This window comes from Pinisolibacter sp. (assembly GCF_036782435.1).
Classification (GTDB): Bacteria; Pseudomonadota; Alphaproteobacteria; order Rhizobiales; family Ancalomicrobiaceae; genus CALBKH01.
Window position 1 is genome coordinate 1 of the sequence record NZ_DAIPZB010000011.1, and the last position, 55,692, is coordinate 55,692.

57 protein-coding genes (1 of these 57 only partly in view) are annotated in these 55,692 nt (G+C 69.0%); 43 read left to right on the plus strand and 14 right to left on the minus strand.

From position 1 onward, the window contains the following. Positions 1-182: 182 nt before the first annotated feature. The 5 genes from V7Q42_RS06505 to V7Q42_RS06525 all read right to left on the minus strand — a co-directional run bounded on the left by V7Q42_RS06505 (position 183) and on the right by V7Q42_RS06525 (position 4,649). Entirely contained in the window at positions 183-893 is a 711-nt protein-coding gene (locus V7Q42_RS06505; RefSeq protein ID WP_333823083.1) for a M48 family metallopeptidase, read from the minus strand. A 59-nt stretch (positions 894-952) separates the two neighbouring features. Next, positions 953-1,393, minus strand: a complete 441-nt coding sequence (locus V7Q42_RS06510) for a DUF2852 domain-containing protein (RefSeq protein WP_333823084.1) — start codon at positions 1,391-1,393, stop codon at positions 953-955. 229 nt (positions 1,394-1,622) lie between these two features. Continuing rightward, positions 1,623-2,861 carry a polyhydroxyalkanoate depolymerase gene (locus V7Q42_RS06515; protein ID WP_333823085.1) on the minus strand — a complete coding sequence of 413 codons (1,239 nt, stop codon included), beginning with the start codon at positions 2,859-2,861 and terminating at the stop codon, positions 1,623-1,625. A 172-nt stretch (positions 2,862-3,033) separates the two neighbouring features. Then, positions 3,034-3,852, minus strand: a complete 819-nt coding sequence (locus tag V7Q42_RS06520) for an ABC transporter permease (protein ID WP_333823086.1) — start codon at positions 3,850-3,852, stop codon at positions 3,034-3,036. After that, positions 3,849-4,649, minus strand: coding sequence for an ABC transporter ATP-binding protein (locus V7Q42_RS06525; protein WP_333823088.1), 801 nt, complete (start codon positions 4,647-4,649; stop codon positions 3,849-3,851). Before V7Q42_RS06525 ends, V7Q42_RS06520 begins: the two co-directional genes overlap by 4 nt. Positions 4,650-4,820: 171 nt before the next feature. Here V7Q42_RS06525 and V7Q42_RS06530 point away from each other — a divergent pair, with 171 nt between their 5' ends. After that, positions 4,821-6,173 (plus strand): ActS/PrrB/RegB family redox-sensitive histidine kinase, encoded by a 1,353-nt coding sequence (locus V7Q42_RS06530; RefSeq protein WP_333823089.1) that lies wholly within the window; start codon positions 4,821-4,823, stop codon positions 6,171-6,173. Between the two features lie 124 nt (positions 6,174-6,297). Next, complete coding sequence (locus V7Q42_RS06535; RefSeq protein ID WP_333823196.1) at positions 6,298-6,855, plus strand: ActR/PrrA/RegA family redox response regulator transcription factor; 558 nt, start codon at positions 6,298-6,300, stop codon at positions 6,853-6,855. Positions 6,856-6,969: 114 nt separating this feature from the next. Here the strand turns inward: V7Q42_RS06535 and V7Q42_RS06540 are convergent, their stop codons facing one another. Next, positions 6,970-8,412, minus strand: coding sequence for an NAD(P)/FAD-dependent oxidoreductase (locus V7Q42_RS06540; protein ID WP_333823090.1), 1,443 nt, complete (start codon positions 8,410-8,412; stop codon positions 6,970-6,972). Between the two features lie 251 nt (positions 8,413-8,663). Between V7Q42_RS06540 and V7Q42_RS06545 the strand changes: the two genes are divergently transcribed. The 12 genes from V7Q42_RS06545 to coaBC all read left to right on the plus strand — a co-directional run bounded on the left by V7Q42_RS06545 (position 8,664) and on the right by coaBC (position 20,288). Next, on the plus strand, positions 8,664-10,994 hold the full coding sequence (locus V7Q42_RS06545; protein WP_333823091.1) for a methyl-accepting chemotaxis protein: 2,331 nt from the start codon (positions 8,664-8,666) through the stop codon (positions 10,992-10,994). A gap of 146 nt (positions 10,995-11,140) precedes the next feature. Further along, positions 11,141-11,740 (plus strand): NAD(P)H:quinone oxidoreductase, encoded by a 600-nt coding sequence (gene wrbA, locus V7Q42_RS06550; protein WP_333823092.1) that lies wholly within the window; start codon positions 11,141-11,143, stop codon positions 11,738-11,740. 174 nt (positions 11,741-11,914) lie between these two features. After that, complete coding sequence (locus V7Q42_RS06555) at positions 11,915-13,378, plus strand: sodium:proton antiporter (protein WP_442958169.1); 1,464 nt, start codon at positions 11,915-11,917, stop codon at positions 13,376-13,378. Positions 13,379-13,382: 4 nt separating this feature from the next. After that, a complete protein-coding gene (locus V7Q42_RS06560) occupies positions 13,383-13,868 on the plus strand; it encodes an MmcB family DNA repair protein (protein WP_333823094.1) in 486 nt (161 codons plus the stop codon). A gap of 110 nt (positions 13,869-13,978) precedes the next feature. Then, positions 13,979-14,572 (plus strand): imidazoleglycerol-phosphate dehydratase HisB, encoded by a 594-nt coding sequence (gene hisB, locus V7Q42_RS06565; protein ID WP_333823096.1) that lies wholly within the window; start codon positions 13,979-13,981, stop codon positions 14,570-14,572. A gap of 2 nt (positions 14,573-14,574) precedes the next feature. Further along, positions 14,575-15,075: a DUF2628 domain-containing protein gene (locus tag V7Q42_RS06570; RefSeq protein WP_333823097.1), complete on the plus strand. Its 501-nt coding sequence runs from the start codon at positions 14,575-14,577 to the stop codon at positions 15,073-15,075. Beyond that, on the plus strand, positions 15,072-15,722 hold the full coding sequence (hisH, locus tag V7Q42_RS06575; protein WP_333823098.1) for an imidazole glycerol phosphate synthase subunit HisH: 651 nt from the start codon (positions 15,072-15,074) through the stop codon (positions 15,720-15,722). The genes V7Q42_RS06570 and hisH overlap by 4 nt, the downstream gene beginning before the upstream one ends. A 32-nt stretch (positions 15,723-15,754) precedes the next feature. Further along, positions 15,755-16,498, plus strand: coding sequence for a 1-(5-phosphoribosyl)-5-[(5-phosphoribosylamino)methylideneamino]imidazole-4-carboxamide isomerase (gene hisA / locus V7Q42_RS06580; protein ID WP_333823099.1), 744 nt, complete (start codon positions 15,755-15,757; stop codon positions 16,496-16,498). After that, positions 16,498-17,274 carry an imidazole glycerol phosphate synthase subunit HisF gene (hisF, locus tag V7Q42_RS06585; RefSeq protein ID WP_333823100.1) on the plus strand — a complete coding sequence of 259 codons (777 nt, stop codon included), beginning with the start codon at positions 16,498-16,500 and terminating at the stop codon, positions 17,272-17,274. The genes hisA and hisF overlap by 1 nt, the downstream gene beginning before the upstream one ends. Positions 17,275-17,336: 62 nt before the next feature. After that, on the plus strand, positions 17,337-17,660 hold the full coding sequence (locus V7Q42_RS06590; RefSeq protein ID WP_333823101.1) for a phosphoribosyl-ATP diphosphatase: 324 nt from the start codon (positions 17,337-17,339) through the stop codon (positions 17,658-17,660). Positions 17,661-17,763: 103 nt separating this feature from the next. Further along, positions 17,764-18,750 carry a type I pantothenate kinase gene (gene coaA, locus V7Q42_RS06595; protein WP_333823102.1) on the plus strand — a complete coding sequence of 329 codons (987 nt, stop codon included), beginning with the start codon at positions 17,764-17,766 and terminating at the stop codon, positions 18,748-18,750. Positions 18,751-19,079: 329 nt separating this feature from the next. Further along, the gene (coaBC, locus tag V7Q42_RS06600; RefSeq protein WP_333823103.1) at positions 19,080-20,288 is read left to right on the plus strand and encodes a bifunctional phosphopantothenoylcysteine decarboxylase/phosphopantothenate--cysteine ligase CoaBC; all 1,209 of its coding nucleotides are present in this window, start codon (positions 19,080-19,082) and stop codon (positions 20,286-20,288) included. Positions 20,289-20,438: 150 nt separating this feature from the next. Here the strand turns inward: coaBC and V7Q42_RS06605 are convergent, their stop codons facing one another. Continuing rightward, on the minus strand, positions 20,439-21,215 hold the full coding sequence (locus V7Q42_RS06605) for an alpha/beta hydrolase (RefSeq protein WP_333823104.1): 777 nt from the start codon (positions 21,213-21,215) through the stop codon (positions 20,439-20,441). A 459-nt stretch (positions 21,216-21,674) separates the two neighbouring features. On the opposite strand from V7Q42_RS06605, the gene infC reads away from it, so the two are divergent. From infC to tnpA, 5 genes are all read left to right on the plus strand, one after another. Continuing rightward, complete coding sequence (gene infC / locus V7Q42_RS06610) at positions 21,675-22,214, plus strand: translation initiation factor IF-3 (RefSeq protein ID WP_333823197.1); 540 nt, start codon at positions 21,675-21,677, stop codon at positions 22,212-22,214. Positions 22,215-22,350: 136 nt separating this feature from the next. Then, positions 22,351-22,926, plus strand: coding sequence for a putative glycolipid-binding domain-containing protein (locus V7Q42_RS06615; RefSeq protein WP_333823106.1), 576 nt, complete (start codon positions 22,351-22,353; stop codon positions 22,924-22,926). Between the two features lie 312 nt (positions 22,927-23,238). Next, the gene (gene rpmI / locus V7Q42_RS06620) at positions 23,239-23,439 is read left to right on the plus strand and encodes a 50S ribosomal protein L35 (protein WP_333823108.1); all 201 of its coding nucleotides are present in this window, start codon (positions 23,239-23,241) and stop codon (positions 23,437-23,439) included. A 40-nt stretch (positions 23,440-23,479) separates the two neighbouring features. Further along, complete coding sequence (rplT, locus tag V7Q42_RS06625; RefSeq protein ID WP_333823110.1) at positions 23,480-23,857, plus strand: 50S ribosomal protein L20; 378 nt, start codon at positions 23,480-23,482, stop codon at positions 23,855-23,857. 165 nt (positions 23,858-24,022) lie between these two features. Next, the gene (tnpA, locus tag V7Q42_RS06630; protein ID WP_442958170.1) at positions 24,023-24,460 is read left to right on the plus strand and encodes an IS200/IS605 family transposase; all 438 of its coding nucleotides are present in this window, start codon (positions 24,023-24,025) and stop codon (positions 24,458-24,460) included. A gap of 120 nt (positions 24,461-24,580) precedes the next feature. Here the strand turns inward: tnpA and V7Q42_RS06635 are convergent, their stop codons facing one another. Together V7Q42_RS06635 and recQ are read right to left on the minus strand one after the other, a co-directional pair. Then, entirely contained in the window at positions 24,581-25,642 is a 1,062-nt protein-coding gene (locus V7Q42_RS06635) for a P1 family peptidase (protein ID WP_333823111.1), read from the minus strand. 112 nt (positions 25,643-25,754) lie between these two features. Beyond that, entirely contained in the window at positions 25,755-27,614 is a 1,860-nt protein-coding gene (recQ, locus tag V7Q42_RS06640; RefSeq protein ID WP_333823112.1) for a DNA helicase RecQ, read from the minus strand. Between the two features lie 193 nt (positions 27,615-27,807). Here recQ and V7Q42_RS06645 point away from each other — a divergent pair, with 193 nt between their 5' ends. Continuing rightward, the gene (locus V7Q42_RS06645; RefSeq protein ID WP_333823113.1) at positions 27,808-28,959 is read left to right on the plus strand and encodes a YbfB/YjiJ family MFS transporter; all 1,152 of its coding nucleotides are present in this window, start codon (positions 27,808-27,810) and stop codon (positions 28,957-28,959) included. A gap of 15 nt (positions 28,960-28,974) precedes the next feature. Here V7Q42_RS06645 and V7Q42_RS06650 read toward each other — a convergent pair whose 3' ends face one another. Continuing rightward, entirely contained in the window at positions 28,975-29,589 is a 615-nt protein-coding gene (locus tag V7Q42_RS06650; RefSeq protein ID WP_333823114.1) for an alpha-ketoglutarate-dependent dioxygenase AlkB family protein, read from the minus strand. 82 nt (positions 29,590-29,671) lie between these two features. Here V7Q42_RS06650 and V7Q42_RS06655 point away from each other — a divergent pair, with 82 nt between their 5' ends. Further along, complete coding sequence (locus tag V7Q42_RS06655; protein ID WP_333823115.1) at positions 29,672-30,049, plus strand: VOC family protein; 378 nt, start codon at positions 29,672-29,674, stop codon at positions 30,047-30,049. Between the two features lie 9 nt (positions 30,050-30,058). Here V7Q42_RS06655 and V7Q42_RS06660 read toward each other — a convergent pair whose 3' ends face one another. After that, positions 30,059-30,433 carry a hypothetical protein gene (locus V7Q42_RS06660; protein WP_333823116.1) on the minus strand — a complete coding sequence of 125 codons (375 nt, stop codon included), beginning with the start codon at positions 30,431-30,433 and terminating at the stop codon, positions 30,059-30,061. A 276-nt stretch (positions 30,434-30,709) separates the two neighbouring features. Here V7Q42_RS06660 and dnaK point away from each other — a divergent pair, with 276 nt between their 5' ends. The 14 genes from dnaK to V7Q42_RS06730 all read left to right on the plus strand — a co-directional run bounded on the left by dnaK (position 30,710) and on the right by V7Q42_RS06730 (position 45,945). Beyond that, entirely contained in the window at positions 30,710-32,626 is a 1,917-nt protein-coding gene (gene dnaK, locus V7Q42_RS06665; protein ID WP_333823117.1) for a molecular chaperone DnaK, read from the plus strand. Between the two features lie 95 nt (positions 32,627-32,721). After that, positions 32,722-33,858, plus strand: coding sequence for a molecular chaperone DnaJ (gene dnaJ / locus V7Q42_RS06670; RefSeq protein ID WP_333823118.1), 1,137 nt, complete (start codon positions 32,722-32,724; stop codon positions 33,856-33,858). Between the two features lie 156 nt (positions 33,859-34,014). Further along, positions 34,015-34,629 carry a class I SAM-dependent methyltransferase gene (locus tag V7Q42_RS06675; protein WP_333823119.1) on the plus strand — a complete coding sequence of 205 codons (615 nt, stop codon included), beginning with the start codon at positions 34,015-34,017 and terminating at the stop codon, positions 34,627-34,629. A gap of 71 nt (positions 34,630-34,700) precedes the next feature. After that, positions 34,701-35,426: an orotidine-5'-phosphate decarboxylase gene (gene pyrF / locus V7Q42_RS06680; RefSeq protein WP_333823120.1), complete on the plus strand. Its 726-nt coding sequence runs from the start codon at positions 34,701-34,703 to the stop codon at positions 35,424-35,426. Positions 35,427-35,724: 298 nt separating this feature from the next. Beyond that, positions 35,725-36,030, plus strand: a complete 306-nt coding sequence (locus tag V7Q42_RS06685; protein ID WP_333823121.1) for a DUF485 domain-containing protein — start codon at positions 35,725-35,727, stop codon at positions 36,028-36,030. Positions 36,031-36,038: 8 nt separating this feature from the next. Then, positions 36,039-37,715 carry a cation acetate symporter gene (locus V7Q42_RS06690; RefSeq protein WP_442958171.1) on the plus strand — a complete coding sequence of 559 codons (1,677 nt, stop codon included), beginning with the start codon at positions 36,039-36,041 and terminating at the stop codon, positions 37,713-37,715. 231 nt (positions 37,716-37,946) lie between these two features. Then, positions 37,947-39,764, plus strand: coding sequence for a DUF294 nucleotidyltransferase-like domain-containing protein (locus tag V7Q42_RS06695; protein WP_333823124.1), 1,818 nt, complete (start codon positions 37,947-37,949; stop codon positions 39,762-39,764). After that, on the plus strand, positions 39,764-40,447 hold the full coding sequence (locus tag V7Q42_RS06700; RefSeq protein WP_333823125.1) for a 3'-5' exonuclease: 684 nt from the start codon (positions 39,764-39,766) through the stop codon (positions 40,445-40,447). The genes V7Q42_RS06695 and V7Q42_RS06700 overlap by 1 nt, the downstream gene beginning before the upstream one ends. Before the next feature lie 238 nt (positions 40,448-40,685). Continuing rightward, positions 40,686-41,828, plus strand: a complete 1,143-nt coding sequence (gene dnaN / locus V7Q42_RS06705) for a DNA polymerase III subunit beta (protein WP_333823126.1) — start codon at positions 40,686-40,688, stop codon at positions 41,826-41,828. 228 nt (positions 41,829-42,056) lie between these two features. Continuing rightward, complete coding sequence (locus V7Q42_RS06710; protein WP_333823128.1) at positions 42,057-42,674, plus strand: TetR/AcrR family transcriptional regulator; 618 nt, start codon at positions 42,057-42,059, stop codon at positions 42,672-42,674. A 13-nt stretch (positions 42,675-42,687) separates the two neighbouring features. Further along, positions 42,688-43,467 (plus strand): VOC family protein, encoded by a 780-nt coding sequence (locus V7Q42_RS06715; protein WP_333823130.1) that lies wholly within the window; start codon positions 42,688-42,690, stop codon positions 43,465-43,467. A gap of 93 nt (positions 43,468-43,560) precedes the next feature. Beyond that, on the plus strand, positions 43,561-43,875 hold the full coding sequence (locus tag V7Q42_RS06720; protein WP_333823131.1) for a DUF4242 domain-containing protein: 315 nt from the start codon (positions 43,561-43,563) through the stop codon (positions 43,873-43,875). Between the two features lie 21 nt (positions 43,876-43,896). Further along, entirely contained in the window at positions 43,897-44,601 is a 705-nt protein-coding gene (locus tag V7Q42_RS06725) for a Crp/Fnr family transcriptional regulator (protein WP_333823132.1), read from the plus strand. A gap of 21 nt (positions 44,602-44,622) precedes the next feature. After that, positions 44,623-45,945 carry a cytochrome-c peroxidase gene (locus V7Q42_RS06730; RefSeq protein ID WP_333823133.1) on the plus strand — a complete coding sequence of 441 codons (1,323 nt, stop codon included), beginning with the start codon at positions 44,623-44,625 and terminating at the stop codon, positions 45,943-45,945. Positions 45,946-46,040: 95 nt separating this feature from the next. Here the strand turns inward: V7Q42_RS06730 and V7Q42_RS06735 are convergent, their stop codons facing one another. Then, positions 46,041-47,951 (minus strand): phosphoenolpyruvate carboxykinase (GTP), encoded by a 1,911-nt coding sequence (locus V7Q42_RS06735; RefSeq protein WP_333823134.1) that lies wholly within the window; start codon positions 47,949-47,951, stop codon positions 46,041-46,043. Positions 47,952-48,337: 386 nt separating this feature from the next. After that, positions 48,338-49,051 (minus strand): HugZ family pyridoxamine 5'-phosphate oxidase, encoded by a 714-nt coding sequence (locus V7Q42_RS06740; protein ID WP_333823135.1) that lies wholly within the window; start codon positions 49,049-49,051, stop codon positions 48,338-48,340. A 354-nt stretch (positions 49,052-49,405) separates the two neighbouring features. On the opposite strand from V7Q42_RS06740, the gene V7Q42_RS06745 reads away from it, so the two are divergent. The 6 genes from V7Q42_RS06745 (at position 49,406) to rbsK (ending at position 54,481) form a co-directional block, all read left to right on the plus strand. Next, a complete protein-coding gene (locus V7Q42_RS06745; RefSeq protein WP_333823136.1) occupies positions 49,406-50,107 on the plus strand; it encodes a response regulator transcription factor in 702 nt (233 codons plus the stop codon). A 34-nt stretch (positions 50,108-50,141) separates the two neighbouring features. Next, positions 50,142-51,914, plus strand: coding sequence for a sensor histidine kinase (locus tag V7Q42_RS06750; RefSeq protein WP_333823199.1), 1,773 nt, complete (start codon positions 50,142-50,144; stop codon positions 51,912-51,914). Then, positions 51,907-52,371 (plus strand): HPr kinase/phosphorylase, encoded by a 465-nt coding sequence (locus V7Q42_RS06755; RefSeq protein WP_333823137.1) that lies wholly within the window; start codon positions 51,907-51,909, stop codon positions 52,369-52,371. Before V7Q42_RS06750 ends, V7Q42_RS06755 begins: the two co-directional genes overlap by 8 nt. 139 nt (positions 52,372-52,510) lie before the next feature. Further along, a complete protein-coding gene (locus tag V7Q42_RS06760; RefSeq protein ID WP_333823138.1) occupies positions 52,511-52,909 on the plus strand; it encodes a PTS sugar transporter subunit IIA in 399 nt (132 codons plus the stop codon). A gap of 56 nt (positions 52,910-52,965) precedes the next feature. Next, entirely contained in the window at positions 52,966-53,253 is a 288-nt protein-coding gene (locus tag V7Q42_RS06765) for an HPr family phosphocarrier protein (RefSeq protein ID WP_333823139.1), read from the plus strand. A 304-nt stretch (positions 53,254-53,557) separates the two neighbouring features. Further along, positions 53,558-54,481, plus strand: a complete 924-nt coding sequence (rbsK, locus tag V7Q42_RS06770; RefSeq protein WP_333823140.1) for a ribokinase — start codon at positions 53,558-53,560, stop codon at positions 54,479-54,481. Between the two features lie 35 nt (positions 54,482-54,516). Here rbsK and V7Q42_RS06775 read toward each other — a convergent pair whose 3' ends face one another. Then, entirely contained in the window at positions 54,517-54,936 is a 420-nt protein-coding gene (locus V7Q42_RS06775) for a hypothetical protein (protein ID WP_333823141.1), read from the minus strand. A 243-nt stretch (positions 54,937-55,179) separates the two neighbouring features. Between V7Q42_RS06775 and V7Q42_RS06780 the strand changes: the two genes are divergently transcribed. Both V7Q42_RS06780 and V7Q42_RS06785 read left to right on the plus strand, forming a co-directional pair. Continuing rightward, positions 55,180-55,599 (plus strand): universal stress protein, encoded by a 420-nt coding sequence (locus V7Q42_RS06780; RefSeq protein ID WP_333823142.1) that lies wholly within the window; start codon positions 55,180-55,182, stop codon positions 55,597-55,599. A gap of 70 nt (positions 55,600-55,669) precedes the next feature. Further along, positions 55,670-55,692: the 5' end (the start) of a sodium:calcium antiporter gene (locus V7Q42_RS06785; protein ID WP_333823143.1), read on the plus strand. It continues 931 nt past the right edge of the window; the window shows 23 of its 954 coding nt (coding positions 1-23); it begins with the start codon at positions 55,670-55,672; the stop codon falls past the right edge of the window.

Genomic DNA, 55,692 nt, shown 5'->3' on the forward strand with positions numbered 1-55,692 from the left:
AGTGAATCACGTCAGTAGACGGTCGTCGAGGGCTATCCGCGCACAGGTCTCCTCACACTGGGCTCATGAAATTCGGACTCGTCCGAGTTTCATGAGAGTCACGGCCTGGCCGGCCGACGCCCGTTCGGGCTTGCCTTCGCCGACGATGTTTCGAAAAGGCCGAAACTTCGTCGGGAGCCGTCTCACTCCACGCCATAGGAATGCAGCGCCGAGCCGTTGAGTTTCAGCCAGCGGCGGCCCTCGTCCATGCGCGGGCAGGTCTCGCGCACCAGACGCCAGAAGCGGATCGAGTGGTTCATTTCTCGGAGATGTGCCACCTCGTGGGCGGCGAGATAGTCGAGCACGTGCGGTGGCGCCAGGATCACCCGCCAGGAGAAGGAGAGCTCTCCTTCCGCGGTACAGGATCCCCAGCGTGACCGCGTGTCCTTGATGCGGATCGCCCCGCTCTTCACCCCGAGCCGCGCCGCGTGGGTCGCCACCGCCGGCACCAGCTCGGCGTGGGCCGAGCGGCGCAGGAAGTCGCGCACCCGTCGCGCCATGTGTTCGGGTCGTCCGGCGACGCACAGGAGCGGCGCCTCGACGTCGCCGGTCGCCGGTTCCACCCAGACGGTGCCGCGCTTTTCCGGGCGATGATGAAGGAGATGCGGCGTGCCGCGGAAAGGGACCAGCGCCCCCGGTGCGAAAGCGACCGCGGCGGGCCTCCGCGCCAGCCGTTCGGCGAGCCAGCCGCTGTGGCGCTCGAGGAAGTCGAGCCCGTCGGCGAAACGTGCGTGGGCGGGGACGGTCAGCACCGGGTCGCCGTGGCCGGCGCTCATGCGCAGGGTGAAGCGCGACGCCCGCGGCGAAACTCTGACCGCGACGCGAACGTCGCGGCCGGCGATGGGGACGGTCACGTGCTCGGGGGGCGCCGCACGTGCCGTCCGGCGGGGTCCGAACCCGAACACGCGGAACCTCAGGTGCGGGTCGGGTCGCCGTCGCGCATGCGGCGGGCGGCGCGTTCGGCCTTGAAGCGGTCGAACTCCTCCTGGTCGCGGGCGCGGCGCAGATGCGTCATGTAGGCTTCGAACTCGCGGCGCTCCTCGTCGAGGCGCCGGCGTTCGGCCTCGAGCCGCTCCAGTTCGGCGGCACGATAGGCGTCGAAAGCCGCGTTGCCGGTCGAGCCGAAGCCCGTCCCACCGAACCCGGCGGAGCCGAAGCCGCGGCGCATCTCGGCGGCGAAGCGGGAGCGCTCGTAGCCGTTGCGCACGCCGGCGAAGAACGCCTGCATCCGGTCGCCCCAGATCATGTAGGCGAGCATGGCGAGCCCGAGCGGCCACGCGACGACGAAGCCGAGCACCATCAGGCCGATGGACAGGGGATGGAAGCCGGGACGGATCACGGGATCGGCGCGCATGGGCGGGACCTCTCGAAGACGCCTCGCATACCCTCACCCGACCGGGAGGATCCCGGGTCGGTGGGTCGGTCGTCACAGGGAAGCATCTGGTCCCGGCGGGCCCCGGTTTCAAGATCCCCGCCGCGGGTCATCGGCGATGGCGTCGTCCGACCGCGTCTCCGACCGAGCCCGACGGCGCGGCGCGCGGACGGCGCCGCGAGCCGCGCGGTTCGTCGGCCTCACCCCGCCGTCAGGCGGCGGGGCGGGCGTGGCGGCGGATGAACTCGGCGATACGCGGCTGGATGTTGGCGCGGAACTTCGAGCCGTTGAAGACGCCGTAGTGGCCGACGCCGGGCTGGACGTAGTCCTGCTGCTTCTCCGGGGCGAGGTTCACGCACATGGTGTGCGCCGCCTGGGTCTGACCCGGCCCGGTGATGTCGTCGAGTTCGCCCTCGACGGTGAACAGCGCCGTGTCGCGGATCTCCGACGGCTTCACCAGCCGATTGCGGTGGGTCATCTTGCCTTCGGGCAGGGCGTGCTCAAGGAAGACGACGCGGATCGTCTGGAGATAGAACTCCTTGGTGAGGTCCATCACCGCCAGATACTCGTCGTAGAAGTCGCGATGCTTCTCCGCCGAATCGCCGTCGCCGACGATCAGGTGCTGGTAGAAGTCCTTGTGGGCGGAGACGTGCCGGTCGAGGTTCATCGACATGAAGCCGCCGAGCTGCAGGAAGCCCGGATAGACCTCGCGCAGGAAACCGGGATTGGGGAACGGCACGCGCATGATGACGTTGCGCTCGAACCACGCCATGCCCTTGGTGTGGGCGACCTTGTTGACCGCGGTCGGCGAGATGCGGGTGTCGAGCGGGCCGCCCATCAGCGTCATGGTCGCCGGCGCCAGCGGATCGCGATCCTCGTTCATCAGCGACACGGCGGCGAGCACCGGCACCGACGGCTGGCACACCGCGATGATGTTCACGTTCTCGCCGAGGTGATGGATCATCTCGATGACGTAGTCGATGTAGTCGTCGAGATCGAAGCCGCCCTCGGTCAGCGGCACCATGCGGGCGTCGATCCAGTCGGTGATGTAGACCTCGTGGGCCGGCAGCATCGCCTCGACCGTGCCGCGCAGCAGCGTCGCGTAGTGGCCCGACATCGGCGCGACGATCAGCACCTTGGGATCGGCGGGGCGATCCTTGCGGATTTCGCGCTCGAAATGGACGAGATGGCAGAAGGGCTTCTGCCAGACGACCTTCTCGACGACCGGAACCTCCTTGCCGTCGACCACCGTCGCCGGCAGATCGAAGGCCGGCTTGCCGTAACGGCGCGTGGCCCGTTCGATCACCTCGAAGGTCGCCGCCAGCGACCGCCCCACCGAGGTGTTCGCCCACGGATTGAGGGGGTTGGAAACGGCCATGTGCCCCATTTCCGCGGCGACGCGCAGCGGACGAAGAGCGGCGTGGTTCAGTTCGTAGAGCTGATAGAACATGTCCCCTCGAGGCGGTTCTCCGAGCCAGCCGGCATTTCAATCGATTACTTCGCCGGTTTCCAGCCCGAGGCCGAGGTTCATCCATCGGTAATTCGTCTTAGCCGGCGAGGATGCCGCACCGCAACACGAAAGATCTTTCGCCGATGAAGCTCTTACCGCGATGCACCCGCCGTCATTCGCCCTGCTGGAGCAGCGAGCCGGCCCGGCGCGCCGCCGCCAACAACCGGTAGAAGACGAAGACCGCCGCGGTGAACCACAGCGCGTTCATGGCGAAGGCGGTCGCCATCAGGTCGATTCGGAACGTGTGGGTGACGAGGATCGCCCGCATGCCCTCGAAGACATAGGTGGTGGGCAGCGCCCAGGCGATCGGTTGAACGATCGCCGGCAGAGTGGCGACCGGATAGTAGACGCAGGTGATCGGCATCAGGAGGAACATCAGCGACCAGGCGAGCGCCTCCGCCCCCATGCCCTGCCGGAGCAGGATGCCGATGATGACGAGGCCGATCGACCAGCCGGCGATCACCAGATTGACGAAGAATACCGCCAGCGGCAGCCCCAGCCCCCAGACGTTGAAGCCGAACAGCGGGATCGCCAGAAAGGTCACCGGGATCATGCCGATGGCGAGGCGGATGATCGAGATCACCATCAGCGAGACGATGAACTCCGAGGGTTTCAGCGGGCTCATCAGCAGGTTGCCGAGATTGCGCGACCACAGCTCTTCCAGGAAGGCGAAGGCGAAGCCCTGCTGGGAGCGTAGGAGCACGTCCCACAAGAGCAGTCCGCCGACGAACAGACCGGCCGCATTGGCGAAGAACGACGAGTTCTGCGCCACGTAGAGCTGGACGAAGCCCCAGGTCAGCATCTGCACCGTCGGCCAGTAGATCAGTTCCACCGCCCGCGGCCAGGAATTGGAGAGGAGATACCAGTAGCGCAGCACCATCGCCCCGACCCGGGTGAAGGAGAAGCCGCCGGCTCCGCGGGTCGCGCTCATGGCTCCACCTCCTCGCGCTGCGCCGCCGCCGGCTCCGCGCCCTCGGCGCGAGTGCCGCGGGCGACGTCGAGGAACACCTCCTCGAGCGTGTCGCGACCGTAGCGACGCAGGAGATCGCTCGGCGACCCGCGATCTTCGATGCGGCCGCGCCGCAGGATGACGACGTCGTCGCACAGTCGCTCGACCTCGGGCATGTTGTGCGAGGCGAGCAGGATTGTGGCGCCGGTCGCGGCCCGATAGGTCTCGAGCCGGCCGCGCACCCAGTCGGCGGTGTCGGGGTCGAGCGACGCGGTCGGCTCGTCGAGGAGCAGCACCTCCGGTGAGTTGAGCAGCGCTTTGGCCAGCGCCACCCGCGTCTTCTGCCCGGCCGAGAGCTGACCCGCCTTGCGGTCGACGAAGGCGGCGAGGTCGAAGTCCTCGACCAGTTCGGCGATGCGGGCCTTCAGGTTCTCCACCCGATAGAGTCGGCCGAACACCGTCAGGTTCTGCCGCACCGTCAGGCGATGCGGCATGTCGACGTAGGGGCTCTCGAAGTTCATCCGTTCGAGCAACACGGCCCGCTCGCCCGGCATGTCGTGGCCGAGAATGCGGATCGTCCCGGCGTCGGGCAGGATCAGCCCCATCAGCATGCCGATGGTGGTGGTCTTGCCGGCGCCGTTGCCGCCGAGGAGCCCGGTGACGGTGCCCCGCGCCACCTCGAAGGAGATGCCGTCGACGGCGGCGACGGCGCCGAACCGTTTGACGAGATCGCGGACCTCGATGGCGAAGCGGGGCTCGTGTGCCGGCGCGGCGGGCATGGCGCGGGTCCGTTCGAGATGGAATGTGGGGCGGCGCGGGATCGGGCGATGGTCGCGGCCACTCGATCGTCGTATAGACTCGCCATCGGCGCGGCGGAAGGCCGGTCACGCGCCGGATCGCGGGAACGTGACGGCGACGAACCGCGCCGAACGAGGCAGAGGAGAGCCGGGATGTTGGGTGTCCTGTCGGACTTCGGCGACAGTTCGATCCGTTCGCTGAAGCTCGACACGCTGGTCAAGCTCAGATGGCTCGCCGTCGCCGGACAGACCGCGGCGGTGCTCTTCGTCCGCTTCGGCCTCGGCTTCCATCTGCCGCTGGTCTCCTGTTTCGTGCTGATCGGCGCCTCGGTGGCGCTCAATCTGGCGCTCCGCTTCCAGTTCTCCACCATCCACCGTCTCGACGGCATCCACGCCACGGTGCTGCTCGGCTACGACGTCATCCAGCTCTCGGGGCTGCTCTATCTGACCGGCGGGCTGGAGAATCCCTTCGCCTTCCTGGTGCTCGCCCCGGTGCTGGTCTCCTCCGCCTCGCTGCCGCCGCGCTCCACCGCGCTGCTCGGTGTGGTCGTGGCGGTCTTGGTGACGCTGCTCGCCGGCTTCCATCTGCCGCTGCCCTGGGGCTTGGTCTCGCCGCCGTCGCTGCCGCCGCTCTACGTGCTCGGCACCTGGCTCGCCATCCTGCTGACGCTGTCCTTCTCGGCCCTCTACGCCTTCCGCGTCGCCGACGAATCGCGTCGCCTCGCCGAGGCGCTCGCCGCCACCGAACTGGTTCTCCAGCGCGAACAGCATATGACCGCCCTCGACGGCCTCGCCGCCGCCGCCGCCCACGAACTGGGCACGCCGCTCGGCACCATCGCCGTGGTCGCCCGCGAGATGGAGCGGGAACTGGCCCCCGGCTCGCCGCTCGCCGACGACGTGGCGCTGTTGCGCTCCCAGTCGGAGCGCTGCCGCGACATCCTGCGCAAATTGTCGTCGATGGGCGCCGATCCGGACGCCTACTACGTGCGCCTGTCGATCTCGGCTCTGATCGACGAGGTGGTCGAACCCTTCCGCGACACCGGACCCCGGCTGGCGGTGAAATGCGCCGGCGACGGAGCCGAACCGATCGGCCGCCGCAATGCGGCGATTCTCTACGGCCTCGGCAACATCGTCGAGAACGCCGTCGACTTCGCCGAGAGCGAAGTGTCGATCTTCGCCACCTGGAACGACGAGCAGGTGACCATCACCATATCCGACGACGGCCCGGGTTTCTCCACCGCGGTCATCGACCGGCTCGGCGAACCCTGGGTGACGACCCGCGAGCCGATGATGGAACGCGCCGTCGATCACGTCGGCGGTGGTCTCGGCCTCGGTTTCTTCATCGCTCACACCTTCCTGCAGCGCTCCGGCGGCAAGGTCACCTGTTCCAACAAACCCTTCCCGGCGCACGGCGCCGAGATCCGCGTCGTCTGGCCGCGTGGCCTGATGGAAGCGGCCGAGATCGAGGGTCTGCCGGAGCCTCCCGACCCGCCACGTTCACCCTGATCCGCGGAGCTGCGACGGTGGCCCGCCTAGGGTATTGATGCGAAAGGCGTCTCGACCTACACTTCGCCTCCCCAGGGAGGATCTCGCCGAGGAGAGCGGGAAGGTGGATCAGCGGGTGACGACGATGACCGAGGAGCCGGTGTTCGACAGTCCCGACGCCGACAAGACGCTGTTGATCGTGGACGACGACAAGCCGTTCCTGCAGCGGTTGGCGCGGGCCATGGAACTGCGTGGTTTCGAGGTCGATGTGGCCGGATCGATCGCCGAGGGGCTGGCACGGGTCGAAGCTCGCGCGCCGGCCTACGCGGTCGTCGACATGCGTCTCGGTGACGGCAACGGCCTCGACGTGGTCGAAGCGCTGCGCGAGAAGCGCCCGGATGCCCGCACCGTGGTGTTGACCGGCTACGGCAACATCGCCACCGCCGTGACCGCGGTGAAGCTCGGGGCGACCGACTATCTCTCCAAACCCGCCGACGCCGACGAGGTGATGCGGGCGCTGATCCGCTCGACGGACGATCGCGCCCCGCCGCCGGAGAACCCGATGTCGGCCGACCGGGTGCGTTGGGAGCACATCCAGCGGGTCTACGAGCTGTGCGAACGCAACGTCTCGGAGACCGCCCGCCGGCTCAACATGCACCGCCGCACCCTGCAGCGCATCCTCGCCAAGCGCGCCCCGCGCTGAGCCGCGGATCCGCGACCACGATTATCGACGGCGCCGCCTTCGGGTCGGCGCCGGTTTCGTGTCCGCCCGACGAATTCGGCATGCCCGCCGCACTGCGTCTCCGGCCGACCGTGGTCACCTGCCGAGGAAGCGCACCACACCGCGCCCGGCGGCGCGGCCGGTGGAGAAGCAGGCCTGCAGCAGATAGCCGCCGGTCGGCGCCTCCCAGTCCATCATCTCGCCGCAGACGAACACCCCGGGCAATCGTTTCAACTGGAAGTCGGGGCCGACCTCGGCGAGAGCGATGCCGCCGGCCGAGGAGATGGCGCGGTCGAGCGGCCGGGCGGCGGTGACGCGGATCGGTACCGCCTTGATCAGGCGAGCGAGTTCGTCCGGCTCGCTCGGCAGCGCCTTGCCTGCGCCTTCCCGCAACAGTCCGATCGCCACCGGCGGCAGGCTCACCGCCTTGCGCAGCCGGTTGGCGAGGCTGTCGCCCTTGCGCCCCTTGGCGAGCGCCGCGGCGATCTCCGCGGCGTCCGCCGACGGTTTCAGGTCGAGCCGGATCTCGGTCGGCCCACCTGCCGCGATCGCCTCGCGCAACGGCGCCGAGAGGCCGTAGATGGCGCCGCCCTCGAGCCCGTCGTCGGTCACCACCGCTTCACCGATGGACACGCGATCGTCGAAGCGGATGGCGATGCGCTTCAACGGCTCGCCGGCGAATCGCGATCGGAAGACGTCGGACCAGGGCACGGTGAAACCGCAGTTGGTCGGCCTGAGCGGCGCGATCTCGACACCTTCGGCCGAAAGGATCGCGGTCCAGCTCCCGTCGGATCCCAGCCGCGGCCAGCTGGCGCCGCCGAGCGCCAGCACCACCGCATCCGCGGCGAGCCTTTCCTCGCCCTGCGGTCCGACGACGGTGACGCCGCCGGGGGCGAAGCCGGTCCACCGGGTTCGAGTGCGGAAGGTGACGCCCCGCTCGGTGAGGCGGCGGCTCCAGGCCCGCAGCAGCGGCGACGCCTTGAAGGAGCAGGGGAAGACGCGCCCCGACGTGCCGACGAAGGTCTCCTCGCCGAGGCCGCGGGCCCAGTCGCGCAGGTCGCCGGGGGTGAAGGCGGCGATCGCCGGCGTGAGGAAGGCTTCCGCGGCGCCGTAGCGCGCGAGGAAGCGGTCGCCGGCTTCGGAATGGGTGAGGTTGAGCCCGCCGCGCCCGGCCATCATCAGCTTGCGGCCGATGGACGGCATGCGTTCGACCACGCTCACCCGGTGACCGGCGTCGGCGATCGCCTCCGCCGCCATCAACCCGGCCGGTCCCCCACCGATCACCACGACTTCGCGCTCGTTGACGCCCATCTGTTCCCTTCCAGCCCGGTCGGCATCGCGATGCGGTGACGCCGCGGCAGCGACCTCGTGCACCTCCGATAGCGGACCGTCCCCCAACGTGTCGAGACGACACTCTCGACAAAAATACCAGAACTTTCGTCGTGGCTTACGCCACTTCGGCAGAGTGCCGTCACGATGCGGTGAAGGGCGCGGAAAGATGATGCTTCGTCGCAGTGTTTTTCCGGATGCGTGGCGCATTTCTATCGGGCGTCGAGATCACGAGGAACGTCGAGCGGGCCGGATACGACGGAATTCCGCGGCGTTCGGGTCGCCCGACGTGACTCGTGCCGCCGGCGCCTCTGCCGGTGATGAACCGGAAAGGTGAAGCTCGACCCGTCTCTCCCGCATTGCGCGAAGCCGCCGCCGTCCTCGGTGAGGACGACTAACCCTGCGTTAATCGTGGACGGTTTCGATGACGTCGGTCCCGCCCATCACCACCGGATCCCGTCATGACCCGCTTCTTCACGCGCACTGCCATCTCGGTTCGAATCGCCGTTCTCTGCCTCATTCCGATGCTCGCCCTGATCTTCGTCGGCGCGCGGATGTTGTCGCGGGAATGGGATGTCGCCGGCGATGCCGCCAGCGTCGTGCGGGTGGTGCGGCTGGCGCCGGCGATCTCGGGTCTGGTGCACGAACTGCAGAAGGAGCGGGGAACGTCGGCCGGCTTCCTCGGATCGAAGGACGGAGCGTTCACCGCCGATCTGGCGGCGCGTCGCGCCGAGACCGATGCCGCGCTGGCGGCGTGGCGCGCCGCCCTCGATCGGCCCGTCGGCCGCCTCGACTTCCCCGGCTTCGTGCGTCCCTTCGACGCCTCGACGAAGGCGCTCGCCGATCTGGCGGCGGTCCGCGCCGGGGTCGACGGCCGCTCACGGCCGCTCGCCGAGGTCACCGGGTGGTATTCGAGCACCATCGCCGACCTTCTCGCCATGGTCGAGAGCGTGGTGGCGATCACCGACGACGGCCGGGTGGTGCGGGCGCTGACCGCCTACGGCGCGCTGCTCGAGCAGAAGGAACGCGCCGGCCAGGAGCGGGCGATGGGCGCCGCCGGCTTCGGCGCCGGCGCCTTCGCCGCGCCCGTGCGTCGCGCCTTCGTCCGGCTCGGCGCCATGCAGGAGACGCACGAGGCGACGTTCCGCCGCTATGCCGAACCCGGCGAGGTCGCCGCGTTCGACGCCGCTCTCGCCGGGGCGGTCGGTGGCGAGGTCGCGCGCATGCGCCGGGTGGTTCTCGAAACCCCGGTCGACGGCCACATCACCGGGGTCGAGGGGCCGCAGTGGTTCGCCGCCGCGACGGCGCGCATCGACGCGATGAAGTCGGTCGAAGATGCGCTCGCCGGCGCCATCGTCGCCGACGCCGAGACCATCGCCGCGCGCGCCTGGACCGGCTTCTGGGCGATCGCCGTTCTTCTGGCGTTTCTGACCGTGGCCATCGCGGTGATCACCGTGATCGTCGCCCGCTCGGTCGCGGTACCGATCGTCCGGCTCGCCGGCACCATGCGCCGCATCGCCGGCAACGACACCGCCGTCGAGATCGTCGACGTTCATCGCGGCGACGAGATCGGCGAGATGGCCCGCGCCGTCGAGGTGCTGCGCGAGAGCGTCGTCGTCCGCTTCGGCCTCGAACGGACGACCCGCGCCGATCGCGAGCGCGAACGGATGCGCCGTCTGCACGTCGAATCGGCGGTCTCCGACTTCCGCCGCACCATCGCCGACACGCTCGGCGCGGTCGACGGCGAGACCACGACGATGCGCGACAGCGCCGCGACGCTGACCCGCGTGGCCGGCTCGGCGGCGAACGAGGCCGTATCGGTCGAACACGCCTCCAACGGCGCCTCCGGCGACGTCCAGACGGTCGCCGCCGCGACCGAGGAACTGGCCGCCTCGATCCGCGAGATCGCCGGTCAGGCCCATCGCGCCAGCGTCATCGTCGCCTCGGCGACCGACAAGGCGATCGCCACCGATCGCGACGTCTCGTCCCTGGCGGAAGCGGCGAACGAGATCGGCACGGTGGTCGATCTCATCCGCGCCATCGCCGGCCAGACCAACCTCCTCGCCCTCAACGCCACCATCGAGGCGGCGCGTGCCGGTGAGAGCGGTCGCGGCTTCGCGGTGGTCGCCGCCGAAGTGAAGTCGCTCGCCCGTCAGACCGAGGAGGCGACCTCGGCGATCGCCGATCAGATCGCCGCGATCCAGGGCTCGACCAACCATGCCGTCGCGGCGATCCGCGACATCGCCGTGACCGTCGGCGAGATCTCGAACGTCACCACCACCATCGCCTCGGCGGTGGAGGAACAGGAAGCCGCCACCCGCGAGATCGCCCACTCGGTGCAGTCGGCCTCCGACGGCACCGCCCGGGTGGCCGCCAGCGTGCACGGCGTCAACGACGCCATCGCCGCCACTTCGCAGGAGGCGGTGCGGGTGCGCTCGGCCTCCGGCCTCCTGTCGGACGCCGCCGCGGCCCTGTCGCGCGCCGTCGAGGGCTTCCTCCACGAGGTCGAGCGCGATGTCGAGGAGCGGCGCTCCGACACGCGTATCCGTACGCAGGAGGCGGTGGTACTGCTGTTCGGCGGCCGGCGGTCGGCGACGACGATGCTCGACGCCAGCGAGGTCGGCTGCCGCGTCGAGGCGGTCGCCGACGTCGCCCCGGGCGATCGCGGCACGGTGGAATTCGGCGACGGCACGAGGGTCGAGGCCGCGGTGGTGCGTCGCGGCGCCTCCGATCTCGGCCTTCGGTTCATCGAACCGCTCGCCGACCTGGAGGTCCACGTCCGGGCGGCGTGAGCCGAGCGCCGATCGTCCAATATCGTCGAACGGTCCTTTCGCCGACCGAGGAATGGCGGAAGCGCCGCCGTTGCCCCAAGTCCTCGTCCTGGACGCCGATCCCCTCGGATCGGCACGGTGAACGGGCCCGATCGGGAGACGACGACATGACCAAGGTGCTGGTGCTCTACTATTCGACCTACGGCCACATCGAGGCGATGGCGAACGCGGTCGCCGAAGGCGCGCGTGCGGCCGGCGCCGAGGTGGCGGTGAAGCGTGTGCCGGAGACGGTGCCGGAGGCGGTCGCCCGGGGCGCCCATTTCAAGCTCGATCAGGCGGCGCCGATCGCCACCGTCGAGGAACTCGCCGAATACGACGCCATCGTCTTCGGCGCGCCGACCCGTTTCGGCACCGTCGCCTCGCAGATGCGCTCCTTCATCGACCAGACCGGCGGTCTGTGGTTCCAGGGCAAGCTGATCGGCAAGGTCGGCTCGGCGTTCACTTCGTCGGCGACCCAGCACGGCGGGCAGGAATCGACCCTCCTCGGCTTCCTGCCGACCCTGCTCCACCACGGCATGGTGGTGGTCGGCCTGCCCTATTCCTACGCCCCGCAGATGACGCTCGACGAGATCGCCGGCGGCTCGCCCTACGGCGCCACGACCATCGCCGCCGGCGACGGCTCGCGCCAGCCCTCGAAGAACGAACTCGACGCCGCCCGCTTCCAGGGCCGGCACGTCGCCGAGATCGCGGCGAAGCTCGCGAGCTGAGACCGGGCCGGCGAACCCGCCGGCCTCGCCGATCGCATCCGGGTCTCTCGGCGATCGGCGCGGCCGGCGTTGCCGCATGGCAACAGTCCGCATCCCTGCCACGCCACCCTGCTGCACCGGCGATCACTCATGCTAGTCTCCGGCGGACGAAGGCGGGGGGCAGGCATGACGACGATGCGACGAATTCACCAGGGCACGGCTCACGTGGCGCGACGGGGCGCGGTCCTCGCAGCCGCGACCACGACCCTCGTCCTGGCCACCTCGGCGGCTCATGCCGCCGAAGCGCACGGTATCGACGGGGCGGCGCTCACCGGTTGGTGGGCCATCCCCTTCGTCGGCATCCTCCTGTCGATCGCCATCATGCCGCTCGCGGTGCCGCACTTCTGGCATCACCACTACGGCAAGGTGGCGGCGGCCTGGGGTGTCGCTTTCGTCGTGCCCTTCGCGGTCCTCTACGGCGCCGGGCCGACCGGCGGCGAGGTGCTGCACACCGCGCTGCTCGAGTATATCCCCTTCGTCATCCTGCTGTGGGCGCTCTTCACCATCTCCGGCGGCATCCTGATCACCGGCAACCTGCACGGCAGCCCGCGCCTCAACACCTCGATCCTCGCCATCGGCACGGTGCTCGCCTCGCTCATCGGCACCACCGGCGCCTCGATGGTTCTGATCCGGCCGCTGCTCAGAGCCAACGACGAACGCCTCCACAACGTTCACGTGGTGGTGTTCTTCATCTTCCTGGTCTCCAACATCGGCGGCTCGATGACGCCGCTCGGCGATCCGCCGCTGTTCCTCGGCTATCTCAAGGGCGTCGGCTTCTTCTGGACGACGATCCACATGGTGGAGGAGACGATCTTCGCCGCCGGCATCCTGCTCGCCCTGTTCTTCGTCGTCGATCGCCACCTCTACCACAAGGACGAGGCCTTCAAGGCGCTCCGCGACCCCACCCCCGACACGCCCGGCATCGGCATCGAGGGGCGCCGCAACATCCTGCTTCTCCTCGTCGTGGTCGGTGGCGTGCTGCTCTCCGGTTCGTGGAAGCCGGGGATCTCCTTCCACGTCGGCGGCATCGAGATCGAACTGCAGAACATCGCCCGCGACGTCATCCTGCTCGCCGCCGGCATCACCTCGCTGTTCGTCACGCCGAGGCGCATCCGCGAGGCCAACGAATTCGGCTGGGGACCGATCCTCGAGGTCGCCAAGCTCTTCGCCGGCATCTTCGTCACCATCATCCCGGTCATCGCCATGCTGAAGGCCGCCCAGAACGGCGCCTTCGCCCCGCTCGTCGCGCTGGTCAACCACGCCGACGGCAGCCCCAACAACGCCATGTATTTCTGGCTGACCGGCATCCTGTCGTCGTTCCTCGACAACGCTCCGACCTATCTCGTCTTCTTCAACCTCGCCGGCGGCGATCCGCAGCATCTGATGAACGACATCCCCTGGACGCTGCTCGCCATCTCCTGCGGCGCGGTGTTCATGGGCGCCAACAGCTACATCGGCAACGCCCCCAACTTCATGGTCAAGGCGATCGCCGAGGAGGGCGGCGTCAAGATGCCGAGCTTCTTCGGCTACATGGTCTGGTCGTTCGGCATCCTGATCCCGCTCTTCGGCCTGATCACGCTCGTCTTCTTCCGCTGGTGAGGCGATGGCCGAGAGCGAGCCGGACCTGACCGCCCCGCTTCCCTCCCGCCCCGAGGAGACCCTCCTCGTCACCCGCGGCGTGAAGCGCCATCTCGTCCAGCTCGGCTTCGCCGTGGTCGAGGAACTGCCGCTCGCCTCGGGCCGACGCGCCGACGTGGTCGGCCTGTCGCCCTCCGGAGACATCTGGATCGTCGAGGTGAAGTCGTCGGTGGAGGATTTCCGCGTCGACCAGAAATGGCCGTTCTACCGGCTCCATTCCGACCGGCTGTTCTTCGCCACCAGCCCCCGCGTACCGCTCGACATCTTCCCCGAGGATTGCGGCCTCATCCTCGCCGACGCCCACGGCGGCGAGATCCTGCGCGAGGCGCCGGAGCACCGCCTCGCCGCCGCCACCCGCAAGGCGATGACCCTGCGCTTCGCCCGTGCCGCCGCCGTCCGCCTCCATCTCCTCGCCGACCCGCGCCTCCTCGGCAACGTCGAGGTCGGGTGAGGCGGGAATCGAACGCGTCGGCGACGGTTCACCGCATCCCGCATTGGCCTTTGCCCCTCGCCCTTTCGCCTGCTAAAAGCGGGCCGACCCGAACGAGGAAGGGCCTCCCCATGCGCAGCGCCTCCGTCACGCGCACGACGAAGGAAACCGACATCGCCGTGACCGTCGCCCTCGACGGCGCCGGGACCTACGGCGTTTCGACCGGCATCGGCTTCTTCGATCACATGCTGGAGCAGCTGTCGCGCCACTCGCTGATCGATCTCACCGTGCGGGCGAAGGGCGATCTCCACATCGACCAGCACCACACGGTGGAAGACGTCGGCATCGCCCTCGGCCTCGCGCTGAAGAAGGCGATGGGCGACCGCAAGGGCATTTCGCGCTACGCCGACGTGCATCTGCCGATGGACGAGACGCTGACCCGCTGCGCCGTCGACGTGTCGGGGCGGCCGTTCCTGGTGTTCAAGATTCCGTTCAGCCGCGACAAGATCGGCGACTTCGACACCGAGCTCTTCGAGGAGTTCTTCCGGGCGTTCGCCTTCAACGCCGGGCTGACTCTGCACGTGGAGACCCTCTACGGGGTGAACAACCACCACATGATCGAATCCGCCTTCAAGGCGACGGCCCGCGCCTTGAGGAGCGCTCTCGCCGTCGATCCGCGTCAGGCGGGATCGATCCCCTCCACCAAGGGTGCGCTGGGAGACTGACAATGGCGACCTGGACGGTGCACGCACCCGAGGGCGACCTCGGCGAAGCGATCGCGGCCGACCGGCTGGTCTTCACCCGTGAGGGCTTCGCCTGGGTGGCGCTGTTCCTGCCCTTCGCGTGGGCGCCGTTCCACCGGTTGTGGCTGGTCTTCCTCGCCTGGCTCGGCGTCAGCGTCGGCATCGAGGCGGTGGACCTGCTGGTCTCCGACGTCGCCGGTACGGTGCTGTCGGCCGCCTTCGCCCTGTGGTTCGCCGCCACCGCCTTCGATCTGAAGCGCTGGACGCTGGAGCGCCGCGGTTGGCGTCTGGTCGGCCTGGTGAACGGCTCCGACCTCGACGAGGCCGAGGCGCGCTTCTTCGCCAAGGTCGCCGGCGCCGAGGGCGGCATCGCCGTGTTGCCGCCGGCGCCGCCGCCCGCCCCGCGTTTCGAAACGCCGTTGACCCCGCCCCGCGACCTGCCGCCGATCGTCGGCTTCGCGGGCGTTCCCGGAGACAGACCATGACCGTCGCGCTCATCGACTACGGCGCCGGCAACCTGCGCTCGGCCGAGAAGGGCCTGGAGCGGGTGGCGCACGAGATCGGCCGCGACCAGCCGGTGGTCCTGACCCGCGACCCCGACGTGGTGATCAGGGCCGACCGCGTCGTGCTGCCCGGCGACGGCGCCTTCCCGTTCTGCCGCAAGGGCGTCTCGGCGATCGACGGCATGGACGAGGCGCTGAGCGAATTCGTCACCCACCGCGGTCGCCCCTTCCTCGGCATCTGCGTCGGCATGCAGCTTCTCGCCACCCGCGGCCTCGAGCACGAACCGACCGACGGCTTCGGCTGGATCGACGGCGAGGTGAAGGCGATCGAGCCCGGCCCCGAGCACCTCAAGGTGCCGCACATGGGCTGGAACACCATGACCCTGGTGAACCCCCATCCGGTGCTCGACGGCATCCGCCTCGGCCCCGACGGGCTCCACGCTTATTTCCTCCACTCCTTCGCCTTCGACGTGAAGCATCACGCCGATCTCGTCGCCCATGCCGACTACGGCCGGCCGGTGACCGCGATCGTCGCCCGCGACAACGTCGTCGGTACCCAGTTCCACCCGGAGAAGAGCCAGAAACTCGGTCTCGCTCTCCTCGCCAACTTCCTGAAGTGGGCGCCCTGACGGCGACTGCTTCCGACCCGAACGGACCGACGATGATCCTCTTTCCCGCCATCGACCTGAAGGACGGCCAGTGCGTCCGCCTGAAGCTCGGCGACATGGCCCAGGCGACCGTCTACAACGACGATCCCGGCGCGCAGGGCGCCGCCTTCGCCGATCTCGGCTTCCCCTGGCTGCACGTCGTCGATCTGAACGGCGCCTTCGCCGGCCGCTCGGTCAACGGCGCGGCGGTGGAGAAGATCCTCGCCGCCGTGTCGGGGCGGATGAAGGTTCAGCTCGGCGGCGGCATCCGTGATCTCGCCGGCATCGACGGCTGGCTCGGCAAGGGCATCACCCGCGTCATCCTCGGCACCGTGGCGGTGCGCGATCCGGCGCTGGTCAAGGAGGCCTGCCGCCTCCATCCCGGCCGCATCGTCGTCGGCATCGACGCCAAGGGCGGCAAGGTGGCGGTCGAGGGCTGGGCCGAAGGCTCGGAACTGACGGCCGTCGACCTCGCCCGCAAGTTCGAGGACGCCGGCGTGGCGGCGATCGTCTACACCGACATCGACCGCGACGGCATCCTCAAGGGCCTCAACATGCCCTCGACGCTGGAACTCGCCCGCGCGGTGAAGATCCCGGTGATCGCCTCCGGCGGTCTCGCCTCTCTCGACGACGTGCGCGCCATGCTGGCGCCGGAGGCACGCATCCTCGAGGGCGCCATCACCGGCCGCGCCCTCTACGACGGCCGTCTCGACCCGAAGGAAGCGCTGGCGCTGATCGCCGCGAAGGAAGCCGCCTGATGCTCAAGGCTCGCGTCATCCCCTGTCTCGACGTCAAGGACGGCCGCGTCGTCAAGGGCGTCAACTTCGTCGACCTGATCGATGCCGGCGATCCCGTCCAGGCGGCCGCGGCCTACGACGCCGCCGGCGCCGACGAACTCTGCTTCCTCGACATCACGGCCTCCTCGGACAATCGCGGCATCATCCTCGACGTGGTCCGCCACACGGCGGAGGTCTGCTTCATGCCGGTCACCGTCGGCGGCGGCATCCGCACCCTCGACGACATCCGCAACCTGATGAAGGCCGGGGCCGACAAGGTGTCGATCAACACCGCCGCGGTGAAGGATCGCCAGTTCGTCGCCGACGCGGTGCGTCAGGTCGGCGGCCAGTCGGTGGTCGTCGCCATCGACGCCAAGCGCGTCTCCGAGCCGGGCGAAGCGCCTCGCTTCGAGGTCTTCACCCACGGCGGCCGCAACCGCGTGGGGCTCGACGCCATCGACTACGCCCGTGAAGTGGTGGCGCTCGGGGCGGGCGAGATCCTGCTCACCTCGATGGACCGCGACGGCACCAAGATCGGCTTCGATCTGGAGCTGACCCGCATGGTCTCCGACGCGGTGACCGTGCCGGTGATCGCGTCGGGCGGCGTCGGTACCCTCGATCATCTGGTCGAGGGCGTGACCAAGGGCGGGGCGAGCGCCGTGCTCGCCGCCTCGATCTTCCATTTCGGCACCTACACAATCCGCGAGGCCAAGGAACACATGGCCCGCGCCGGCATCCCCGTACGCCTCGACGGCTGACCGCGAGCGGTCCGCCGACAGGGTGCTTCCGTCGCCCGACTACGACGAGCGAGTTACGCACAATGTCCGACTTCACTCTCGCCGACCTCGAGACCATCATCGCGCGGCGTTCGACCTCGGACGACGAGAAGTCCTACACCCGCAAGCTGGCGGGTAAGGGCATGGCCTATTGCGCCAAGAAGCTCGGCGAAGAGGGTGTCGAAGCGGCGCTCGCGGCGGTGGCGGGGTCCCGCAAGGAACTCGTCGGCGAAGCGGCCGATCTCCTCTACCATCTCCTGGTGGTGCTCAGGGTCGCCGACGTGCCGGTCGCCGAAGTCATGGACGAGCTCGCCGGACGCACCGTCCGCACCGGGCTCGAGGAGAAGGCGTTGCGACCGAAGGACTGATCGGCCGCATCGTCCGGCCGGCCACTCGGCGCCGGATCGGATGACGGTGAGGTACTCGGCGGTGGTCCCGGAAAGGATCCGGGCGGCGGAGGGGGTTCCACTGGTGGATCAACAGACCGATCGCCGCGGCCGTCGCGAGACGACCGCCAAGTCCGGGGAACTGTCGCCCTATCGCCGCTTCGAGCGCGAGGAATGGGCCCATCTGCGCGCCGACACGCCGCTCACCCTCGACGAAGCCGATCTCGTGCGCCTGCGCGGCCTCAACGATCCGGTCAGCCTCGAAGAGGTGGTGAAGATCTACCTGCCGCTGTCGCGCCTCCTCTCGCTCTACGTCGAGGCGACGCAAGGTTTGTTCTCGGTCACCAACAGCTTCCTCGGCGGCGAGGGCGCCAAGGTGCCCTTCGTCATCGGCATCGCCGGCTCGGTGGCGGTCGGCAAGTCGACGACGGCGCGTATCCTGAGGGCGCTGCTGTCGCGCTGGTCGTCGAGCCCCAAGGTCGATCTGGTGACCACCGACGGCTTCCTGCTGCCCAATGCGGTGCTCGCCCGTGAGGGCCTGATGCGCCGCAAGGGCTTCCCGGAGAGCTACGACCTGCCGGCTCTGCTCGAATTCCTCGCCGCCATCAAGGCCGGCAAGGGTGCGGTCACCGCCCCGGTCTACTCCCACCTCGTCTACGATGTGGTGCCGGGCGAGACCGTCACCATCGATCAGCCCGATATCCTCATCCTCGAGGGGCTGAACGTCCTGCAGACCTCGAAGTTGCCGAAGAACGGTCAGGGCCTGCCCTTCGTCTCCGACTTCTTCGATTTCTCGATCTATCTCGACGCCGAAGACGTGCTGCTGCGCCAGTGGTACGTCGAGCGTTTCATGCGCCTGCGCGAAACCGCATTCCGCAATCCGCAGAGCTACTTCCATCGCTACGCCCAGCTGACCGACGCCGAGGCGACCACGACCGCCGACGATCTGTGGACCAACATCAACCTGGTCAACCTCCACGACAGCATCCGCCCGACCCGCCCGCGCGCCGACCTGGTGCTGATCAAAGGCGCCGATCACCGCATCCAGTCGGTCGATCTCAGGAAACTGTGACAGGGTGAGCCGGTCGGCGAGACAGTTCGGGACACATCCACCGTTCTCTCCCGTCATCCCCGGCGAGCGCGACGCGCGAGGGAAGGGGATCCAGCGGGTGATTCCCCGGTCTCGGCGCATCGAAGGCGGCGATCTCTGGATCCCCTTCCCCTCCGCGCGCCGAGCGCGCTCCGGCCGGGGATGACGACTCATATCGATCGACGCGTCGATCGTCGCTCGAACGTCGCCGCCCGAGACGCCCCCCCGTTCACGCTTCCCCGAAGCTCCGATGGCGAGCCCCGGCGGGCGCTGATACTGTGCCGGCGGACCATCGCCGCGAAGAGACCCTCATGCTCGCCGACAAGCGCATCCTTCTCGTCATCGGCGGCGGCATCGCCGCCTACAAGTGCCTCGAGCTCATCCGCCGACTGCGAGAGCGCGGCGCGAAGGTACGGGTGGTGATGACGGCGGCGGCGAAGGAGTTCGTCACGCCGCTGTCGGTCGGTGCGCTCTCCGAGGACCGGGTCTATTCCGACTTGTTCGATCTGACCGCCGAGCACGAGATCGGCCACATCCGCCTCTCCCGCGAGGCCGACCTGATCGTCGTCGCCCCGGCGACCGCCGATCTCCTCGCCAAGATGGCGCATGGGCTGGCCAACGACCTCGCTGCCAACGTGTTGCTCGCCACCGACAAGCCGGTCCTCGTCGCCCCGGCGATGAACCCGCGCATGTGGGCCCATCCCGCCACCGTCCGCAACGCGGCCCGGCTCGCCGCCGACGGCATCCGCTTCATCGGCCCCAACGTCGGCGCGATGGCCGAGCGCGGCGAATTCGGCGCCGGCCGCATGGCCGAGCCGATGGAGATCCTGGCAGCGATCGAAGCCTTCTTCGCCGAGGCCGAAGCGCCGCGCCCGCTCGCCGGTCGCCGGGTCCTCGTCACCGCCGGCCCGACCCACGAGCCGATCGATCCGGTGCGCTACATCGCCAACCGCTCCTCGGGCAAGCAGGGCTACGCCATCGCCGCCGCCCTCGCCCGCGCCGGCGCCGAGGTCACCCTGGTCTCCGGCCCGGTCGGGCTCCCCGATCCCGCCGGAGTGACGACGATCCGGGTGGAGACGGCCCGCGAGATGCTCGAGGCCGCCGAGACGGCACTACCCGTCGATGTCGCGGTGATGGCCGCGGCGGTCGCCGATTGGCGCGTCGCTTCGGAAGCGGCGGAGAAGATCAAGAAGGGGCCGGACGGCGTACCGACGCTCGCCTTCGTCGAGAACCCCGACATCCTCGCGACCATCGGCCGCCACGCCACCCTGCGCCCCCGCCTCGTCGTCGGCTTCGCCGCCGAGACCGAGAGCCTGATCGCCAATGCCCGGACGAAGCTCGCCAAGAAGGGCGCCGATCTCATCGTCGCCAACGACGTCTCCCCCGAGACCGGCATCATGGGCGGCGACCGCAACACCGTCCGCATCGTCGAAGCCGGCGGCGTCACCGACTGGCCCGACCTGCCCAAGGCGCAAGTCGCCGAGAAGCTGGTGGACCTGATCGTCGATCGGCTGGGGTGAGTGGTTTCGCCGCGCGACGGTGCCCGATCCTTCGAGACGGTCCTTCGGCCCTCCTCAGGATGAGGCGTTCGAGATTGCAGAGAGAAAACAGGCGCCTCATGCTGAGGAGGCGTCCGCAGGGCGCCGTCTCGAAGCATCGCGCCGGCGGTCTCACCCCACCATCCCGTCGATCGCCTTCACCAGCCGCTCGATGTCCTGCGGCCGCGACAGGCGGTGGTCGCCGTCGGGGATGAGCGTCAGGGTGACGTCGTCGCGGGTGAGATGCGTGGTGAGCCGCACCGCATGGCGCCACGGCACGGAGGTGTCCATCACCCCCTGCAGGATCGTCACCGGACAGCCGAGTTCGATCTCGTGGCCGAGGACGAGGTTCGCCCGCCCGTCCTCGATCAGCGCCCGGGTGATGAGATGGGGCTCGTCGGAGTACTCCGACGGCTCGCGATGGACGCCGGTCTCCAGGATCTCGCGGCGGATTTCGTCTGAGAACCCGGCCCACATCAGGTCCTCGGTGAAATCGGGGGCCGGCGCGATCAGCACCATCGCCTTCAGCCGCGAGGCGTCGCGGCCGACCCTCGCCAGATGGGCGCGGGCCATGAGCAGCGCCATCCAACCGCCCATCGACGAGCCGATCACGATCTGCGGCCCCGTCGTCGTCTCGAACACCGCGAGCGATTCTTCGAGCCAGCGCGAGATCGTGCCGTCCTCGAAGCGCCCGCCCGACTGGCCGTGGCCGGAATAGTCGAAACGCGTGACGGCGAGGCCGCGCGCCGCGCCGTGATCGTCGAGCGCCACCGCCTTGGTGCCGGTCATGTCGGAGCGGAAGCCGCCGAGCCAGAAGAGGCCGGGACCCGCGCCCGTCCGGCGGATCACCGCGATGTCGCGCGCCGCCGTGCCGGTGCCGACCGTGATCCGCTCCATCTCGTCCGCCATGCCGACCTCCTCCCTCGTCGAATCCCGCTCCCTCTCTACCGCGTCGGCGCGCCCGACGGGAGACGCCGATCGCCCGTCCCGAGCGCCGGCGCATGCGTCGACGGAATCTTCACGCCGTTCCCCTACGGGATCACGCGTAGCACCCGTCATACGGAGTTCGGATGCCCCCATCCGAACTCCGTATTCCGTTCGTCGAAAAGGCCCGACCCACACGGAGGTTTTTTCGACGAGTTGGATTCGGCATCGCGACGCGATCTGCCGAATCCCGTATAGGACGCCCGCGGCGTTGACTTCCGAGCGGATTCGGCGAATTGTCTGGCCACCGGTTCGGCGCGGGTGAACCCCGTCGGCCGAAAGCCTCGGCGTTTTGCGCACGGGGCTTTCCGCGCACCGTCTCGCCCAGCTCGGCTCCCGAGCCGACCGGGTGGGGAGCCGATCCCAAGAGAGGAGAGTACGACCATTCGCCGTCCGTTTCGCGCACCGCCGCCGCCCAAGGAAGGGCCGCGTATCAACCGGGAGATCCGGGGGACCCCCCAGATCCAGCTGATCGACGAGGAAGGCAACAACGTCGGCGTCGTGTCGTTCTACGACGCGCTCGATCGTGCCGAAGAAGTCGGACTGGATCTCGTCGAGATCGCGCCGAACTCGACGCCGCCCGTCTGCAAGCTGCTCGACTACGGTCGCTTCAAGTACCAGTCGCAGAAGAAGGCGGCCGAGGCGCGCAAGAATCAGAAGGTCGTCGAGATCAAGGAGGTCAAACTCCGTCCGGGCATCGACGACCACGACTACGAAGTCAAGATGAAGCAGTCGCGCCGCTTCTTCGAGGAAGGCGACAAGGTCAAGATCACCCTGCGCTTCCGCGGTCGCGAGATGGCGCATCAGGATCTCGGCGTCATGCTGCTCGATCGCGTGCGTGCCGACGTCGGCGACATCGCCAAGGTCGAGTCGGAGCCCCGCCTCGAAGGCAAGCAGATGATCATGATCCTGGCGCCGCGCTGAGCGCGACGCCGATCGAGAGAACCCCGCGCCCGACCCGGTCGGCGCGGGGTCTTCGTTTCGGGGGAGGGGAGACCCCCGCGGCGCGTGGCCCGGAACGGCCGAACGCGCCGAGACGACGGCGGAGGCGGACGTCGCCATGACATCGACCACACGATCGCTGCGCTGGCGGCTGGGCCCCGGCGACGACGCCGGCCTCGAGCACGTCGAGGTGAAGATCGCCGACAGCGGCATCGCGGCCGAGGCGGTGGTGATCGCCGGCGCCGGCGAGGCGGCCTACGGCGCCCGCTGGCGCATCGTCGTCGATCCCGATTGGGCCTGCACCCGCTCCGTGCACCTGACCCGCCTCGGCGGCCCGACGGTAGCGTTGCGCCACGACGGCTACGGCGTCTGGTCGGACGGCGAGGGCAAGACCCGCAAGGAATTCGCCGGCCTCGCCGACTGTCTGATCGACGGCTCGCCCTTCGGCCTCACCCAGATCCTGAAGCGCCTCGGCGCCAAGGCGGCCAAGGCCCAGTCCTTCGACGTCGTCGTGGTCACGCTGCCGGGGCTCTCCGTCGAACGCGCGTCGCTGCGGCTCGAGCCGATCGAGGCCGGCCGGCGCTGGCGTCTCGGCCGCGGCGAGGCGTCGGTCGAGATCGCGGTCGACGCCGACGGCTTCGTCATCGCCTACGGCGAGACGGCGACCCGCATCGAGCCGGCCGCGGCTGCGTGAGTGAAGGCGAGCCCGAACGGGCGTCGGCCGGTCGGGCCGTGACGCTCGTGAAATTCGGGCATCCCGAATTTCACGAGCACAGTGAGATCCCGCTTTCCGCCCGACCCCGTTGCATTTCCGGTCTTCGCCGCCTATAACCCGCCGGTCTTGCGAACCGACCGGCTGTAAAGGGCATGCCGTGGCGGTTCTCGAAGGCTCGAACCCAACGTCAATTCACGGGACCAGGGGGTTCACGCGCGATCGATCGGTCGCGTGACCGAGGAAGCTTCGAGGCATCCTCGTTCCTGGCCCGGCAACTCGAGAGAGAGCCAAATGCCCAAGATGAAGACCAAGAGCGGCGCCAAGAAGCGCTTCAAGCTCACGGCCACCGGTAAGGTCAAGGTCGCCCAGGCCGGCAAGCGTCACGGCATGATCAAGCGCACGACCAAGTTCGTCCGCAATGCCCGCGGCACCACCGTCCTCGCCGACGCGGATGCCAACATCGTCAAGAAGTACTTCTTGCCGAACGCCTGAACCCGCCCCTTGAACCTGTCGATCTGAAGGAAATCGAACCATGGCTCGTGTCAAGCGCGGCGTGACCGCTCACGCGAAGCACAAGAAAGTGCTGAAGGCGGCGAAGGGCTATTACGGCCGCCGCAAGAACACCATTCGCACCGCGAAGGCTGCCGTCGAGAAGGGCATGATCTATGCCTATCGCGACCGCAAGAACAAGAAGCGCAACTTCCGCGCCCTGTGGATCCAGCGCATCAACGCCGGCGTCCGTCAGGTCGACGCGGCGATGACCTACTCGCGCTTCATCGACGGCCTCGCCAAGGCCGGCATCGAGGTCGACCGCAAGGTCCTGTCCGAACTCGCGATCTCCGCGCCGGAGGCCTTCGCCGAGCTGGTCGTCAAGGCCCGCGCCGCCGTCGAGGCCGCCAAGGCCGCCTGATCGGCGACGTCGCGAAAGACATGCGAAGGCGGTGGGGGCGACCCCGCCGCCTTCGTCGTTATATCTTAAGGAAACCCCCACCTACGGTGGGGGGATGGAAGAGTTTTACACAGTATGAAAGAAACCTCCGTGCTTGGGCCACGTAGTGGCCCAAGCACGGAGGTTATAGTGGACGATAACCGCCTATCACACAGCACTTGGGACTGCAAATACCACTTGGTGTTTGCGAGTAAGTATCGAATGAAGCGTATCTATGGTGCGCTTAGGTTGGAGTTGCGAGATCAATTTTTGAAGCTGTGCCTACAGAAGGGATGCCGGATCGAAGAAGGGCATCTTATGCTGGATCACGTTCACATGCTGATCTCGATACCTTCAAAATACTCCGTGTCCTACATAGTGGGCTTCCTCAAAGGGAAAACGGCTCTCTATGTGGCCAACAGGTACGCAAAGAAGAGGAAGTACCGAGGTTACCACTTCTGGGCTCGGGGATATTTCGTCTCGACGATCGGGTACGACGAACAGGTCGTTAGACGTTACATCAGGGACCAGGAGAAGGCCGACAAGGCTTCCGACCAGATCGAACTGTTCAGACTGAATCCCTGATGTAACAGAACCACTTCTAGTGGTCCAAGCGCAGCGTCCCAAACCTCCGCCTCTGGCGGAGGTCAATGACTTTCAGGCTCGATTCCGGCCCGACCCGGCGTCGGCCGGCCGGGCCGAACATCACTCGCCCTCGGCGAAGAGCGCGGCGAGGCGGGCGCGGTCGATGCCCGGGCAGATCCGCCCCGGCGGTTTCACCGTCGGCGTGTCCTCGCCGGCGACGATGGCGTTGACCACCGCCTCCTCCACCGCTTCGACGGTGCCGAGATGGAGCGGATCGATGCGGTCGCCGTCGAGGGCGACACTTTCGACGAACGCTCCCGGTTGCGCCGTCCCGACCGGCGCGACCGAGAAGGCGAGGAAGATGTCGCCGGAGCTGTTGCCGCCGGGCGTGCCGCCGCGGCCGACGCCGAGCGCCGCCCGCCGAGCGAGGTGGCGCAGCGACAGCGGCGTCAGCGGCGCATCGGTGGCGACGACGACGATGATCGACCCCTGCTCGCGGTCGCGGAAGCTCCCTTCCGGCATCAGCCGGCCGACCGGCTTGCCGAGCACCTGGAACCACGGCCGGATGCCGTGATTGGCCTGGACGAGACAGCCGACCGTCCAGGTCCGCCCGTCGATTTCCACCAGCCGCGACGCCGTGCCGGTGCCGGCCTTGAACTCGTAGGCGATCATGCCGTTGCCGCCGCCGACCGAGCCCTCGGCGACCGGCCCGCCCGCCGCCGCCTCGATCGCCGCGATCGCGTGCTCGGGCGTGACGTGCAGGGCGTTGATGTCGTTGAGCACCCCGTCATAGGTCTCCGCCACCACCGGCATCGCCCAGGCGTCCCCGGCGAAATGGTCGGCATAGGCGTCGATCATCCAGCGTGTCGCGCCGTGATGCGCCGCCCCGATCCCGTGGGTGTTGGTGATCAGCACCGGGCCGATGAACCGGCCGGCGTCGTCGATCCAGTGGGTGCCGGTCATCTCGCCGTTGCCGTTGAGGGCGAAGTGCCCGGCGGCGACCGGTTCCGGCCGACCATGGTCGCGCCGCGGCCGGATCGCCGTGACGCCGGTGCGCATCTTCTTCGCCGGGTCGGTCAGCGTCGTGAAGCCGACGGAGACCCCGGCGACGTCGGTGATGGCGTTGAACGGGCCGGGCCGGCCGGGGAACGGCAGGCCGAGATCGCGGGCGCGTGGGGTCATGCGAACTCCTCGCCGTCGAGCGGTCCGACGGCATCGGGGATGGGACGCGGTCGCCGATCGAACCGCCGCCGCGTTCCTTCCTACACCGGAGCCGGCGCGCTCAGAAGCGGCCTCACCCCTTCTCGAAGCGGGCGATCGCGGCGAGGAACGTGTCGCCGAAGCGCGCGAGCTTGGCGGCGCCGACGCCGTGGATCTCGCCGAGTTCCGCCCGCGTCGTCGGCCGTGCCCGCGCCATCTCGATCAGCGTGCGGTCGGCGAAGACCACATAGGCCGGCGCGTTCAGCTCGTGCGCCAGCGCCGCGCGCTCGGCCTTGAGCAGGGCGAGAAGCTCGCTCTCCCGCGCATCGAGCCCGGCCGCGGTGGTCTTTTCGGCGCGGACGGCCTTCTTCGTCTTCTTCTCGCGCGCCGCCTCGATGACGTCGCTGCGGAAGGTGACCTCGCGCCGCCCCTTCAGCACCTCGACGCCCGCTTGCGTGACGAACCAACGGCCGTGGGTCGAAAGATCGACGTCGGCGAGGCCGAGTGCCAGCAACTGGCGGAAGATCGCCCGCCACTGCGCCTTGGTGAACTCCTTGCCGCATCCGAAGGTCCTGAGGTTCGTGTGGCCGAAGCGGACCATGTTCTCGGTCGTCTCGCCGGTGAGCAGCGACACGAGATGCACCTCGCCGAAGCGCTCGCCGGTCCTGACCATCGCCGAGAGCGCCTTCTGCGCCGCCACCGTGCCGTCGAAGGTCGCCACCCCGTCGAGGCAGATGTCGCAGTTGCCGCAAGGCTCGCTCTCCTCGCCGAAATAGGCGAGCAGCACCTGCCGCCGGCAGCGCGGCGTCTCGGCCAGCGCCACCAGCGACTGCAGCCGCTGCCGCTCCACCCGCTTCTGTTCGTCCGAGGCCTCGCTCTCGTCGATCTGGCGGCGGCGCAACAGGATGTCGTCGGTGCCGTGCAGCGTCAGCGTGTCGGCGGGCAGTCCGTCGCGCCCGGCGCGGCCGATCTCCTGGTAATAGGCCTCGATCGACTTCGGCAGGCTCGCATGGGCGACGAAGCGCACGTCCGGCTTGTCGATGCCCATGCCGAAAGCGATGGTCGCGGTCATCACCACCCCGTCCTCCTGGAGGAAGACGTCCTGGCGTTTCGCCCGCGTCTCCTGGTCGAGTCCGGCGTGATAGGCGAGCGCACGAAACCCCTGCGCGCCGAAGAACTCGGCCAGGTCCTCGGTCTGCTTGCGCGAGGCGCAGTAGACGATGCCGCTCTCGCCGCGGTGGCTCTCGAGGAAGCGGGTGAGCTGGCGCCGCGGGTCGGCCTTGGGCCGCATGGCGAGGCGCAGGTTCGGCCGGTCGAAACCGTGGACGAAGACGGCCGGCGCGGCGTGGAACAGTCCGGCGACGATCTCGTCGCGCGTCGCCGCGTCGGCGGTCGCCGTCAGCGCCACGATCTGCGGCGAGCCGAGCCGCGCCGCGAAGCCGCCGATCTCGCGATATTCCGGGCGGAAATCGTGGCCCCACTGCGAGATGCAGTGCGCCTCGTCGACCGCCAGCGTCGCCACCCGCGCCCGCGCCAGCATCTCCTGGGTGTCGGGGCGCGCCAGCCGCTCCGGTGCGACGTAGAGCAGGCGCAGCCGCCCCGCCTCGAGATCGGCCATGGTCTCGCGGAGCTCGTCCGGCCCGGTCGAGGAGTTGAGCGCCCCGGCGGCGACGCCGTTGGCCCGGAGCTGCGCCACCTGATTGCGCATCAGCGCGATGAGCGGCGAGACGACCACCGTGAGGTCTTCGCGCACGATCGCCGGAAGCTGGTAGCACATCGACTTGCCGGCACCCGTCGGCATCACCGCGAGCACGTCCGAGCCCTCCAGCACCGCGGCGACGATGTCGTCTTGGCCCGGGCGGAAGTCGGGGTAGCCGAAGACCTCGCGCAGCACCGCCCGGGCACGCGCCAGTTCGAGGGTCGCGGCTTTGGCATCACGGGGGAGGGCGGGCACGGCGGGTCTCCTGAGGCTCGACGAGGCGTAGCGGCCGGAGGGGGAGGGCGTCAACCGGCGAGGAAGAGGGGCGTAGGGGGAGATGGTTCGAGGCCACCCGATCGATCATCGCCACGCATCGCTGCCATGAGCGCTATTCGTTTGAAAGGCCGCAGGCCGTCGGCCACTGTGCCGGCGAGGGGAAAGGGCGGACATGACCAGACGCGAGCGGACGATCATCCTGGCGCGCGGCGCCGCGACGCTGCTCGTCGCCATGGGCCTCGGCCGCTTCGCCTTCACCGCGCTCCTGCCCGCCATGCAGACGGCGACCGGCTTCACCGACGCCGACGCCGGTCTGATGGCCTCGCTCAATCTCGCCGGCTACCTCGCCGGCGTCTTTCTCGCCGGGCGGACCTCGGCGGCGATTCGGCCGCTTCTCTTCCGCCTCGCTCTGGTGGTGGCGATCGTCTGCATCGCCGGTATGGGTCTGACCCTCGGCCTGTGGTTCTGGGATCTGCTGCGGCTGGCCGCCGGCATCTCCTCCGGCTTCCTCTTCGTCCTCGGCACCGCCTTCGTCTACGAACGTGGCGCCGCCACCGGGCCGACCGGAACGGCGCTGCACTTCGCCGGCGTCGGCAGCGGCATCGCGCTGACCGGCCTCACCGCCCAGTTCGTGCCCGACTGGCAGGCGGCCTGGATCTTCCTCGGCATCGTCGCGGTGGTCCTCGCCTGGCCGGCGGCCGGCGTGCCGGGCGAGGGGCCGCGCCGTGGGCAGGCCGCTGCGCCCGCCGCGCCGCGCATGCGCTGGACGTCGGCCTTCGCGCTGCTGGTCGTCGCCTATGCGCTGGAAGGCCTCGGCTACATCGTCACCGGCACCTTCCTCGTCGCCATCCTGCACCGCCTGCCCGAGACGGCGCATCTCGCGCCTCTCGCCTGGGTGCTCGCCGGCCTCGCCGGCATTCCCTCTCCGCTGATCTGGACCCGCATCGCCCACCGCTTCGGCGCCTGGGGTTCGCTGACGGCGGCCTATGTCGTGCAGGCGGTCGGCATCTTCGCCGCGCTGACCGGTTCGCCCGCCGCCGCGCTCTTCTCCGCCGTCTCCTACGGCTTCACCTTCATCGGCATCACCGGCGTCTCCGTCGCTCTCGCCGCCCGCCTGCAGCCGGGCGCGACGGCGCGCGCCACCGCCTTCATCACCATCGGTTACGGCATCGGCCAGGTGATCGGCCCCTGGGCCGCCGGTCTGGTGGCGACCGGGTCGTCGGGCTTCGCCCTGCCGCTGATCGGCGCCGGCACGGTGGTCACCGCGTCGGCGCTGCTCTCCGCGGTGGGGCACGTCGTGGCGAAGCGCGCCGACGCGTCGTGACGGACGCATGGCCGATCACGCCGCCTTCGTCACCCGTCGCAGCGTCAGATTGATTCGCCCGCCGCCGGCGAGCAGCGTCGAGGTGCCCGGCAGGATGCGGTCGACGCCGTGGAAGGCGAGGCGCGCCGGACCGGAGAGCACCAAAACGTCGCCCGAGGCGAGCGGGAAGGACCGCGTCGGATCGCCGCGCTCGACCCCGCCGAGACGGAAGCGGCAGGTGTCGCCGAGCGACACCGACAGCAGCGGCGCGGCGAAGTCCTCCTCGTCGCGATCCTGATGCAGTCCCATCTTGGCTTCGGGACCATAGAAGTTGACGAGACAGGCCTCGGGCCGCTGCGGATGGTCGGTCACATCGTCCCAGAGGTCGAGAAGTCGCGCAGGAATCGGCGGCCACGGCCTCCCCGTCACCGGATGGGTCGGTTGATAGCGATAGCCGGCGCGATCCGACACCCAGCCGAGCGGCCCGCAATTCGTCATGCGCACGCTGAACGGTTTGCCGGTCCGCGGCATCACCGGCACGAACAACGGCGCCTCGCGCACCACCTCGCGCAGCTCGGCGACCAGCCTCTCCTGGGTGGAGCGGTCGAGCCGGCCGGAAAGGAGGCGCACGCCGGGCGCGATTTCTGGCATTTCTGGCAATCTTCGGTTCGCAGATCGTGTCGTCGAGTTGCGCTATGAATCGGTCCACATAACGAGAACGAAGAGACTTCGGATGGCACGTCACGGCATCATCGTCTGGAACGAACTCACCACCTCGGATCTCGAACGCGCCAAGGCGTTCTATGCGGCCACCATGGGATGGGCCTACGAGGACATCGTCACTCCGGCGGGACCCTACACCCTGGCGCGCCTGCCCGACCAGCCTCGTCCTGTCGCCGGCCTGATAACCTGGCCGCCCGGCGAAGACGACGCCGACGATTGGTTTCCCTATGCCGGCGTCGACGACATCGAAGCGGCGGTCGCTGCGGCCGAGGCGGCCGGCGGGCACTCCGATCCGATCTTCGAGGTGCCCGGTGTCGGTCGTTTCGCCGTCCTCACCGATCCGAACGGCGCGACGCTCGGACTGATGCAGCGCTTCGCCGACGCCTGAACCGGGGCGTCAGTCGCCGTCGCCACTCCCATCGCCGTCGCCGAAGCCGAGAAGCCCGAAGATCGAGCCGTCTTCGTCGCGGGCGCGCCGTTCCGATTCGGGCGTCGCGCGCTCCCACACCCGCGCCACGTCGAAGAACGCCGGCAGGACCGCCGAGCCGGTGGCGAAGAGGGCGAGGAAGAGGCCGAAGTCCGCCGCGAAGCCGAGCACCGATCCGGGTGCGGCGTCGATGCGCCCGGCAGGATCGATCAGATCGGTCGCGACCACGCCGACGAGGGCCGCCGTCGCGATCACCATCGCCATGAACAGAAGCGACCGCGCCGGCGCCGGCCCGCCGGCTGCGCCACTCGGGGCGCGGAATTTCGAGATCACCGGCTGCGCCATACGTCGAGGTCCTCTCGCCGACTCGGAGCGGTACGGCCGCCGATCCGGTTCCGCGACGATCCTACCGGCACGAGATTACCGCGGAGTTCCCTCCTTGCGGCCCCGATTGCCCCCTCTTATATACCCCGGCGAAGCGCTTTCCGGCCCGCGCGGCGGGACGGGAGCCACCACGAAACACGGTTCAACCGCCGGGTCCCGGAGCGGGGCCCGCAAGGGGGTCGTGAACGGAACGCTCGTCACGAGGTCCGGACGACCTGCCACTCGAGGAGAAGCATCATGGGTAAGGTGATCGGTATCGACCTCGGCACGACCAATTCGTGCGTCGCCGTCATGGACGGCAAGACCGCCAAGGTCATCGAGAACGCCGAGGGCGCGCGCACCACGCCGTCGATCGTCGCCATGACCGACGACGGCGAGCGTCTCGTCGGCGTCGCCGCCAAGCGTCAGGCCGTGACCAATCCGGAGCGCACCTTCTTCGCGGTGAAGCGCCTCATCGGCCGCCGCTACGAAGACCCGATGGTCGAGAAGGACAAGAAGCTCGTCCCCTACAAGATCACCAAGGGCGGCAACGGCGACGCCTGGGTCGAGGCCGACGGCAAGCCCTATTCGCCTTCGCAGATCTCCGCCTTCACCCTCGGCAAGATGAAGGAGACCGCGGAAGCCTATCTCGGCGCGCCGGTCACGCAAGCCGTCATCACCGTTCCCGCCTACTTCAACGACGCCCAGCGTCAGGCGACCAAGGACGCCGGCAAGATCGCCGGTCTGGAAGTCCTGCGCATCATCAACGAGCCGACCGCCGCCGCGCTCGCCTACGGCCTCGACAAGCGCGCCGCCGGCACCATCGCGGTCTACGACCTCGGCGGCGGCACCTTCGACGTGTCGATCCTCGAGATCGGCGACGGCGTCTTCGAGGTGAAGTCGACCAACGGCGACACCTTCCTCGGCGGTGAGGACTTCGACATGCGGCTGGTCGGCTATCTCGCCGACGAGTTCAAGAAGGAGACCGGCATCGATCTGAGGAACGACAAGCTCGCCCTGCAGCGCCTCAAGGAGGCGGCCGAGAAGGCCAAGATCGAGCTGTCGTCGGCCACCCAGACCGAGATCAACCTGCCGTTCATCACCATGGACGCGACCGGTCCGAAACATCTCAACATCAAGCTCACCCGCGCCAAGTTCGAGGCGCTGGTCGACGACCTGATCCAGCGCACCGTCGAGCCCTGCAAGGCGGCTCTGAAGGACGCGGGCCTGTCGGCCGGTCAGATCGACGAGGTGGTGCTGGTCGGCGGCATGACCCGCATGCCCAAGGTCCAGGAGGTGGTGAAGACCTTCTTCGGTCGTGAGCCCCACAAGGGCGTCAACCCGGACGAGGTCGTCGCCATCGGCGCCGCCATCCAGGGCGGCGTGCTCCAGGGCGACGTCAAGGACGTGCTGCTTCTCGACGTGACCCCGCTGTCGCTCGGCATCGAGACCCTCGGCGGCGTCTTCACCCGCCTGATCGACCGCAACACCACGATCCCGACCAAGAAGTCGCAGGTCTTCTCGACGGCGGAAGACGGCCAGACCGCGGTCACCATCCGCGTCTTCCAGGGCGAGCGCGAGATGGCGGCGGACAACAAGATGCTCGGCCAGTTCGATCTGGTCGGCATTCCCCCGGCGCCGCGCGGCGTGCCGCAGATCGAGGTCGCCTTCGACATCGACGCCAACGGCATCGTCAACGTCCACGCCAAGGACAAGGGCACCGGCAAGGAGCAGCAGATCCGCATCCAGGCCTCCGGTGGTCTCTCCGACGCCGACATCGACAAGATGGTCAAGGACGCCGAGAGCCATGCCGCCGAGGACAAGAAGCGGCGTGAGCTGGTCGAGGCCAAGAACCACGCCGAGGGCCTCGCCCATTCGGCCGAGAAGGCGCTCAAGGACTACGGCGACAAGGTCTCGGCCGCCGACAAGTCGGTGATCGAGGCGGCCGTGGCCGACACCCGCAAGGCGATCGAAGGCGAGGACGTCGAGGCGATCAAGGAAGCGGCCAACAAGCTCGCCGAAGCCCAGATGAAGCTCGGTGAGGCGATGTACGCCGCCGGTCAGGCCGACGGCGGCGAAGGTGCCGCAAGCGGCCACGACGCCGGCCACAAGGCCGACCGCGACGACGTCGTCGATGCCGACTTCACCGAGGTGAAGGACGACAAGAAGCACTGATCCGGTGCTTCTCCAGTGATGCGTGCGACCCGGTGTGACCCACACCGGGTCGCACCGCATGAAGGCCCCCGCCCGGACGAGGATCGGACCCGACCATGGCCAAGCGCGACTACTACGAGGTCCTCGGGGTCTCGAAGACCGCCGACGAGAAGGAGCTGAAGAGCGCCTTCCGCAAACTCGCCATGCAGTTCCACCCGGACCGCAATCCCGGCAATGCCGAGGCCGAGGCCAAGTTCAAGGAAATCAACGAGGCCTACGACGTCCTCAAGGACGACCAGAAGCGCGCCGCCTACGACCGCTTCGGCCACGCCGCCTTCGAGAACGGCATGGGCGGTGGTGGCGGCGCCGGCTTCAACGGCGACTTCGCCCAGACCATGTCGGACATCTTCGAGAACTTCTTCGGCGGCGATTTCGGCGGCCGCGGACGGTCCTCGGGTGGTCGCGAGCGCGGTGCCGACCTGCGCTACAACATGGAGATCACCCTCGAGGAGGCCTACACCGGCAAGAAGGTCGAGATCCGCGTCCCGACCACCGTCTCCTGCGAGGCCTGCACCGGCACCGGCGCCGCGCCCGGCACCTCGGCTCAGGCCTGCCGCACCTGCGGTGGCCTCGGCCGCGTCCGCGCCGTCCAGGGCTTCTTCACCATCGAGCGCACCTGCCCGACCTGCCAGGGCCGCGGCCAGGTCATCCCCGATCCCTGCAAGAAGTGCGGCGGTTCCGGCCAGACGGCGACCGAGAAGACCCTCGAAGTGGCGATCCCCGCCGGCATCGAGGAAGGCACCCGCATCCGTGTCGCCGGCGAGGGCGAAGCCGGCGCCCGCGGCGGCCCGTCGGGCGACCTCTACATCTTCATCTCGATCAAGCCGCACGCCTTCTTCCAGCGCGACGGCGCAGACGTCTACTGCCGGGTGCCGATCTCGTTGACGACCGCGGCGCTCGGTGGCCAGTTCGACGTGCCCACCCTGTCGGGCGAGAAGACCAAGGTGAAGGTCCCCGAGGGCACCCAGTCGGGCAAGCAGTTCCGCCTCAGGGCCAAGGGCATGCCGGTGATGCGGACCCACGGCCACGGCGACATGTACATCCAGGTGACGGTCGAGACGCCGCGCAATCTGACCAGGAGGCAGCGCGAGCTGCTCGAGGAGTTCGAGAAGGAATCGAACGGCACCACCCATCCCGAATCCGAGGGCTTCTTCTCCAAGGTGCGGGATTTCTTCGACAATCTGGGAAATTGAAGCCTTTCGACCGTCCCTGCGTGTTGCGGTCGCACCGGGTCCGGAAGGGCCCCGTCTCGGCTCTTGGACATTTGTCCGGCAGACCCGTGACATCGTAATGTCGCCGCCGGCCGACAGGATGCGTCGGCGAACGAACGAGACCCACCGGAGCCGATGATGGGACGCCCCGAGAAGCGCATCGATACCGACGAGTTGCGCCACAAGGTTCTGGACGAGGTCCGCTTTCTCAAGAACTGGCTCGACAAGCCGCTGATGACCGGCGCGGTGGCGCCGTCGAGCCCGGCGCTCGCCAAGCTGATGGCCTCGCACGTCGATCCGGCCGTCCCCGGTCTGGTGGTCGAACTCGGCCCCGGCACCGGCGTCGTCACCCAGGCGCTGGTCGATCGCGGCATCGCCGCCGATCGCATCGCCGCCATCGAATACAACCCCGACTTCTGCAAGCTGCTGCGCAACCGCTTCCCCGGCGTCCACTTCGTCCACGGTGACGCCTACCGCATGCGCCACACGCTCGGCGATCTCGTCACCGGCCGCGACGCGCCGGTGGCCGCCGTGGTGTCGAGCCTGCCGCTCTTCACCAAGCCGCTGCCCGAGCGCGCCCGCCTGCTCGAGGAATGCTTCGACCTGATGCCGCCCGGCGCGCCCTTCATCCAGTTCTCCTATGCGCTGGTGCCGCCGGTCCCCCACGGTGCCGGCCGCTTCGAGATCGAGCGCACCGGCTGGGTGGTGATGAACCTGCCGCCGGCCCGGGTGTGGATCTATCGCCGGCCCTGACGGGACCGGCGACTTGCGGTGCCGCGCCGGCGGGCGTAGATCGACCTCGTGATCGCTCGAGGACCCACGCCATGCCCTTCGTCGCCGCCTCTCCGAAAGATCGTCTGATCCTCGCCCTCGACGTTCCCTCCGTCGCCGAGGCCGAGCGTATCGTCGAGGAGACCCGCGGCGAGGTCGGCGTCTACAAGATCGGCTATCGCCTCGTCTTCGCCGGCGGCCTGGCGCTCGCCGAGAAACTGGTGGCGGCCGGTGAGCGCGTCTTCCTCGACGTCAAGCTCCTCGACATCGACAACACCATCGCCGAGGGGATCGAGTCGATTCTCGCGCTCGGCGTCGACTGGGTGACGCTCCACGCCTACCCGAAGGCGATGCGCGCCGCCGTCGCCGTCCGCGACCGCGCGCCGCAGTGCCGTACCAAGCTCCTCGGCGTCACCGTCCTCACCTCGATGGACGACGGCGATCTCGCCGCCGCGGGCTACGCCGGCAACGTCGCCGATCTCGTTCTCGCACGTGCGAAAGATGCGGTCGCCGCGGGCATGGACGGCATCGTCTGCTCGCCGGCGGAAGCCGCGCGGCTGCGCGCCGCCGTCGGCTCCGATCTGGCGCTGGTGACCCCCGGTGTCCGCCCGAAAGGCGCGGAAGCCGGCGATCAGAAGCGCATCATGACCCCGGGCGACGCCATCCGCGCCGGCTCCGACCTGCTCGTCGTCGGCCGCCCGATCCTCGCCGCCGCCGATCGCCGCAGTGCAGCACGCGCCATCGTCGCCGAGATCGCCGAGGCGACCGCCGGACGCTGATCCGCCCCCGCCCGCGTGCGCCGCTCATACCGGCGAACGGCCGGATTCCGCCTTAATTTGGACGCGGCATCGAGCTTTCAGCGAAACTACATATACGAAGGGCGGGGTATCGCATCTTCTTGCGGGCGGGCAAATTCCGTCCACAGCGACCCGTTCCGGGGAAGGGGTCGGCTCGTGCTCCGGGGGGAGTTCGACACGAAGAACAACAGGCTTCGCTCATGCTCGCAGCAGCGAGCGTGTGCGAGCGGCTCGTTTTTTCGCGCGCTCCTCACCGAACGAAATCCAGGGAGGTACTCAAGTGAGTAACGACATCGCCGCCAAGGTGCGGGCCAATCCCAAGTTCCAGGAACTGGTCTCCACCCGCAACAGCCTGAGCCTGAAGCTGACGATCGCCACGCTCGTCCTCTACTACGGCTACATCCTTCTCATCGGCTTCGATCCGAAGCTCCTCGCGATGAAGGTCGGTTCCGGCGTCACGACGCTCGGCATGCCGGTCGGCGTCGTCGTCATCGTCCTGTCCTTCGTCATCGTGGGCATCTACGTGCGCAAGGCCAACGCCAGCTTCGACCAGCTGACGAAAGAGATCGTCGAGGAGACCAAGTGATGTCGCGTATGAAGTCCCTTCTCCTCGGCGCGGCTCTCGCCGCCGCCCTTCCGACCGTGGCGCTCGCCGCCGGTCCGGACGCCGGCCAGCTCGCCAAGCAGGCCACCAACTGGACCGCGATCGCGATGTTCCTCGCCTTCGTCGTCCTGACCCTCGGCATCACCTACTGGGCGGCCAAGCAGAGCCGTTCGGCCGCGCAGTTCTACACCGCCGGCGGTGGCATCACCGGCTTCCAGAACGGTCTGGCGATCGCCGGCGACTACATGTCGGCCGCCTCGTTCCTCGGCATCTCCGGCCTCGTCTACATGAACGGCTACGACGGCCTGATCTACTCGGTCGGCTTCCTCGTCGGCTGGCCGATCGTGACCTTCATGATCGCCGAACCGCTGCGCAACCTCGGCAAGTTCACCTTCGCCGACGTCGCCTCGTTCCGCTTCGGTCAGACCCCGATCCGCGTTCTCGCCGCCTGTGGCACCCTGGTCGTCGTCGCGTTCTACCTGATCGCGCAGATGGTCGGCGCCGGCCAGCTGATCAAGGTCCTGTTCGGTCTCGAGTACTGGATGGCGGTCGTGGTCGTCGGCATCCTGATGATCGTCTACGTCACCTTCGGCGGCATGGTCGCCACCACCTGGGTGCAGATCATCAAGGCCGTCCTGCTGCTCTCGGGCGCCACCTTCATGTCCTTCATGGTGCTCGCGCACTTCGGCTTTTCGCCGGAAGCGATGTTCCAGAAGGCCATCGAGGTCCATCCGAAGAAGGAAGCCATCATGGCTCCGGGCACGCTGGTCTCGAACCCGGTCTCGGCCGTCTCGCTCGGCCTCGCCCTCATGTTCGGCACCGCCGGCCTGCCGCACATCCTGATGCGCTTCTTCACCGTGAAGGACGCCCAGGCCGCGCGTAAGTCCGTGTTCTACGCCACCGGCTTCATCGGCTACTTCTACATCCTGACCTTCATCATCGGCTTCGGCGCGATCGTGCTGGTCGCCACCAACCCCGAGTATCTGACGGACGCCACCAAGCCGCTCCTGTCGATCCGCGGCGGCTCCAACATGGCGGCCATCCATCTGGCCGATGCGGTCGGCGGCAACGTGTTCCTCGGCTTCATCTCGGCCGTGGCCTTCGCCACCATCCTCGCGGTCGTCTCGGGCCTGACCCTGTCCGGCGCCTCGGCGATCTCCCACGACCTCTACGCCACCGTCGTCAAGGGCGGTAAGGCCAACGAGGCCGACGAGATCCGCATCTCCAAGATCTCCACCGTCGTTCTCGGCATCGTCGCGATCCTCCTCGGCATCGCCTTCGAGAAGCAGAACGTGGCGTTCATGGTCGGCCTCGCCTTCGCGATCGCCGCTTCCGCGAACTTCCCCGTGCTGCTGATGTCGATCAAGTGGAAGGGCTGCACCACCCGTGGCGCCGTCATCGGCGGCTTCCTCGGCCTGATCGCGGCCACCGTCGGCGTCGTCCTGTCGCCGTCCGTGTGGGAAGCGGTCATGGGCAACCCGAAGGGCTCGGCTCTGATCCAGCTGTCGAACCCGGCGATCTTCTCCATGCCGATCGCCTTCATCGGCATCTGGCTGTTCTCCATCATCGACGGCTCGTCCCGTGCGAAGGAGGACAAGGAGGGCTGGGAAGCTCAGTACATCCGCTCCGAGACCGGCATCGGTGCCCAGGGCGCTGCTTCGCACTGACCCGACGAGACCTTCCGGGAAGGGTTCGCCCTTCCCGGTCGCCTCTTCCGATCCGAAGGCCGGGCCGCGCCAGCGACCCGGCCTTCGCTTTCTTCTCCTCGACAGGGGGCCCCGGAGCGCGCCAGGATGGTGCCCGCGTTCTCCGGCTCCGCACCGGTCGTTCGACCGGCGCGACGCCCCCCCGGTCCTCACCTCGGTCGGTGAGCGGTCGCGGTAACCGTCCGGTGCCCCATGCCCAGAGCTTTCGATACCAGCGCCCCTCCTTTCGATCGTCTGTCGTCGGACGAGAGGGCCGAACTCCTCGCCGCCCTCGACATCGGCTATTTCCGCCCCGGTGAGACGATCATCACCCGGGGCTCCGTCGCCGATCACCTCCACGTGGTGCTCAAGGGGGCGGTCGACGAATACGACGACGACGACCATCTCCTCGCCGTCCTCGGCCCCAAGCAGATCTTCGGCATCCGCGCCGTGGTCCACGGCTCGGCCGGCGCCAACTATCGCGCCGCCGAGGAGAGCCTCGTCTATCTCCTGCCGAAGGACGTGCTGCTGTCGCTGATCCGCCGCAACCCCGAATTCGCGGTGTTCTTCTACTCCGACATCTCCTCGAAACTCGCCGAAGCCGCGCGCACCGAGAAGACCGGTCAGGGCATCGACAGCGTGCTGCGCTGCCGGATCCGCGAGGCGCGCCTGCGCGCCCCCGTCTTCATCGAGGCCTCCGCCTCGATCGAGGAGGCCGAGCGTCGCATGTCCGAGACCGAGCAGAACAGCCTGCTCGTCCGCGACGGCGACCGCACCGGCATCGTCACCCGGACCAACCTCTCCAAGGCCGCCATCCTGCAGAAGCTGCCGCTGACCACGCCGGTCGGCGAGTGCTCGAGCTGGGGGCTGATCGGGGTCGGCGAGGACGACTTCGTCTTCGACGCACTCATGACCATGACCCGCCACAACAAGCGCCGGCTCGTCGTGATGCGCGACGGCGAGGTGGCGGGGGTCCTCGAGGACATCGACATCCTCGGCCTCTTCGCCGGCAATTCGCAGCTCATCCCCGGCCGCATCGATCGCGCCAAGAGCCTCGACGACCTCTCCGTCGCCGCCCACGACATCCAGGGGCAGGTGGAGCGCCTGCACCGTCAGGGCATCAAGGTGCGCGAGATCGCCGCCGTCACCTCGGACCTCAATCGCCAACTCTTCGCCCAGCTCTTCGCCATGGTGGCGCCGGAGACGATCCGCGAGGCCGGCTGTCTCTTCGTCATGGGCTCGGAGGGCCGCGGCGAGCAGACCGTGCGGACCGATCAGGACAACGGCCTGTTGCTCGCAGCCCCCGTCCCCGAGGCCGATCTGGCGCGCTTCCGCGTCGACTTCCAGGCGGCTCTCGCCTCCTTCGGCTTCCCGCCCTGTCCGGGCAACGTCATGGTGTCGAATCCGATCTGGTCGCAGACCCTCGACGATTTCGAGGGCCAGCTGCGTCGCTGGATCCTGACCCCCGACGCCGAGAGCCCGATGCATCTCGGCATCTTCTACGATGCCGCCACCGTCGCCGGTGACGCCGACCTGCTCGTCCGCGCCAAGCGCCGCCTTCTCGACATGATGGCCGGCGAGACGGCGTCCATCGCCCATTTCGCCAAGGCGATCGATCAGTTCCCGGGACCGGGCGGCGTGATCAGCTCGATCATGGAGACCTTCGGCCGCGAGGAGCCGATCGACCTGAAGAAGGCCGGAACCTTCCCGATCGTCCACGGCATCCGCAGCCTCGCCATCGAGAAGGGTCTGACCGAGACCTCGACCTTCGCCCGCATCGAGCGCATCGCCGAGACCGGCTTCTTCGACGAGGCCTTCGCCCGCGATCTCGCCGCCGCCTTCGGCTGGTTCATGGAGCTGCGGCTGCAGTCCCAGCTGCGCGCCCATCTCGCCGGCACCACCGAGGGTGAATCGCTGGTCCGTCCCTCCGACCTCACCACGCTCGACCGCGATCTGATGCGCGACGGCCTGCGCATGGTGAAGCGCTTCCGCGAACTCGTCCGCGCCCATTTCAAGCTGGGGATGTTCTGATGTTCGAGCGCATGGTGCGCCGCATCCGTCGGGAGTTCGACCGGCGGCGGCTCAAGGACCCGCATTGGGCGATGATGTTCGACGAGGACCCTTCGGGCGAGGTGGTGTCGATCGACTGCGAGACCACCGGCTTCGACCTGAAGACCGACGAGGTGATCTATGTCTCGGCGATCCGCGTCGCCGGCAACCGGATCCTCACCTCCTCGGCCTTCAACGCGATGATCCGGCCGGAATCGGCGGCGATGCGCGCCGAGGCGATCCGCGTCCACCAATTGCGCGCCGTCGACGTCGAGAACGGCCGGCCGATGCGCGAGGTCATTCCCGAGTTGCTCGATTTCATCGGCGGTCGACCGGTGGTCGGCTATTGGATCGACTACGACGTCTCCATGCTCGACCGCTGCACCTCGCGCGCCTTCGGCTTCCGCCTGCCCAATCGCCGCATCGAGGTATCGGAGCTCTACTACGGGCTGAAATACGGCAATGCTCCCCAGGGCACGCAGATCGACCTCTCCTTCAACGCCATCGCCCGCGATCTGGGCCTGCGCGAATTGCCGGCCCACGACGCCTTCAACGACGCCCTGTCGGCGGCGGAGATGTACGTGCAGCTGACCGACATGCGGGCGCGCGGCCGGACCATCGCCCGCGAACGTCTCGACGAGGCCGCCGCCGGTATCTCCTATTGAGGCCGATCGAAGCGCCGTCGCCCCGGCGTTCGGGAGCCGCCGCCGGGTCGCGCCCGCGACCGATGCGCCGGCGGTCGCATCGACGACGGAAAAAACCGCCCGGGGAGCCCCGCGGCCCTTGCGTCCTCGCGCGTGCGAGGGCAAGGTCGGCGGCCCGGCTCCGGGGACACCGCCCCGCGTACGGCGCGAACGCGCGCCGTTTCGAGATGTTTCAGGAACGACACTTCGGACGAAATCGATGAGAGTGACAGTCGAGCGTGCGCAACTCGTCAAGTCCCTGACCCATGTTCACCGGGTCGTGGAGCGGCGCAATACCATTCCGATCCTCTCCAACGTCCTGATCCGGGCGGAGGGTGGCCAGCTCAAGCTCAAGGCGACCGACCTCGATCTCGAGGTGTCGGAGGCCGTTCCGGCGATGGTCGAGGAGCCGGGCGCGACCACCGTCCCCGCGCACATGATCTACGACATCGTCCGCAAGCTGCCCGACGGCGCCCAGGTCGAACTCGCCACCCGTCCCGACGGCGCGACGCTCGACATCCGCTCGGGCCGCTCGAAATTCGCTCTGCAGATGCTGCCGGAGCAGGATTTCCCCGATCTCACCGCCGGCACCTTCACCCACCGCTTCCAGCTTCCCGCCGCCGACCTGAAGCGCCTCGTCGATCGCACCTGGTTCGCCATCTCCACCGAGGAGACCCGTTACTACCTGAACGGCATCTACTTCCACGCGGTGACGGTGAACGGCGATCTCAAGTTCCGCGCCGTCGCCACCGACGGCCACCGCCTCGCCCAGGCCGAGATGGTCGCGCCGCACGGCTGCGAGGGCATGCCCGGCATCATCGTTCCGAGGAAGACCGTCGGCGAGATCCAGAAGCTGGTCGACGCCCCCGATGCCGAAGTGACGGTGGAACTGTCGGATTCGAAGATCCGCCTGACCTTCGCCCCCAAGGGCGAGGAGGCCTCGGGCGGCATCGTGCTCACCTCGAAACTGATCGACGGCACCTTCCCCGACTACGGCCGCGTCATCCCGCAGGGCAACGACAAGGAGATGAAGGTCGATCGCGACGAATTCGCCGCCGCCGTCGATCGCGTCTCCACCATCGCCTCCGAGCGCGGTCGCGCCGTCAAGCTGACGGTCGGCGAGGGCCGCCTCGTCCTCTCGGTGACCAACCCGGATTCGGGTTCGGCGACCGAGGAACTGGCGGTCGAATACGACGACGAAGCGCTCGATATCGGCTTCAACAGCCGCTACCTGCTCGACATCGCCTCGCAGCTCGAGACCGACACGGCGGTCTTCCGCCTCGCCGATCCCGGTTCGCCGACCCTGATCCAGGACATCGGCTCCGACAACGCCCTCTACGTGCTGATGCCGATGCGGGTGTGAGCCCGCGGATCGGCACGACGAAACGAGATGGCGGCCGGCGGTGCGATCCGTCGGCCGTCGTCGTTCCGAGGCGGCCACACCACGCGGAACGTCATCGGGCGCTCCGTTTCGGTGGCGGGCTCGGACCCGGTCCGCCGGCCTTCGGATCGGCCGTCTCGATGCCGTGGAGTTTACAAAAACCGACCAGTTGGTATCTTGTTGGGAAGGAGTGCTCCGAGGAGAGGATCGATGTCCCGCACCGCGCGCAATCCAGTCGATACCCGCCGTCGTCTGCTCGAGGCGGCGATGCGCACGATCCGTGAGAAGGGCTTCGCCGCCACCTCGGTCGACGACATCTGCGCCGCGGCCGGCGTCTCCAAGGGTGCCTTCTTCCACCATTTCACCGACAAGGAAGCGCTGGCGATCGCCGCGGCGGAAGCCTTCGCCGCCCGCGCCGCCGAACTCTTCGACGATCCGAGCCTCGCGGCCGCGCCGACGCCCCGCGACCGGCTCTTCGCCTATGTGGCGCTGCGCAAGGCGATGCTCGACGGCGAGATGGCCGAGGTCACCTGCCTCCTCGGCACCATGGTGCAGGAGGTCTGGGAGACCCACCCGGCGCTGCGCGACGCCTGCGCTCTCGGCATCGGCGGTCATGCCGGCGGCCTCGTCGACACCATCGCGGCCGCCAAGGCGGTCCATGCGCCCGGTGCCGAGTGGGAGCCGGAGAGCTTGGCGCTCCACACCCAGGCGGTGATCCAGGGCGCCTTCGTCCTCGCCAAGGCGGCCGGCGATACCGCGGTCGCCGTCGACAGCCTGTCGCATCTCGAGCGTTATCTGGAGTGCCTGCTGCCCATCGCGGGATCATGAGGAGGGTGAGACCATGAGCGAGACCGTCGCGCCGTTCTGTTGGTACGAACTGATGACCACCGATCTTTCCGCCGCCGAGGCCTTCTATGGCGGGGTGGTCGGATGGACGGCGAAGGATTCGGGCATGTCCGGCTTCCGCTATTCGATCTTCTCCATGGGAGAGACCGGTATCGCCGGCGCCATGGCGCTGCCCGAGCCGCTCGCCGCCGCCGGCGTGTCGCCGCACTGGATCGGCTACGTCCGGGTCGAAGACGTCGACGCCATGCTGCCGCGTCTCCTCGCTGCCGGCGGCGCGGTCCTGAAGCCGGCCGAGGACATTCCCGGCGTCGGCCGCTTCGCCGTCGTCGCCGACCCGCACGGTGCGGCCTTCTGCCTCTTCCGCGAGGCCTCGCCGGCGCCGGCGCGCCAGCCCGACGCCGATCCCTACCCGCGCGGCCGTATCGGTTGGCACGAGCTCCACGCCGGCGACGGCGAGGCGGCCTTCGCCTTCTATGCGGCACTCTTCGGCTGGACCGAGACGGAGCGCATGGACATGGGGCCGATGGGCTTCTACCGCCTCTTCGCCACCGGCGGTCCGGCCGTCGGCGGCATGATGACCAGAATGCCGCAGACCCCGCGCCCCTTCTGGGCCTTCTATTTCAACGTCGAGGCGATCGATGCGGCGATCGAGCGGGCGACCGCCGCCGGCGGCAGTGTCGTCCACGGCCCGATGGAGGTGCCCGGCGGCGCCTGGATCGTCCAGGCGATCGACCCGCAGGGCGCCATCTTCGCCCTCGTCGCGCCGAAACGCTGAGAGGGGATCGCCGCGTGACATAAGTTCCAGCCACGCGGCACACCTTCGGTCCACAGTCTCCCGGTCCCGACCATTCGGACCAGGAGACCGCAGATGACCACCGATCTCGCCCCGATGAAGTTCTTCATCGACACCCACGATGCCCGGCACGGGACCTTCCCGGCCGGGATCTCGCCGGCCGATTTCGCCGGCTTCCATGCGAAATACGAAGAGGCCTGCCGCGCCGAGGGCGTGGTGTCGCTGCGCATCCATGTCGGCTTCGGCGAAGGCCGCGCCTTCTGCTTCACCATGGCGCCCGACGCCGAGGCGGTCGCCCGCGCCCATGCCCGCGTCGGGCTGCCCTTCGACGAGATCACCGAGGTGGTGACCTCGACGCCCGGCGATCTCTTCTTCGCCCGCGCCGCGTGAGAAACCGAGAGGGGGTGCGACATGGGCAGCGTCACGCATCTCGTCGTGAGGCGTTACGATCGGCGCATGGGTGCGACGCCGACCTTCGATCTCTTCCCCTCTCTCGCCGATCTCGGCGAGGAGAGCCGGCGTCTCCTCGCCGCCTCGGCGACGCGCCTCGCCTGCGCCGGCGGCACGCCGCTCGTCGCCCGCGGCGATCTGGTCACCGGCGCCTATCTGGTCGAGAAGGGGGCGCTCAGGGTCTATTACGTCTCCGCCGACGGCCGCGAGGGCACCCTCTATTGGGTCGAACCGGGTCAGTCCTGCATCCTCGCCCTCAACGCCCTCTTCTCCCGTCTCGCCTACCCGGCCTGGGTGGAGAGCGAGGGCGACACCGAGGTGATGATCGTCCCCGGCGACGTCTACCGCCGCCTTTTCGCGCTCGAGCCGGCGGTCCAGGGCTTCACCTTCGAGGTCCTGTCGGGCCGGCTCTTCGAGCTGATGGCGATGATCGAGGAGACGGCGTCGCAGGGGCTCGAGGCGCGGCTCGCCGCCTTCCTCGTCCGCCGCGCCAAGGGCGGTCGCGAAGTGGCGATCACCCAGGACCAGATCGCCCGCCATCTCGCCACCTCGCGCGAAGTGGTCTCGCGCCTCGTTCGCGGCTTCGTCGCCCGACGCCTCGTCGCCACCACCCAGCGCCGCATCACCCTGCTCGATCCCGCCGGCCTCGCCGCCATCTGCGCGTGAGGCGGCTCGAGGTCCCGTACCATGTTCGAAGCCTCACCACTCCTCCTCACCGGGGCGGGCGCCTTCGTCGCCGGCCTCGCCGCGGCGATCCTCATCGTCTGGCGCGACCTCGCCCCCACGGCACGCCTCTCGCCCCTCCAGCGCGCCGCCCTCGTCGTCGCGCTCGGCGGCGGCGTCCTCGCCTTCGGCCTGAAGCTCGCGGTGATCGAGACACTGTCGCTCGCCGATCGCGCCCGGCTCGCTCCGACCCTGACGATCGCCGAGCCCGATCCGCTGCCGGCGCACGAAGTCGGCCGCCCGGTCTGGCAGCCGCTCCCCGCCGTCGCCCCGTTCCCGCCGGACGATCCGCCGACGCCCGAGAAGGTGGCGCTCGGCCGACGCCTGTTCTTCGCCGGCGAACTGTCGCGCGACGGAACCCTCTCCTGCGCCTCCTGCCACGACCTCGATCGCGGTGGCGGCGACGGCCGGCCGACCGCGGTCGGTATCGGCGGCGCCGTCGGGCCGCGCAACACGCCGACGGTGTGGAACGCCGCCTTCCAGGCCCGCCTGTTCTGGGACGGCCGCGCCCGCAGCCTCGAGGAGCAGGCGCTGGGGCCGATCGCCAACCCGATCGAGATGGGCGCCGACCCCGCCGAGGTCGCCCGCCGCCTCGCCGCCGACGCCTCCTGGCGTGTCGATTTCGCCGCCGCCTTCGGTGACGCGACGCCGATCGTGCCGGAGACCGTCGCCCGGGCGCTCGCCGCCTTCGAGCGCTCCCTGATCACCCCCGACGCGCCCTTCGATCGCTTCCTCGCCGGCGACACATCGGCCCTGACGCCGCAGCAGCTCAGAGGCATGTCGCTGTTCGAGACCGTCGGCTGCATCGTCTGCCACGCCGGCCCCGGCTTCAGCCGCGCCGGCCTCCTCGCCCCCGAGGAGGGCCGCGCCGGCCTGCGCCGCTTCCCGTCGCTGGCGACGCCCTACACCGCGAAGTACCGCCTCACCGACGATCTCGGCGCCGCGCGGTCGGGCACCGCCGGCATCTGGCGGGTGCCGTCGTTGCGCAACGTCGCGCTCACCGGGCCATGGTTCCACAACGGTGCGGTCGACGATCTCGCCGAAGCGGTGCGGATCATGGCGACGGTCCAGGCCGGTCGCGTCGTCACCGACGAGCCCCGCGTCGCCCCGCGCATCTCCTGGGACCCGGAGACCCGCCGCCTCACCCGCCACACGCCCTCGCCGCTGGGCGAGGAGGAGGTCGCCGCGATCGTCGCCTTCCTCGAGGCGTTGACCGGCGACGGGCTGAAGGCGCGCGCCACGTCGGCCGGCTCTGGCAGGCAGGCGTCCGTCATCTCCGGAGAGTGAGGGACGCGGCGCATCGAGCCCGAACGAACGAGAGCCCCGGAAGCTCGCGCCTCCGGGGCTCCGATGTCACGGTGTCGTGCGTCCGGTCAGGATCGTCAGGCGACGAGTTCCCACACCTTCGGCGAACGCTCGAGGCGGGCGACGAGCAGCTGGCGCTCGAGCTCCATCTCCTTGGGCAGGCGATCACCGAACTGAGCGAAGTGCGAGATCTGTTCCTCGGCCTCGACGAGACCCTTCTCGCGGTCGACCTTGACGATCTCCTCGTACTTCGCCTGCGGGAAGTCGAGGCCCTTCCAGTTGAGGTCGGCGTAGCGCGGCACGAAGCCGTAGGGGCTCTCCACCGCGCCGGCATGGCCGTTGACGCGGTTCACGATCCACTCCAGCGCCCGCATGTTGTCGCCGAAGCCCGGCCAGATGAACTTGCCGTTCTCGTCCTTGCGGAACCAATTGACGCGGAAGATGCCCGGCGCGTTCGGCAGGTTGCGCCCGAGGTTGAGCCAGTGCGCCCAGTAGTCGCCCATGTTGTAACCGCAGAACGGCAGCATGGCGAAGGGGTCGCGGCGCATCGCCGCCTGACCGACGGCGGCGGCGGTGGCCTCCGAGCCCATGGTCGCGGCGAGATAGACGCCGTGCGCCCAGTCGAAGGACTGGAACACCAGCGGGAACGCCTTGGAGACGCGGCCGCCGACGATGAAGGCCGAGATCGGCACGCCCGCCGGGTCTTCCCAGGCCGGGTCGATCGACGGCACCTGCGACGCCGGGGCGGTGAAGCGGGAGTTCGGATGGGCGGCGGGACGGCCGCAATCCGGGGTCCACTCCTGGCCGGTCCAGTCGATGAGGTGCGACGGCGCCTCGTCGGTCAGCCCTTCCCACCACACGTCGCCGTCGTGGGTCAGCGCCACGTTGGTGAAGATGCAATTGGCGTGCAGCGTGGCCAGCGCGTTCGGGTTGGACTTGGCGTTGGTGCCCGGGGCGACGCCGAACAGGCCGTTCTCGGGGTTGATGGCGTGCAGCGTGCCGCGCGCATCCGGCTTGATCCAGGCGATGTCGTCGCCGATCGTCGTCACTTCCCAGCCCTCGTAGCCCTTGGGCGGGATGATCATGGCGAAGTTGGTCTTGCCGCAGGCCGACGGGAAGGCGGCGGCGACGTAGGTCTTCTCGCCCTGCGGGTTCTTGACCCCGAGGATGAGCATGTGCTCGGCGAGCCAGCCCTCGTCGCGCGCCATCACCGAGGCGATGCGCAGCGCGAAGCACTTCTTGCCGAGCAGCGCGTTGCCGCCGTAGCCCGAGCCGTAGGACATGATCTCACGGGTCTCGGGGAAGTGGACGATGTACTTGGTGTCGTTGCACGGCCAGGTGCTGTCGGCCTCGCCGGCGGCGAGCGGCGCGCCGACCGAATGGATGCACGGCACGAAATCGTCGTCGCCGAGCACGTCGAGCACCTTCTGACCCATGCGGGTCATGATGCGCATGTGGACCGCGACATAGGCCGAGTCGGAGACCTCGACGCCGATCTGGGCGATCTTCGAGCCGAGCGGACCCATCGAGAACGGGATGACGTACATGGTGCGGCCGCGCATACAGCCGTCGAACAGGCCGTTCATGGTGGCGCGCATCTCGGCCGGATCGGCCCAGTTGTTGGTCGGGCCGGCGTCGTCCTTGTTCGCCGAGCAGATGAAGGTGCGATCCTCGACGCGGGCGACGTCCGACGGCGACGACCGGGCGAGGAACGAGTTCGGACGCTTCGCCGGGTTCAGGCGGGTGAACACGCCGGCGTCGACCAGCTCCTGACAGAGGCGATCGTATTCTTCCTGGCTACCGTCGCACCAGTGGATCCGGTCCGGCTTGGTCAGCTTGGCGACCTCGTCGACCCAGGCGATCAGTTTGGCGTTCATGGTGGGAGCATGGGACATCAGCGTTCTCCGACGGGTACACGCGCTCGGGTCACGATTTCGGTCGTGAGGCGCAGGAACGAGGCGCGGGTCGACACGGGTGGGCGAAGACACCGTCGATCACCGACGGTGGACGGGCGGCCGAGCCGCCCTGCGAAAATTCGGAATCTCACACGAAGACTGCGGCGCCGGAGGCGCGATGGACGACGGCGAGACGGGTGAACCCGATCTCGGCGGGGCCAGGGCTGCGAGCCCGGAAACCGGTCTGAGTCGAGGGCAAGACTCCTCCGCGAAAAGGTGAAGCGACCCGGGATGCCTCGTCACGAAGTATCCCGCTCACCGATCTTCCGTCTTCGAAAAGATCGTCGATCGACCGTTCCAGCCGATGTGAGCGCCTGCAAAATACTACACCGCTCCCGGTCCGAACAAGGGTGCCGAAAGTCGGATTGAATGCTTATCGTATTGAATCGTTTAGAAGAAATTCCTTGCAGCAGGGACGGTTATTCCCAGCTGCGCAACGCCTCCTCCAGCGCGTCCGGCGACCTCACCGGATGCGGCAGAACGAGACGGCGGAAGGCGCGTCCCTCGTCCGCGGTGGTGGCGAGATCGATCCCTTCCGGGTCGATGCCGACGACCGTCCAGTCGCCCGCCGGCGCCCCGAGCTTCGCCGCCCAGCCGGCGACCCGTGCCGGCGTCTCGGTGAAGCCGGCGACGAGCCGGCTCTCCGCCGCCACCAGCGCCGTCGCATCGGCGCAGTCGACGAGGAAATCCTCGCGCCGCACCCGCATCGCCCGGCCGAACCCGGCGACGAGATGGCAGTCGTCGAGCTCCAGCCGGAAAAAGGCGAAATCGCCGAAGCCGGCGTAGAGCGCGGCGTCCGGATTGCGGGTGAGATAGCGCCGGCGCTGCGCCGCATCGTCGACGATCCGCTCGACGGCACCGACGAGGGTCACCCGCCCGCCCTGCTGCGGATCGCCGAGTGTGCCCTCGACGAAGAGCAGCGAAGCGCGCGGATCCTCGGCGAGATTGCGGCTGTGCGCGGCGAGCGTCGACATCAGGAGGATCGGCGAACCGTCCGGCTCGCAGGCCACCGTCACCAGCGAGCCGAAGGGATGGCCGGTGCGCCGCGCGATGGACGACAGCGCCGCGGTCCGCGCTTCGCGAACCAGCCGGCGAGACGTGGCGACGGGCGAGAAGGTATCGGCTTCGGTCATCGGAGATCCTCGTCGTGGGAAGGCGACGTGGCGGCGGCTGCGTCGACGAACGGCACGAGGCTAGAGCACCGGCCCGATCCGACGCAACCGGCCGCAGGCCATCGCTTCGGACGAGCCGCTGCATCGACGAAAGAAACCGGTGTGCGCCCGGAGGCCGGCCCGAATGTCCCGCCCGCCCCCGTTCCCCGAAGGGTCGTCGGGCGAGATGCCCCGTCGTCTCACCGCGCCACCTGTCGTCGTCGCCCTCGCTCGCTGGCCACGACTCGGCGCCTCGGCTATGATCGCCGCCATGATTTGCGCATATTCGCGGTGCTGGAAAGCACGCGGATCGCCAATTCCGGAGTGATTGCCCGCATGCCCACCATCGCTCTCGTCGACGACGACCGCAACATCCTGACCTCGGTCTCCATCGCGCTCGAGTCGGAGGGGTACCGGGTACAGACCTACACCGACGGCGCCTCGGCCCTCGACGGTCTCAAGGCCAACCCGCCCGACCTCGCCATCTTCGACATCAAGATGCCGCGCATGGACGGCATGGAACTCTTGCGCCGTCTGCGCCAGAAGTCCGAGCTGCCGGTGATCTTCCTCACCTCCAAGGACGACGAGATCGACGAGCTCTTCGGCCTCAAGATGGGCGCCGACGACTTCATCCGCAAACCCTTCTCCCAGCGTCTGCTGGTCGAACGCGTCAAGGCGGTGCTGCGGCGCGCCGGCGCCAAGGGCGAAGGCGCCGCCAAGCCGACCGACGCCGCCAAGGTGCTGGAGCGCGGGCCGCTCACCATGGATCAGGAACGCCACACCTGCACCTGGAAGGGCGAGCAGGTGACGCTGACCGTCACCGAGTTCCTCATCCTCTATGCGCTCGCCCAGCGTCCCGGCGTCGTCAAGAGCCGCAACGCCCTGATGGACGCGGCCTACGACGATCAGGTCTACGTCGACGATCGCACCATCGACAGCCACATCAAGCGGCTGAGGAAGAAGTTCAAGGCGGTCGACGACGACTTCGAGATGATCGAGACGCTCTACGGCGTCGGTTATCGCTTCAAGGAGATGTGACGGGCGCGTGTCGAGCCGGACCGACGAGACGCCGATGACCGCCGAGCGCCGCCGTTTCCCACGGAGGCTGCGCGGAGCGCGGCTCGTGGGACGGCGCATCGCCCGCGCCGTCGGCGCCACCGCCTTCTCCTCGCTGACCCGCCGCATCGCCCTCGTCAATCTGCTCGGCCTCGTCATCCTCCTCGCCTCGATCCTCTATCTCGACCGCTTCCGTGCCGGCCTCATCGACGCCCGCGTCGAGAGCCTCGAGACCCAGGGCGAGATCATCTCCGCCGCCATCGCCGCCTCGACCCAGAGCGACACCGGCGTCGGCGCCATCGATCTAGAAGCGCTGCTGAAGCAGGAGATCGGCGAGGAGAAGCCGCGGCCGGAGGAGAAGCCGGAGCCCGCCGACGAGTTCTCGCTCGAATTCCCCATCGATCCGATGCGGGTCGCGCCGATCCTTCGCCGTCTCGTCTCTCCCGCCAAGACGCCGGCGCGGGTCTGGGACCGCGACGGCTTCCTGGTGATCGACAGCCGCAATCTCTATCGCCGCGGCGATTTCGGGCCGGACGCCGCCACCAGGACGCCGACGACCGAAGATCCCGGCATCTTCCATCGGGCGATCGAGACCGTGTCGCGTTGGCTGCGCGGCGGCCAGGACCTGCCGGTCTATCGCGAGCTCGGCTTCGCCTCCGGCAAGGACTATCCGGAAGTGGCCGCGGCGCTGGCCGGCGACACCATGCCGATCGTCCGCGTCACCCGGCAGGGGGCGATGATCGTCACCGTGGCGGTGCCGATCCATCGCGGCCGTACCATTCTCGGCGCGCTGCAGCTCTCCACCCAGGCCGGCGACATCGACGGCATCGTCCGTGCCGAGCGCATGGCGATCATCCGCGTCTTTCTCGTCGCCTCCGGCGTCATCATCGCGTTGTCGATCCTGCTCGCCGGCACCATCGCCGCGCCGTTGCGCCGCCTCGCCGCCGCCGCCGATCGGGTGCGCCGCTCGGCCAAGGCGCGCGAGGAGATCCCCGACTTCCCCGATCGCACCGACGAGATCGGCCATCTGTCGCGGGCGCTGCGCGACATGACCAGCGCTCTCTACAATCGCCTCGAGGCGATCGAGAGTTTCGCCGCCGACGTGGCGCACGAGTTGAAGAACCCGCTGACGTCGTTGCGCAGTGCGGTCGAGACGCTGCCGCTCGCCCGCAACGAGGCCTCGCGCGGCCGCCTCATGGAGGTGATCCAGCACGACGTGAAGCGGCTCGATCGCCTCATCACCGACATCTCCGACGCCTCGCGTCTCGATGCCGAGTTGGCGCGTCAGGAGGCGGCTCCGGTCGACGTGCGCGCCCTCCTCTCCGCGGTGGCGTCGCTGCAGAACGACCTCGCCTCCGACCGCGGCCAGAAGGTCGGATTGACGATCGACCCGCCGGGGGCCCCCGGCCTCGCCTTCGTCGTCATGGGCCACGACAGCCGCCTCGGTCAGGTCTTCACCAACCTCGTCGACAACGCCCGCTCCTTCTCGCCCGACGGCGGCGAGGTGCGGATCTCGTTGACCTCGACCGACGGTCGGGTCGAGGTGGTGGTCGACGACGACGGCCCCGGCATCCGCGCCGAGAAGGTCGACCGCATCTTCGAGCGCTTCTACACCGACCGCCCCGAGGGCGAGAGCTTCGGCAACAACTCCGGCCTCGGTCTCGCCATCTCCCGCCAGATCGTCGAGGCCCATCGCGGCACGATCACCGCCGAGAATCGCCTGCGCGACGACGGCTCCCTCGCCGGCGCCCGTTTCGTCGTGTCGCTGCCGGGAGGCGAAGTTGGCTGAGGGCTTCGCCACCCATCACGCCACCGCGATCCTGTGGGGCGCGCGGGCCATTCTGTTGCGCGGCGCCTCCGGGTCGGGCAAGTCGCGTCTGGCGCTCGAACTTCTCGCCGAGGCGCGCCGTCTCGCCGTCCACGCCGCACTGATCGGCGACGACCGGCTGGTGCTCCAGGCGGCGTCGGGCCGCCTCGTCGCCCGTGCCGTCGACCCGCTCGCCGGGCTGATCGAGGCGCGCGGCCTCGGCATCGTCGACATCCCCCACGAACCGGCCGGCGTCGTCGGGCTCGTCGTCGATCTGGTGCGCGAATGCCCGGAGCGCCTGCCCGACCGCGTCGGGGGCGATCTCGAGACGGAGATCGCCGACGTGTCGCTGCCGCGTCTGGCGCTGTGGACCGAGGACGCCTCGCCGGTCGTGCGCATTCTCGCGACCCTCGCGACGACTGACGGAATGGCGCAGTGAATTCCCCCTCGGTTCGAATTTGCCACTTGAACTTCGCCGCGGACCCGACCATTTTTCGACGTCTGCCGAGGAAGCGGGGCGAGGTCGCCACCGTGGCGTGGCCCCGAGGGGCGGTGCGTCCTCGTCGAGGGAGCTGTTGATGATCGGTCTCGTCCTCGTGACTCACGGGGATCTCGCCAAGGAGTTCGTCAAGGCGCTCGAGCACGTCGTGGGTCCGCAGGACAGAGTCGCGACGATCTGCATCGGGCCGGAAGACGACATGGAGCAGCGCCGTCAGGACATCCTCGATGCGGTGAGGTCGGTCGACGACGGGACCGGCGTGGCCATCCTGACCGACATGTTCGGCGGCACGCCGTCCAACCTCGCCATATCCGTGATGAACGGCGGGTCGATCGAAGTCGTGGCGGGGATGAACCTGCCGCTCCTGGTCAAGCTCGCCAAGGTGCGCTGCGAGCGCGGTCTCGTCGACGCGGTTGTCGAGGCCAAAGAGGCCGGTCGCAAGTACATCAACGTCGCCAGCCAGGTGTTGCAGGGCTGAGGCGGCGGCAACACGCTGAAATCGTGGGCCCACGGGCCCGTCATCGGGGGAACGGAATGAGCGGGGAAGCGACGGGGGACATCGCACGCGAACTCGCCATCACCAACAAGCGCGGCCTGCACGCCCGCGCCTCCGCCAAATTCGTCCACACCGTCGAGCAGTTCGACGCCGAGATCGAGGTGTCGAAGGACAACCAGACGGTCGGCGGCCTGTCGATCATGGGCCTGATGATGCTCGCCGCCTCGATCGGCACCTCGATCCGCGTCGTCGCCCGCGGCCCCCAGGCGCACGAAGCCCTGACCGCCATCACCCACCTCGTCGAGAACAAGTTCTTCGAGGAGTGAGCAACGGTCCCGGCCGGAGGCCGGGACGAAAAGCCCCGGTGGGGCTTTTCGAGTTGTGAACGCCCCGAGCCACGCGAGGGGCTGGGGCGAAGGTCCGGTGGATCTTCGCGAGCGACGAACGCCCGGAGCGCGAGCGGAGGGCAGGGGCGGTCCCGGCCGGAGGCGTCGACGAAAACGTGCGGTGGACGTTTTCGAGGGGCGAAGGTCCCGCGCCATGCGAGGGGCAGCCGCGTCGATCTTCGCGTATGCTGCGCGCCGCGCGCCGCGTCGCCCCCGCTTCGTCTCCTTCGAGGAGAGACCTCCCATGCCGCCCCGCATCGCCGTCGTCGGATCGACCAACATCGACCTCGTCACCTACGTCACCCGCATGCCGATGCCGGGCGAGACCATCGAGGCCCCCGATTTCCGCATCGGCTGCGGCGGCAAGGGGGCGAATCAGGCGGTCGCCGCGGCGCTGCTCGGGGCCGAGGTGGTGATGGTGTCGAAGGTCGGCGACGACGCCTTCGCCGAGACCTCGCTCGCCAACTTCCGCCGCTTCGGCATCGACACGCGCCACGTCGGCCGCGTTCCCGGCGTCTCGTCGGGCGTGGCGCCGATCTTCGTCGAGCCGTCGGGGGAGAACTCGATCCTCGTCGTCAAGGGCGCCAACGCCCGGCTGCTGCCGGCCGACGTCGACGCGGCGGCGGCGGATCTCGAGACCTGCGATCTGATCCTGCTGCAGCTCGAGATCCCGCTCGAGACCGTCCACCACGCCATCCGCTTCGCCCGCGCCCGCGGCATCGAGACGGTGCTCAATCCGGCCCCCGCGGTGCCGCTCGATCTCGACCTCGTCGGCGCCGTCACCTTCCTCGTGCCCAACCGTAGCGAACTGGCGCTCCTGACCGGTCTGCCGGTCGAGGACGAGCCGCAGGCGATCGCCGCGGCGCGCGTCCTCGTCGAGCGGGGCGTCCGCACCGTGATCGTCACCCTCGGCGCCGACGGCGCCCTGGCGGTCGACGCCGCCGGGGTCTTCCGGGTCGCGCCGGTCGCCGTCGCACCGCGCGACACCACCGGCGCCGGCGACGCCTTCATCGGCGCCTTCGCCCGCTTCTGGGCCGAGAGCCGCGACGCCGCCGCCGCCCTCGCCGAAGCCGCGCTCTATGCCGCCGATTCGGTGACGAAGCCCGGCACCCAGTCGTCCTACGCGAGCGCCGCCGACTTCGCCGCGGCGAAGGCCGCGCGGCGCTGAGGGGCGCAACACGCCGGGGATCCGTGTGGGCCGGTTCAGCCGAGGGCGCAGGCGACCTTGCCGCGGCGGGCATGGTCGCGCTTCTCGCCGGTCCGCAGCCGATACCGTCCGGCGTAGTCCGTCTCGGTCCGGCGGCGCGTCACGATCACCAGGTCGGTGTCGTATCCGTCGCCTTCGGCGAAGACGTGGAACCGCAGGCGCAGTTCGTCGCCCTCGATCCAGGTGGCGACCAGATGGTCGGCCTCGAGGACGATCGTCCGGCCCGCGCGCCGCAGCCGCAACTCGCCCCGGGTGCCGGAGACCGACGTCGCCTCGTGGCCGACGGTCGCCATGACGTGGAAGGTCACGACCGGATCCTCGATGTCGCAGGTCAGTGTCGCCGTCGCCCGAGCCGGCTGGGCGGCGAGGGACGCCATCGCCGCGATCGCGAAAGCCCCTCCTCGAACGGTCGCCATGTCGTTTCCCCTCTCCCCGACGCGGATCCGTCGCACGCCGCACCATCCGCCCGGACGGCTCGTCCCGCGGTTCTCAGCATGCCGTGGTCGGCGTCGCGCCGGAAGTGCGGCGACGCCCCTCGCGCGTGGCGCCTGTGGGTCTCCCGTTCTTGGCGGCGCGATGCCGAGCCGTTAGGATGACGACGGAGACCCGCCGGTCGTTGCCGGCCAGCGGGCCTCGCCGTCGGAAACGGAGGTGTCGCCATGATGAAAGTCCTCGTCGCCGTCGACGGCTCGTCCCATGCCGACAAGGCCGTCGATCACGTGATCCGGCTGGCGAGCGAGCTGCGCTCGATCGAGGTGTTGCTGGTCAACGTCCAGCCCGACCCGGAGTTCCGCACCCTCGCGATGTATCGCGAGGAGATGCTCGCCGAGCTGCGCGAAAACGGTGAAGCCGCGCTCGCCGGTGCCCGCGACCGCTTCCGCGCCGCCGGCGTGTCGGCCCGCGAACGCCTCGAGATCGGTGACCCGCCGCACATGATCGCCGATATCGCCGCCGCGGAAAACGTCGACCTCGTCGTCCTCGGCACCATGGGCCTGGGCTCGGCCGCCGGTCTCCTGTTGTGCACGGTCGCCATGAAGGTGCTGCATCTCGTCGAGGTGCCGGTGACGCTGGTCAGATGAGCCCGCGGGGCCGCGCGGCTCCGCGCCACCGAGAGCCCGCCGCAGCGGAGCGGGCGGAACGGATCGAGACATGCTCGAGACGTCCATCGAAGT

Bases quoted from the DNA above. Each gene is read 5' to 3' on its own strand.
- hisH (WP_333823098.1), top strand. From the start codon at position 15,072: ATGACCGTCGCGCTCATCGACTACGGCGCCGGCAACCTGCGCTCGGCC.
- V7Q42_RS06745 (WP_333823136.1), top strand. From the start codon at position 49,406: ATGCCCACCATCGCTCTCGTCGACGACGACCGCAACATCCTGACCTCG.
- V7Q42_RS06570 (WP_333823097.1), top strand. From the start codon at position 14,575: ATGGCGACCTGGACGGTGCACGCACCCGAGGGCGACCTCGGCGAAGCG.
- V7Q42_RS06765 (WP_333823139.1), top strand. From the start codon at position 52,966: ATGAGCGGGGAAGCGACGGGGGACATCGCACGCGAACTCGCCATCACC.
- V7Q42_RS06760 (WP_333823138.1), top strand. From the start codon at position 52,511: ATGATCGGTCTCGTCCTCGTGACTCACGGGGATCTCGCCAAGGAGTTC.
- coaBC (WP_333823103.1), top strand. From the start codon at position 19,080: ATGCTCGCCGACAAGCGCATCCTTCTCGTCATCGGCGGCGGCATCGCC.
- V7Q42_RS06675 (WP_333823119.1), top strand. From the start codon at position 34,015: ATGGGACGCCCCGAGAAGCGCATCGATACCGACGAGTTGCGCCACAAG.
- wrbA (WP_333823092.1), top strand. From the start codon at position 11,141: ATGACCAAGGTGCTGGTGCTCTACTATTCGACCTACGGCCACATCGAG.
- rpmI (WP_333823108.1), top strand. From the start codon at position 23,239: ATGCCCAAGATGAAGACCAAGAGCGGCGCCAAGAAGCGCTTCAAGCTC.
- V7Q42_RS06520 (WP_333823086.1), bottom strand. From the start codon at position 3,852: ATGAGCGCGACCCGCGGAGCCGGCGGCTTCTCCTTCACCCGGGTCGGG.
- V7Q42_RS06740 (WP_333823135.1), bottom strand. From the start codon at position 49,051: ATGACCGAAGCCGATACCTTCTCGCCCGTCGCCACGTCTCGCCGGCTG.
- V7Q42_RS06660 (WP_333823116.1), bottom strand. From the start codon at position 30,433: ATGGCGCAGCCGGTGATCTCGAAATTCCGCGCCCCGAGTGGCGCAGCC.
- pyrF (WP_333823120.1), top strand. From the start codon at position 34,701: ATGCCCTTCGTCGCCGCCTCTCCGAAAGATCGTCTGATCCTCGCCCTC.
- hisF (WP_333823100.1), top strand. From the start codon at position 16,498: ATGCTCAAGGCTCGCGTCATCCCCTGTCTCGACGTCAAGGACGGCCGC.
- V7Q42_RS06560 (WP_333823094.1), top strand. From the start codon at position 13,383: ATGGCCGAGAGCGAGCCGGACCTGACCGCCCCGCTTCCCTCCCGCCCC.
- V7Q42_RS06510 (WP_333823084.1), bottom strand. From the start codon at position 1,393: ATGCGCGCCGATCCCGTGATCCGTCCCGGCTTCCATCCCCTGTCCATC.
- V7Q42_RS06515 (WP_333823085.1), bottom strand. From the start codon at position 2,861: ATGTTCTATCAGCTCTACGAACTGAACCACGCCGCTCTTCGTCCGCTG.
- V7Q42_RS06650 (WP_333823114.1), bottom strand. From the start codon at position 29,589: ATGCCAGAAATCGCGCCCGGCGTGCGCCTCCTTTCCGGCCGGCTCGAC.
- V7Q42_RS06750 (WP_333823199.1), top strand. From the start codon at position 50,142: ATGACCGCCGAGCGCCGCCGTTTCCCACGGAGGCTGCGCGGAGCGCGG.
- rplT (WP_333823110.1), top strand. From the start codon at position 23,480: ATGGCTCGTGTCAAGCGCGGCGTGACCGCTCACGCGAAGCACAAGAAA.
- V7Q42_RS06540 (WP_333823090.1), bottom strand. From the start codon at position 8,412: ATGCGCCACGCATCCGGAAAAACACTGCGACGAAGCATCATCTTTCCG.
- V7Q42_RS06535 (WP_333823196.1), top strand. From the start codon at position 6,298: ATGACCGAGGAGCCGGTGTTCGACAGTCCCGACGCCGACAAGACGCTG.
- hisA (WP_333823099.1), top strand. From the start codon at position 15,755: ATGATCCTCTTTCCCGCCATCGACCTGAAGGACGGCCAGTGCGTCCGC.
- V7Q42_RS06720 (WP_333823131.1), top strand. From the start codon at position 43,561: ATGACCACCGATCTCGCCCCGATGAAGTTCTTCATCGACACCCACGAT.
- V7Q42_RS06590 (WP_333823101.1), top strand. From the start codon at position 17,337: ATGTCCGACTTCACTCTCGCCGACCTCGAGACCATCATCGCGCGGCGT.
- V7Q42_RS06545 (WP_333823091.1), top strand. From the start codon at position 8,664: ATGACCCGCTTCTTCACGCGCACTGCCATCTCGGTTCGAATCGCCGTT.
- dnaJ (WP_333823118.1), top strand. From the start codon at position 32,722: ATGGCCAAGCGCGACTACTACGAGGTCCTCGGGGTCTCGAAGACCGCC.
- V7Q42_RS06725 (WP_333823132.1), top strand. From the start codon at position 43,897: ATGGGCAGCGTCACGCATCTCGTCGTGAGGCGTTACGATCGGCGCATG.
- V7Q42_RS06645 (WP_333823113.1), top strand. From the start codon at position 27,808: ATGACCAGACGCGAGCGGACGATCATCCTGGCGCGCGGCGCCGCGACG.
- V7Q42_RS06635 (WP_333823111.1), bottom strand. From the start codon at position 25,642: ATGACCCCACGCGCCCGCGATCTCGGCCTGCCGTTCCCCGGCCGGCCC.
- V7Q42_RS06525 (WP_333823088.1), bottom strand. From the start codon at position 4,649: ATGCCCGCCGCGCCGGCACACGAGCCCCGCTTCGCCATCGAGGTCCGC.
- V7Q42_RS06555 (WP_442958169.1), top strand. From the start codon at position 11,915: ATGCGACGAATTCACCAGGGCACGGCTCACGTGGCGCGACGGGGCGCG.
- V7Q42_RS06780 (WP_333823142.1), top strand. From the start codon at position 55,180: ATGATGAAAGTCCTCGTCGCCGTCGACGGCTCGTCCCATGCCGACAAG.
- dnaK (WP_333823117.1), top strand. From the start codon at position 30,710: ATGGGTAAGGTGATCGGTATCGACCTCGGCACGACCAATTCGTGCGTC.
- V7Q42_RS06710 (WP_333823128.1), top strand. From the start codon at position 42,057: ATGTCCCGCACCGCGCGCAATCCAGTCGATACCCGCCGTCGTCTGCTC.
- hisB (WP_333823096.1), top strand. From the start codon at position 13,979: ATGCGCAGCGCCTCCGTCACGCGCACGACGAAGGAAACCGACATCGCC.
- rbsK (WP_333823140.1), top strand. From the start codon at position 53,558: ATGCCGCCCCGCATCGCCGTCGTCGGATCGACCAACATCGACCTCGTC.
- V7Q42_RS06690 (WP_442958171.1), top strand. From the start codon at position 36,039: ATGAAGTCCCTTCTCCTCGGCGCGGCTCTCGCCGCCGCCCTTCCGACC.
- dnaN (WP_333823126.1), top strand. From the start codon at position 40,686: ATGAGAGTGACAGTCGAGCGTGCGCAACTCGTCAAGTCCCTGACCCAT.
- V7Q42_RS06700 (WP_333823125.1), top strand. From the start codon at position 39,764: ATGTTCGAGCGCATGGTGCGCCGCATCCGTCGGGAGTTCGACCGGCGG.
- V7Q42_RS06695 (WP_333823124.1), top strand. From the start codon at position 37,947: ATGCCCAGAGCTTTCGATACCAGCGCCCCTCCTTTCGATCGTCTGTCG.
- V7Q42_RS06605 (WP_333823104.1), bottom strand. From the start codon at position 21,215: ATGGCGGACGAGATGGAGCGGATCACGGTCGGCACCGGCACGGCGGCG.
- V7Q42_RS06530 (WP_333823089.1), top strand. From the start codon at position 4,821: ATGTTGGGTGTCCTGTCGGACTTCGGCGACAGTTCGATCCGTTCGCTG.
- V7Q42_RS06715 (WP_333823130.1), top strand. From the start codon at position 42,688: ATGAGCGAGACCGTCGCGCCGTTCTGTTGGTACGAACTGATGACCACC.
- V7Q42_RS06730 (WP_333823133.1), top strand. From the start codon at position 44,623: ATGTTCGAAGCCTCACCACTCCTCCTCACCGGGGCGGGCGCCTTCGTC.
- V7Q42_RS06655 (WP_333823115.1), top strand. From the start codon at position 29,672: ATGGCACGTCACGGCATCATCGTCTGGAACGAACTCACCACCTCGGAT.
- V7Q42_RS06615 (WP_333823106.1), top strand. From the start codon at position 22,351: ATGACATCGACCACACGATCGCTGCGCTGGCGGCTGGGCCCCGGCGAC.
- V7Q42_RS06775 (WP_333823141.1), bottom strand. From the start codon at position 54,936: ATGGCGACCGTTCGAGGAGGGGCTTTCGCGATCGCGGCGATGGCGTCC.